At 33.3% G+C, this 57,671-nt stretch carries 55 protein-coding genes, 1 tRNA gene, 1 other RNA gene and 1 pseudogene (2 of these 58 only partly in view); 25 read left to right on the forward strand and 33 right to left on the reverse strand.

What is annotated here, in order from left to right:
- The 12 genes from BUC23_RS09305 to BUC23_RS09360 form a co-directional block, all read right to left on the reverse strand.
- Positions 1-997 carry the 5' portion of a beta-ketoacyl-[acyl-carrier-protein] synthase family protein gene (locus BUC23_RS09305; protein WP_073208780.1) on the reverse strand. 278 nt of this gene lie to the left of the window's left edge, so only the first 997 of its 1,275 coding nucleotides appear in the window; it begins with the start codon at positions 995-997; the stop codon falls past the left edge of the window.
- Positions 998-1,036: 39 nt separating this feature from the next.
- On the reverse strand, positions 1,037-1,483 hold the full coding sequence (locus tag BUC23_RS09310) for a 3-hydroxyacyl-ACP dehydratase FabZ family protein (protein ID WP_073208782.1): 447 nt from the start codon (positions 1,481-1,483) through the stop codon (positions 1,037-1,039).
- A gap of 8 nt (positions 1,484-1,491) precedes the next feature.
- Positions 1,492-2,544 (reverse strand): type III polyketide synthase, encoded by a 1,053-nt coding sequence (locus BUC23_RS09315; protein WP_073208905.1) that lies wholly within the window; start codon positions 2,542-2,544, stop codon positions 1,492-1,494.
- A complete protein-coding gene (locus BUC23_RS09320) occupies positions 2,541-3,254 on the reverse strand; it encodes a methyltransferase domain-containing protein (protein ID WP_073208784.1) in 714 nt (237 codons plus the stop codon). The genes BUC23_RS09315 and BUC23_RS09320 overlap by 4 nt, the downstream gene beginning before the upstream one ends.
- Positions 3,255-4,385 carry an NAD(P)/FAD-dependent oxidoreductase gene (locus tag BUC23_RS09325; protein WP_073208786.1) on the reverse strand — a complete coding sequence of 377 codons (1,131 nt, stop codon included), beginning with the start codon at positions 4,383-4,385 and terminating at the stop codon, positions 3,255-3,257.
- Positions 4,386-4,566: 181 nt separating this feature from the next.
- A complete protein-coding gene (acs, locus tag BUC23_RS09330) occupies positions 4,567-6,474 on the reverse strand; it encodes an acetate--CoA ligase (RefSeq protein ID WP_073208788.1) in 1,908 nt (635 codons plus the stop codon).
- A 530-nt stretch (positions 6,475-7,004) separates the two neighbouring features.
- Entirely contained in the window at positions 7,005-8,474 is a 1,470-nt protein-coding gene (gene ilvC, locus BUC23_RS09335) for a ketol-acid reductoisomerase (RefSeq protein WP_073208789.1), read from the reverse strand.
- A 114-nt stretch (positions 8,475-8,588) separates the two neighbouring features.
- On the reverse strand, positions 8,589-9,113 hold the full coding sequence (gene ilvN, locus BUC23_RS09340; protein ID WP_073208791.1) for an acetolactate synthase small subunit: 525 nt from the start codon (positions 9,111-9,113) through the stop codon (positions 8,589-8,591).
- 111 nt (positions 9,114-9,224) lie between these two features.
- Complete coding sequence (ilvB, locus tag BUC23_RS09345; protein ID WP_073208793.1) at positions 9,225-10,922, reverse strand: biosynthetic-type acetolactate synthase large subunit; 1,698 nt, start codon at positions 10,920-10,922, stop codon at positions 9,225-9,227.
- 133 nt (positions 10,923-11,055) lie between these two features.
- Entirely contained in the window at positions 11,056-12,729 is a 1,674-nt protein-coding gene (gene ilvD, locus BUC23_RS09350) for a dihydroxy-acid dehydratase (RefSeq protein ID WP_073208795.1), read from the reverse strand.
- Positions 12,730-12,782: 53 nt separating this feature from the next.
- Complete coding sequence (leuB, locus tag BUC23_RS09355) at positions 12,783-13,898, reverse strand: 3-isopropylmalate dehydrogenase (RefSeq protein WP_073208797.1); 1,116 nt, start codon at positions 13,896-13,898, stop codon at positions 12,783-12,785.
- 50 nt (positions 13,899-13,948) lie between these two features.
- On the reverse strand, positions 13,949-15,124 hold the full coding sequence (locus BUC23_RS09360) for a 2-isopropylmalate synthase (protein WP_073208907.1): 1,176 nt from the start codon (positions 15,122-15,124) through the stop codon (positions 13,949-13,951).
- Positions 15,125-15,278: 154 nt separating this feature from the next.
- On the opposite strand from BUC23_RS09360, the gene BUC23_RS09365 reads away from it, so the two are divergent.
- The gene (locus tag BUC23_RS09365; RefSeq protein WP_073208799.1) at positions 15,279-16,823 is read left to right on the forward strand and encodes a hypothetical protein; all 1,545 of its coding nucleotides are present in this window, start codon (positions 15,279-15,281) and stop codon (positions 16,821-16,823) included.
- Positions 16,824-16,978: 155 nt separating this feature from the next.
- Here the strand turns inward: BUC23_RS09365 and BUC23_RS09370 are convergent, their stop codons facing one another.
- Positions 16,979-17,269: a putative quinol monooxygenase gene (locus BUC23_RS09370; protein WP_073208801.1), complete on the reverse strand. Its 291-nt coding sequence runs from the start codon at positions 17,267-17,269 to the stop codon at positions 16,979-16,981.
- 2 nt (positions 17,270-17,271) lie between these two features.
- Entirely contained in the window at positions 17,272-17,865 is a 594-nt protein-coding gene (locus BUC23_RS09375) for an NAD(P)H-dependent oxidoreductase (RefSeq protein WP_073208803.1), read from the reverse strand.
- A 96-nt stretch (positions 17,866-17,961) separates the two neighbouring features.
- Between BUC23_RS09375 and BUC23_RS09380 the strand changes: the two genes are divergently transcribed.
- Positions 17,962-18,855, forward strand: coding sequence for a LysR family transcriptional regulator (locus tag BUC23_RS09380; RefSeq protein ID WP_073208805.1), 894 nt, complete (start codon positions 17,962-17,964; stop codon positions 18,853-18,855).
- A 208-nt stretch (positions 18,856-19,063) separates the two neighbouring features.
- On the opposite strand, the gene BUC23_RS09385 is transcribed toward BUC23_RS09380, so the two are convergent.
- Positions 19,064-21,040: an alpha-ketoacid dehydrogenase subunit alpha/beta gene (locus BUC23_RS09385; RefSeq protein ID WP_073208807.1), complete on the reverse strand. Its 1,977-nt coding sequence runs from the start codon at positions 21,038-21,040 to the stop codon at positions 19,064-19,066.
- A gap of 168 nt (positions 21,041-21,208) precedes the next feature.
- Between BUC23_RS09385 and BUC23_RS09390 the strand changes: the two genes are divergently transcribed.
- From BUC23_RS09390 to BUC23_RS09415, 6 genes are all read left to right on the forward strand, one after another.
- The gene (locus tag BUC23_RS09390) at positions 21,209-22,159 is read left to right on the forward strand and encodes an isopenicillin N synthase family dioxygenase (RefSeq protein ID WP_073208809.1); all 951 of its coding nucleotides are present in this window, start codon (positions 21,209-21,211) and stop codon (positions 22,157-22,159) included.
- A gap of 126 nt (positions 22,160-22,285) precedes the next feature.
- Complete coding sequence (locus BUC23_RS09395) at positions 22,286-22,615, forward strand: translation initiation factor (protein ID WP_073208811.1); 330 nt, start codon at positions 22,286-22,288, stop codon at positions 22,613-22,615.
- 125 nt (positions 22,616-22,740) lie between these two features.
- Positions 22,741-23,610 carry a nucleoside phosphorylase gene (locus BUC23_RS09400; RefSeq protein WP_073208813.1) on the forward strand — a complete coding sequence of 290 codons (870 nt, stop codon included), beginning with the start codon at positions 22,741-22,743 and terminating at the stop codon, positions 23,608-23,610.
- A 155-nt stretch (positions 23,611-23,765) separates the two neighbouring features.
- Positions 23,766-24,293 (forward strand): GNAT family N-acetyltransferase, encoded by a 528-nt coding sequence (locus BUC23_RS09405; protein WP_073208815.1) that lies wholly within the window; start codon positions 23,766-23,768, stop codon positions 24,291-24,293.
- Positions 24,293-25,144 (forward strand): substrate-binding domain-containing protein, encoded by an 852-nt coding sequence (locus tag BUC23_RS09410; protein ID WP_073208816.1) that lies wholly within the window; start codon positions 24,293-24,295, stop codon positions 25,142-25,144. Before BUC23_RS09405 ends, BUC23_RS09410 begins: the two co-directional genes overlap by 1 nt.
- A gap of 21 nt (positions 25,145-25,165) precedes the next feature.
- On the forward strand, positions 25,166-26,098 hold the full coding sequence (locus BUC23_RS09415) for a transglutaminase (RefSeq protein ID WP_073208818.1): 933 nt from the start codon (positions 25,166-25,168) through the stop codon (positions 26,096-26,098).
- On the opposite strand, the gene BUC23_RS09420 is transcribed toward BUC23_RS09415, so the two are convergent.
- Positions 26,095-27,099: an LLM class flavin-dependent oxidoreductase gene (locus BUC23_RS09420; protein ID WP_073208820.1), complete on the reverse strand. Its 1,005-nt coding sequence runs from the start codon at positions 27,097-27,099 to the stop codon at positions 26,095-26,097. The genes BUC23_RS09415 and BUC23_RS09420 overlap by 4 nt on opposite strands.
- A 204-nt stretch (positions 27,100-27,303) precedes the next feature.
- A tRNA-Val gene (locus BUC23_RS09425) sits at positions 27,304-27,378 on the reverse strand.
- A 217-nt stretch (positions 27,379-27,595) separates the two neighbouring features.
- On the opposite strand from BUC23_RS09425, the gene BUC23_RS09430 reads away from it, so the two are divergent.
- Positions 27,596-29,383: an ABC transporter ATP-binding protein gene (locus BUC23_RS09430; RefSeq protein ID WP_073208822.1), complete on the forward strand. Its 1,788-nt coding sequence runs from the start codon at positions 27,596-27,598 to the stop codon at positions 29,381-29,383.
- A gap of 79 nt (positions 29,384-29,462) precedes the next feature.
- Here the strand turns inward: BUC23_RS09430 and BUC23_RS09435 are convergent, their stop codons facing one another.
- Complete coding sequence (locus BUC23_RS09435; protein WP_073208823.1) at positions 29,463-30,632, reverse strand: proline dehydrogenase family protein; 1,170 nt, start codon at positions 30,630-30,632, stop codon at positions 29,463-29,465.
- A 352-nt stretch (positions 30,633-30,984) separates the two neighbouring features.
- Between BUC23_RS09435 and aroB the strand changes: the two genes are divergently transcribed.
- The 7 genes from aroB (at position 30,985) to BUC23_RS09470 (ending at position 37,914) form a co-directional block, all read left to right on the forward strand.
- Positions 30,985-32,052: a 3-dehydroquinate synthase gene (aroB, locus tag BUC23_RS09440; RefSeq protein ID WP_073208910.1), complete on the forward strand. Its 1,068-nt coding sequence runs from the start codon at positions 30,985-30,987 to the stop codon at positions 32,050-32,052.
- 57 nt (positions 32,053-32,109) lie between these two features.
- Positions 32,110-32,289, forward strand: a complete 180-nt coding sequence (locus BUC23_RS09445; protein WP_073208825.1) for a hypothetical protein — start codon at positions 32,110-32,112, stop codon at positions 32,287-32,289.
- Positions 32,290-32,343: 54 nt separating this feature from the next.
- The gene (locus BUC23_RS09450; RefSeq protein WP_073208827.1) at positions 32,344-33,744 is read left to right on the forward strand and encodes a type III PLP-dependent enzyme domain-containing protein; all 1,401 of its coding nucleotides are present in this window, start codon (positions 32,344-32,346) and stop codon (positions 33,742-33,744) included.
- A 99-nt stretch (positions 33,745-33,843) separates the two neighbouring features.
- A complete protein-coding gene (locus BUC23_RS09455) occupies positions 33,844-34,815 on the forward strand; it encodes a deoxyhypusine synthase family protein (RefSeq protein ID WP_073208830.1) in 972 nt (323 codons plus the stop codon).
- A gap of 9 nt (positions 34,816-34,824) precedes the next feature.
- Positions 34,825-35,235 (forward strand): DNA primase, encoded by a 411-nt coding sequence (locus BUC23_RS17495; RefSeq protein ID WP_073208832.1) that lies wholly within the window; start codon positions 34,825-34,827, stop codon positions 35,233-35,235.
- Positions 35,236-35,320: 85 nt separating this feature from the next.
- On the forward strand, positions 35,321-37,441 hold the full coding sequence (gene recQ / locus BUC23_RS09465) for a DNA helicase RecQ (protein WP_073208834.1): 2,121 nt from the start codon (positions 35,321-35,323) through the stop codon (positions 37,439-37,441).
- Positions 37,438-37,914 (forward strand): DNA-deoxyinosine glycosylase, encoded by a 477-nt coding sequence (locus BUC23_RS09470; RefSeq protein ID WP_073208836.1) that lies wholly within the window; start codon positions 37,438-37,440, stop codon positions 37,912-37,914. Before recQ ends, BUC23_RS09470 begins: the two co-directional genes overlap by 4 nt.
- Before the next feature lies 1 nt (position 37,915).
- Here BUC23_RS09470 and BUC23_RS09475 read toward each other — a convergent pair whose 3' ends face one another.
- The 4 genes from BUC23_RS09475 to BUC23_RS09490 form a co-directional block, all read right to left on the reverse strand.
- On the reverse strand, positions 37,916-38,431 hold the full coding sequence (locus BUC23_RS09475) for a DinB family protein (RefSeq protein WP_073208838.1): 516 nt from the start codon (positions 38,429-38,431) through the stop codon (positions 37,916-37,918).
- A gap of 9 nt (positions 38,432-38,440) precedes the next feature.
- Positions 38,441-41,026 carry a phosphoenolpyruvate carboxylase gene (locus BUC23_RS09480; protein WP_073208839.1) on the reverse strand — a complete coding sequence of 862 codons (2,586 nt, stop codon included), beginning with the start codon at positions 41,024-41,026 and terminating at the stop codon, positions 38,441-38,443.
- A gap of 97 nt (positions 41,027-41,123) precedes the next feature.
- Positions 41,124-41,603, reverse strand: coding sequence for an Lrp/AsnC family transcriptional regulator (locus BUC23_RS09485; protein WP_066082003.1), 480 nt, complete (start codon positions 41,601-41,603; stop codon positions 41,124-41,126).
- A 77-nt stretch (positions 41,604-41,680) separates the two neighbouring features.
- On the reverse strand, positions 41,681-42,835 hold the full coding sequence (locus BUC23_RS09490) for a M14 family metallopeptidase (protein WP_073208841.1): 1,155 nt from the start codon (positions 42,833-42,835) through the stop codon (positions 41,681-41,683).
- 311 nt (positions 42,836-43,146) lie between these two features.
- Between BUC23_RS09490 and BUC23_RS09495 the strand changes: the two genes are divergently transcribed.
- Positions 43,147-43,623 carry a helix-turn-helix domain-containing protein gene (locus BUC23_RS09495; protein WP_073208843.1) on the forward strand — a complete coding sequence of 159 codons (477 nt, stop codon included), beginning with the start codon at positions 43,147-43,149 and terminating at the stop codon, positions 43,621-43,623.
- Between the two features lie 24 nt (positions 43,624-43,647).
- Here BUC23_RS09495 and BUC23_RS09500 read toward each other — a convergent pair whose 3' ends face one another.
- A complete protein-coding gene (locus BUC23_RS09500; RefSeq protein ID WP_073208845.1) occupies positions 43,648-44,199 on the reverse strand; it encodes a 1-acyl-sn-glycerol-3-phosphate acyltransferase in 552 nt (183 codons plus the stop codon).
- 62 nt (positions 44,200-44,261) lie between these two features.
- On the opposite strand from BUC23_RS09500, the gene BUC23_RS09505 reads away from it, so the two are divergent.
- Positions 44,262-44,927: a spermidine synthase gene (locus BUC23_RS09505; protein WP_073208847.1), complete on the forward strand. Its 666-nt coding sequence runs from the start codon at positions 44,262-44,264 to the stop codon at positions 44,925-44,927.
- Between the two features lie 77 nt (positions 44,928-45,004).
- On the forward strand, positions 45,005-45,715 hold the full coding sequence (locus BUC23_RS09510; protein WP_073208849.1) for a potassium channel family protein: 711 nt from the start codon (positions 45,005-45,007) through the stop codon (positions 45,713-45,715).
- 1 nt (position 45,716) lies between these two features.
- On the opposite strand, the gene kdsB is transcribed toward BUC23_RS09510, so the two are convergent.
- The 5 genes and pseudogenes from kdsB to BUC23_RS09535 all read right to left on the reverse strand — a co-directional run bounded on the left by kdsB (position 45,717) and on the right by BUC23_RS09535 (position 49,783).
- The gene (gene kdsB / locus BUC23_RS09515; protein WP_073208851.1) at positions 45,717-46,442 is read right to left on the reverse strand and encodes a 3-deoxy-manno-octulosonate cytidylyltransferase; all 726 of its coding nucleotides are present in this window, start codon (positions 46,440-46,442) and stop codon (positions 45,717-45,719) included.
- A gap of 52 nt (positions 46,443-46,494) precedes the next feature.
- Positions 46,495-46,995: a hypothetical protein gene (locus BUC23_RS09520; protein WP_073208853.1), complete on the reverse strand. Its 501-nt coding sequence runs from the start codon at positions 46,993-46,995 to the stop codon at positions 46,495-46,497.
- Between the two features lie 105 nt (positions 46,996-47,100).
- A pseudogene (gene ygiD / locus BUC23_RS09525) lies at positions 47,101-47,932 on the reverse strand (4,5-DOPA-extradiol-dioxygenase).
- A 15-nt stretch (positions 47,933-47,947) separates the two neighbouring features.
- Complete coding sequence (locus tag BUC23_RS09530; RefSeq protein ID WP_073208855.1) at positions 47,948-48,349, reverse strand: VOC family protein; 402 nt, start codon at positions 48,347-48,349, stop codon at positions 47,948-47,950.
- A gap of 12 nt (positions 48,350-48,361) precedes the next feature.
- Positions 48,362-49,783, reverse strand: coding sequence for an ATP-dependent DNA helicase (locus tag BUC23_RS09535; RefSeq protein ID WP_073208857.1), 1,422 nt, complete (start codon positions 49,781-49,783; stop codon positions 48,362-48,364).
- Between the two features lie 151 nt (positions 49,784-49,934).
- Here BUC23_RS09535 and BUC23_RS09540 point away from each other — a divergent pair, with 151 nt between their 5' ends.
- Together BUC23_RS09540 and BUC23_RS09545 are read left to right on the forward strand one after the other, a co-directional pair.
- A complete protein-coding gene (locus tag BUC23_RS09540; protein ID WP_073208913.1) occupies positions 49,935-50,756 on the forward strand; it encodes a DUF3822 family protein in 822 nt (273 codons plus the stop codon).
- Positions 50,753-51,349, forward strand: a complete 597-nt coding sequence (locus tag BUC23_RS09545) for an RsmD family RNA methyltransferase (protein WP_073208859.1) — start codon at positions 50,753-50,755, stop codon at positions 51,347-51,349. Before BUC23_RS09540 ends, BUC23_RS09545 begins: the two co-directional genes overlap by 4 nt.
- A gap of 11 nt (positions 51,350-51,360) precedes the next feature.
- Here BUC23_RS09545 and BUC23_RS09550 read toward each other — a convergent pair whose 3' ends face one another.
- Positions 51,361-52,296, reverse strand: coding sequence for a ketopantoate reductase family protein (locus tag BUC23_RS09550; RefSeq protein WP_073208861.1), 936 nt, complete (start codon positions 52,294-52,296; stop codon positions 51,361-51,363).
- Between the two features lie 130 nt (positions 52,297-52,426).
- Positions 52,427-52,750: RNase P RNA component class A (rnpB, locus tag BUC23_RS09555), an RNA gene on the reverse strand.
- A 119-nt stretch (positions 52,751-52,869) separates the two neighbouring features.
- On the opposite strand from rnpB, the gene BUC23_RS09560 reads away from it, so the two are divergent.
- From BUC23_RS09560 to dnaX, 3 genes are all read left to right on the forward strand, one after another.
- Positions 52,870-53,169 (forward strand): hypothetical protein, encoded by a 300-nt coding sequence (locus BUC23_RS09560; RefSeq protein WP_073208863.1) that lies wholly within the window; start codon positions 52,870-52,872, stop codon positions 53,167-53,169.
- Between the two features lie 88 nt (positions 53,170-53,257).
- Positions 53,258-54,370, forward strand: a complete 1,113-nt coding sequence (locus BUC23_RS09565) for a class I SAM-dependent methyltransferase (RefSeq protein ID WP_073208865.1) — start codon at positions 53,258-53,260, stop codon at positions 54,368-54,370.
- A 201-nt stretch (positions 54,371-54,571) separates the two neighbouring features.
- Positions 54,572-55,657, forward strand: a complete 1,086-nt coding sequence (gene dnaX, locus BUC23_RS09570) for a DNA polymerase III subunit gamma/tau (protein ID WP_073208867.1) — start codon at positions 54,572-54,574, stop codon at positions 55,655-55,657.
- A 28-nt stretch (positions 55,658-55,685) separates the two neighbouring features.
- On the opposite strand, the gene BUC23_RS17500 is transcribed toward dnaX, so the two are convergent.
- Positions 55,686-55,829 (reverse strand): hypothetical protein, encoded by a 144-nt coding sequence (locus BUC23_RS17500; protein WP_167365570.1) that lies wholly within the window; start codon positions 55,827-55,829, stop codon positions 55,686-55,688.
- A gap of 58 nt (positions 55,830-55,887) precedes the next feature.
- Between BUC23_RS17500 and BUC23_RS09575 the strand changes: the two genes are divergently transcribed.
- Positions 55,888-56,304 carry a hypothetical protein gene (locus BUC23_RS09575; protein ID WP_073208869.1) on the forward strand — a complete coding sequence of 139 codons (417 nt, stop codon included), beginning with the start codon at positions 55,888-55,890 and terminating at the stop codon, positions 56,302-56,304.
- A gap of 39 nt (positions 56,305-56,343) precedes the next feature.
- Here BUC23_RS09575 and BUC23_RS09580 read toward each other — a convergent pair whose 3' ends face one another.
- The gene (locus tag BUC23_RS09580; protein ID WP_073208871.1) at positions 56,344-56,985 is read right to left on the reverse strand and encodes a TMEM175 family protein; all 642 of its coding nucleotides are present in this window, start codon (positions 56,983-56,985) and stop codon (positions 56,344-56,346) included.
- 66 nt (positions 56,986-57,051) lie between these two features.
- Positions 57,052-57,671, reverse strand: the 3' portion of a protein-coding gene (locus BUC23_RS09585; RefSeq protein WP_073208873.1) for a Ppx/GppA phosphatase family protein. 271 nt of this gene lie beyond the right edge of the window; only the last 620 of its 891 coding nucleotides appear in the window; the start codon falls outside the window, past its right edge; it ends in the stop codon at positions 57,052-57,054.

The following is a 57,671-nucleotide window of genomic DNA, read 5'->3' on the forward strand; positions in this document are numbered from 1 at the left end:
TTCCCTTTCTTCCTAAAGCTTCACTCCAATTCTGGATTTCTAAACTATCTTTTGATGTTGCTGTCAAGTGTCCATTAATAGCATCGATCTCATTTGCATGAATTCCTGCATTTTCAATAGCATTTTTTATACATTTCTGAACGGCGACAGGATTTGGCGCAGTCATAGTTCCTAATCCACGTTGGCCGCCAGAATTTACATTTCCGCCTAAAACTTCGGCGTAAATTTTTGCCCCGCGAGCTAACGCAGTTTCTAAATCTTCCAAAACCACCGCTCCTGCTCCGCTTCCAGGGACAAACCCCGAAGCACTAACACTCATTGGCCTTGAACCTTGAGCTGGCGAATCATTATGTTTAAAAGTACAAACGCGCATAGCATCGAATCCACCCCAAATATAAGGGCCAGAATCACTAGTGCTTCCTGCCAAAATACGTTTTGCCTGACCTGATTGTATACGTTCGTAAGCCATGAGAATACTTTCGGTTCCAGTAGTACAAGCTGAGGAATTCGTGGTTACCTGATTTCCTAAACCTAATTTCCCTCCTAAATAAGCGCTCACACCACTATTCATTGTTTGTGCCACGGCAGTACTTCCTAGCCTTCTAGTTTGAAAATCATCAATTTTATAAATACTTTCTCTAAATTTATCAATTCCAGAAGTTCCAGTGCCAAAAATGGTCCCACTATCCCAATCAGGATCCTCATTGATTTCCATTGCTAATCCCGCGTCTTTCCAAGCATCTATTCCTGCAATCACGCCATATAAAATACCCGTTGAATTGAAATTTCGAAGTTCTAATTCAGTGAAATATTGCAATGCTAATTCTGTAGAAACTTCAGGCTTTCCGGAAATCTGACAGGAAAATTGTAATCTTTCTAATTCAGGATCCTTTTTAATGCCTGAAATACCATTTTTTATTGCATGAGTAAACGCATTAAGCCCTACTCCATTTGGAGCAACAACACCAAGTCCCGTAATAACTACTCTTTTTTGCATACAAAAAATAATTTATAAACCATTAAGGCATTAAGAATATTAAGTTATTTCACTCTTTGAAACTATCATTCCAGCTACTGTTCCTGTGCAAACAACATCTTCTTTTTCGTTTTTCATAATGACTTTACATTTTAGTTTTCCAAATCTAAAATATATTTTTTCCGAAATCACAATCACTTTTTCATTTGGGAAAACAGGTTTTAAAAAATCTATTTCTGTTGATGTTAAGGCAATTGAAGTACTCTTACTAAATGTATTATTTAACAAAAATATACCTAGACAAACCAACCCAATTTGAGCCATAACTTCGGTTAAAATAACACCTGGAGTAACTGGAAAATCTTTAAAATGTCCTTTATAAAAATCGAGATTTTCATCAAAAGTGTAACTGCCCTCTACTCCATTTTCATCAATATGGGATATTTCGTCCACAAATAGAAAAGGCTTTGAATATGGCAATTGTGCTATGATATCTTGGCTATTCATTTTCGTGTTTAAAACTGGAGTAATACTCGTTGTGCTGAAAATCCTGGCCCAAAACTCAGCATCAATCCTTTTGACCCTTTTTCCGGATTTCCATCTATAATTCTTTCAAGAACATATAAAACAGTAGCGCTCGACATATTCCCATACAAGCGTAATACTTCTTTGGTATCGTTTATATTTTTTCCTAAATCAGAAAATAAAGCTTCAACCGTTTGTACAATTTTCTTTCCTCCTGGATGAAAAATTAAATGGTCAATCTCTTTCATTTGTAGAGTATTTCTTTCTAAGAAAGGATGAATGATATCCGGAAAATGCGAAGCTATCGTTTCCGGAACTTCAATATCTAAAACCATCTGCAAGCCTGAATTGGTGAGCTTAAAACCCATCATATGAATGTTATCATAAAAATGATACATTTCCTCCGCCAGAATTTCGGGTCCTTCATCATCTTCATGGGAAGAAAGCAAAACACAAGCGGCTCCATCACCAAAAATTGCCGCACTTACAATGTTTGCCATCGAAAAATCATCTAATTGAAACGTTGCAGTCGGACTTTCGACAGCAATTACTGCAGCTCGTTTTCCAGGATTAGCCTGCAAGAAATTTTTAGCATAGATAATTCCAGAAATTCCTGCCGCACAGCCCATTTCAGTGACTGGAAGCCGTACAATATCCTGACGCAATTTCAATTTATTAATTAAATAGGCATCTAATGAAGGAATCATTATACCAGTGCAACTTACGGTGATGATGTAATCTAAATCCTCTGGATTCCAATTCGCTTTTTTCAACGCTTTTTCTAGCACTTTTTCACCTAATTCAATCACTTCACGTACATATATATCGTTGCGTTCTTCAAAAGATGTTTTAGTAAAAACCTCTATTGGATCCATAATGGAATATCGCTTATCGACTGCAGCACCTTCAAAAATTTTCTTTACTTTTCTAATGAAACGTTCGTCTTGTCCGACCAACCAAGCATCCAAAAAAGGAATAATTTCGTCCGTATTTCTCGAATATTTTGGTAATTGTTTGCTTACCGTTTTTATTTTTACACTCATATTTTTGAAATTATCCATTGGTATCGGAAAGCCCATTCCCATTGGATTTTATAGTTGCTGAACTTTAATTTTTCTGAAAAATTTATCAATTCTACTTTTTTAAACCCTCTTAAAATTGAAATTAATCCGTCTTCTCGTGACATATCATTCAATCTAAAGACAAAACACAGTGCTTGAAATAGACGATAGGATATTGCACTCCTCTGCAGGTCATTAATAACAATTCCAATATTCGAATTGGCATTAAACACATTTAATAAATGAATTATTTCATTGTCTTTAAAATGATGCAATGTCAAAGTACACAAAACAATATCGTATTTTAATTCGTTAAAAGATTTATCAAATATGTCCTCACATTGGTACCTTATATTAGGATAATTTTGAGATAATTGTTGCGCGTGATTAACCGTGAAGTTATTTGCATCAATTCCTATCAGTTGAAGGTTTAAATTATTTTTTAACCCATAGTCTGACAAGGTTCGCAACATATCACCATTACCACAGCCTACATCCACTATTGTAATTGCTGTTGTTTTGGAAATGTTTCCTATCAGTTGCTGAACACCTCGTAAAGTTAGCTGGTTTCCTCCTAAGAGCTGGTTAATTTTGGCAATTTTGTCTAAGGCATCACGTAAGATTTCTCCTTCCATGGCAAAATCGTCCATAGTTTCAGGTTCGTTCGTTCTATATTTAGTATTTAGAAGCATTTATAAGTTTAAAATTATAGGTTTCCCGTGCGTCTTTTTAATAATTTTTGGCAATAAAAACGGAAATATAATTAATATACGCATCAATACAGCAGATATTTTTTGCTTCTGTAAAAGATTCGATAAAAATCTTCCCATTTTAAGTCTTTTCTTGAAATTAAAATTCCATTCCTGAATGTATTTTTCTTCTAATTCATTTCTAGAGCTGATTTCTTTATTGAAATATTTATCAATTAATTCTGAAACAATTTTAGCACTATGAACAGCCATTGCCATTCCGTTTCCGCATAAAGGATGAATTAATCCAGCCGTGTCACCAATCATTAAAATATGATTTTCAACAGTTTGTTTTTCCTCAAAACAAATTTGGCTAATCGTTAAAGGCTTTTCAAAAAGCAAGTTACTTTTTTCAAAAATTACTTTTAAATATGGATTCTGGTAAACTACTTTTTCTTGATAGTCGTCAATGTTTTTATATTTTTTAAAAGTTTTATAATCAGCTAAATAACAAATATTAATGATATTGTTTTCTACTTTTGAAACCCCGCAATACCCACCTTTAAAATTATGTAAACCAACCAGATGATCCGCAAAATCTCCTGAATAATGTGCTTTTACTGCCAACCAAGGAGACTTTTTCTGAATAAAATTACGATTTAATTTCTGATCAATATTGGACCGTTTTCCAAAAGCACCAATTACAATCTCCGATTTTAAAATGGTTTTATCAGAAGTGGTTATTGTGAATTCATCGTTATTAAAAACAATCGATTCTACCGTGTCTTTGATTATTTCGCAGCCATTTGAAATTGCTTTCTTATATAGATATGCGTCCAGAGTAAAGCGGCTAATTCCGAATCCTCCAAGAGGCAAACTGTTCTTAATTATTTTTCCAGAAACCGTTGAAAATTCAAGATGAGTAATATTTGTAGGATACAAATCTGCAATATCTAAATTAAGCCAATTGAAATATGGCAAAACTTCATTCGATATGTATTCTCCGCAAACTTTGTGTTTTGGAAATTCATTTTTTTCAACAACGGTAACTTGGAATCCAATTTTGGATAAATGAATTGCAGCAGTCAAACCTGCTAAACCGCCACCAATAATTAAGACTTCTTTATTTTTCATACAGAAGTAAATTTATGGATTTGTTTGAGAATGTAGCTATACAATTTAATATAAAACTTACATAATTAATTTGATTAATTCCTTGTATGATAAGAGTGGACACATTTCATTATTTTTAGAAGCCAAACAATTAATCCAGTCCAAAAAAAAGCTGTTTGATTACAAACAGCTTCTAATTCATTTACAATTTTCCTTCTTTTATTTCATCAATAACTTCAGGATTCAATAAGGTCGATGTATCACCAAAGTTTGAATAATCACCCTCGGCAATTTTACGCAGAATCCTACGCATGATTTTTCCGGATCTTGTTTTTGGCAAACCAGAAACAAATTGAATTTTATCCAACTTGGCGATGGGACCAATGTGATCGGCTATGTGTTGATTAATTTCTTTGATCAGATTTTCTCTATTTCGATATTCTCCAGTTTCTTTTAGAGTTACAAAACCATACAATGCATTTCCTTTGATATCATGGGGGAAACCTACAATCGCCGATTCAGCAACTGCAGGATGCTCGTTAATGGCATCCTCAATTGGAGCTGTTCCCAGATTGTGTCCTGAAACAATAACTACGTCATCTACTCTACCTGTAATTCTATAATAGCCAACTTCATCACGCAAAGCGCCGTCTCCTGTGAAATATTTTCCCGGAAAAGTAGAGAAATAAGTGTCTTTATACCGTTGATGATCACCCCAAATGGTACGGGCGATTCCAGGCCAAGGAAATTTAATGCATAAACTACCAACCACTTGATTCCCTTCGATTTCATTTCGTTTTTCGTCCATCAAAACAGGTTGAATTCCAGGTAATGGCAAAGTAGCATATGTTGGCTTGGTTGGAGTCACAAATGCAATTGGCGAAATCATAATTCCACCGGTTTCAGTTTGCCACCAAGTGTCTACAACTGGGCATCTTTTATCTCCTACATGGTCATTGTACCAGTGCCATGCTTCTTCATTTATGGGTTCTCCTACCGATCCAATAACCTTTAAAGATTTCAAAGGATATTTTTGCACATATTCTAAGCTTTCTTTTGCCAAAGCACGGATAGCTGTTGGAGCAGTATAAAATTGAGTGACTTTGTGTTTTTCGATAATTTCCCAAAAACGGCTAAAATCAGGATAAGAAGGAACTCCTTCAAAAATAACAGTTGTACCGCCATTCAGTAACGGACCATATAAAGTATAAGAATGCCCAGTAATCCAACCTATATCAGCGGTGCACCAAAATATGTCATTTTCTTCATGATTAAAAACATTTTTAAAGGTATAGGCTGTATAGACCATGTATCCCGCAGTTGTATGCACCATTCCTTTTGGTTTTCCAGTAGAGCCAGAAGTGTAAAGAATAAATAATGGATCTTCGGCATCCATTATTTCGGCTACATTGTTGTCAGATGCTTCATCTAAAAGAGGTTGCAGCCATTGGTCTCGTTGCGCTTTCATATTGACTTCTGTATTTGTTCTCTTAACAACAAGTACTTTTTCTACGCCAGGACAGTTTGTCAATGCCTCGTCAATTATTCCCTTTAAATCAATAGTTTTATTTCCTCTAAATCCACCATCAGCAGTGATGACCATCTTGCAATCGCTATCATTTATTCTTGTCGCTACTGCGGAGGATGAGAATCCTGCAAAAACTACCGAATGGATCGCACCAATTCTGGCACAAGCCAAAGTTGTAATGGCTAATTCAGGAATCATTGGTAAATAGATACAAACGCGATCTCCTTTTTTTATTCCTTGTTCCCGCAATACATTTGCCATTTTACAAACGCGTTGGTGCAATTCATTATAAGTAATATGTAATGCTTTGTCAGTAGGATCATTAGGCTCAAAAATTATCGCCGTTTTATCTCCTCTTTTATTTAAATGTCTGTCAATACAATTTTTTGTAATATTTACTTTAGCCTCCGTAAACCATTTTACTTCTGCTTCAGCCATATTAAAGTCAACCACTTTATCCCATTGTTGGTACCAGGTAAAGTTTTCTTCTGCTATTTTTCCCCAAAATTTTCTTGGTTCACGAACTGATTTGTTATAATGTTTAAAATATTGTTCTAAATTTTCAATTTTATAATAGCTCATGTTTTAATTTTTGATAAAAGTATCAAATCTCTCGCTATTCCTAAAATTATTTAAAATATTAATTTCTATAAAAAAATCATTATCACGTAAAAAAAATAGCTATTTACTGAAGATTTGTTGGTTTTTTATTGTTTTAGATAAAAATGTTTAACACAAAAAAAAGCGAGATAGATTTTCTCTACCCCGCCCTTAGTCTCAACAAAATATAACAACAAATAATTTAGTAATAATTAACCCTAATTTCTAAATATACTAACCAAAATAATTTAGATTTTATAACAATATAGGTATTACCAAAACCTTCAATAATAAAACCATTACTTTTTTTAAAATGAAAATAGTTTTTACAACTCTATTTAAAATAAAGGAATTACTTCACTTAACTCTCAGCTCGTTTGGAGTTAAGTGAATGTAATGTGCATCGATATCCTTTTTCTCTTAATAAGTGCTACTAATTCAAAATACTATGGATTCAAATGATATAATGCAGATCCCAACACACCCTCATGCGTGGTAATTCCTAATTTTTATTATCCTATTTTTTTCATCGCAGTCATAGATTCTCTCAACCACTCTCCTACTTCTTCAATAGGATGTTGACGAATACTTTTATTTACTGCAATAAGTACCGCATTATCTACTCCGTTTGAAGTTGAGAATGGTTTTCCTATAACGTTTGTGTCTACCGTTTTCATAAAATCAACCAATAAAGGCTTGCAAGCATGGTCAAAAAGATAACAACCGTATTCAGCTGTGTCAGAAATGATTCTGTTCATTTCATATAATTTTTTTCTTGCCACAGTATTAGCAATCAAAGGCAGCTCATGCAAAGATTCATAGTAAGCAGATTCTTCAATGATACCTGATTGTGTCATGGTTTCAAAAGCTAATTCTACACCGGCTTTAACCATGGCAATCATCAGAACTCCATTATCAAAATATTCTTGTTCTGAAATATGTGATGCTGTTGGTGCCGTTTTTTCAAAATTTGTTTCTGCAGTAGCAGCTCTCCAAGTCAACAAATTGATATCATCATTAGCCCAGTCAATCATCATGTTTTTTGAAAACTCACCGGAGATAATATCATCCATATGTTTTTGAAATAAAGGACGCATGATATCCTTTAATTCGTCCGCTAATTCGTATGCTTCAATTTTTGCTGGATTAGAAAGGCGATCCATCATATTAGTAATTCCACCATGTTTCAATGCTTCAGTTACCGTTTCCCAACCGTACTGAATTAATTTTGAAGCATAAGCAGGCTCAATTCCTTTTTCAACCATTTTATCGAAACATAAAATAGAACCTGTTTGTAACATTCCACAAAGAATGGTCTGCTCTCCCATTAAATCCGATTTTACTTCCGCTACAAATGAAGAGTTCAATACTCCTGCTTTGTGACCTCCGGTAGCAACTGCATACGCTTTTGCTTGCTCAAAACCTTCACCGTTTGGATCATTTTCAGGGTGAACCGCTATTAGTGTTGGTACACCAAAACCTCTTTTATATTCTTCACGAACCTCAGATCCAGGACATTTTGGAGCACACATAATAACGGTGATGTCTTTACGAATCTGCATTCCCTCTTCAACTATATTAAATCCATGCGAATACGCTAATGTTGAACCCTTTTTCATCAAAGGCATGATTGCTGTAACTACAGCTGTATGTTGCTTATCCGGCGTTAGATTGCAAACCAAATCAGCAGTTGGAATTAATTCTTCATAAGTTCCCACTTTGAAACCATTATCAGCAGCATTCATAAAAGAAGCTCTTTTTTTAGCAATTGCTTCAGCGCGCAATGCATAAGAAATATCTAAACCTGAATCTCTCATATTTAATCCTTGATTTAGACCTTGAGCTCCACAACCTACAATAACTACTTTTTTTCCTGCTAATGCTTTTATACCATTTGCAAATTCTGACTGATCCATGAATTCGCAAACTCCTAATTGTTCTAATTGTAATCTAAGTGGTAATGAATTGAAATAATTTGCCATTTTTTTTTAATATTTAATGAATGTAAAATTTAATAATTGATAAGGTTTATTTACTGAAGAATTAAACAGATTAGCACTTTGCAATTGCGAATAGCGATTGCAATGAAACACTGATTACAGTTTAAGATCTTCTAATAAAGTTGATATTTCCATTTTTTCTTTGGAAACAGATATTCTTCCGGAACGCACAAACTGCATGATTCCGAAAGGTTTTAATTTTTCATATAATTCTTCAATTTCAGAACGTTTTCCTGACTTTGAAATCACAAAATAGTCTCTTGAAACTGTAACTATTTCAGAATGACTTTCTTTTATGATGTTTTGAATTTGTCTTTCGTCAAAAAGTAAGCTGGAATGTATTTTGAAAAGTGCATTTTCTAAAAAAATGGTTTCTTCATCAACATGATAAAAAGCTTTAATAACTTCAATTTGTTTTTCTATTTGTCCTACAATATTTTGCACCCATTTTTCCGTTGTATCCACAACTATAATGAATCTTGAGACATTTTCAATCTCTGATTCGGATACATTTAGACTTAATATATTGATGTGACGTTTCAAGAATATTCCAGATATTCTGTTTAATAAGCCAACGTTGTTTTCTGAATAGACAGAAATGGTGAATGTTTTATTTTCCATTTTTTTTTGTTTAAAGTTTTTTTGTTTAACGTTTAAAGTTGAGTACGATTCTTATTTGTACTATTAGTGTTTTCATTCCAACAACTTTTAAACCTTAAACTTTAAACTATTTTAAGACAAACGAATGTCTGAAACTGATGCTCCTGTTGGAATCATCGGGAATACGTTATTTTCTTTCTCTACCATAACTTCAAGAAAATAAGATTCTTTTGAAGCCATCATTTCAGCAACTGCTGCGTCTAAATCTTCTCTTTTAGTTACTTTTTTAGCTTTGATATAATATCCTTCAGCGATGGCAGTAAAGTTTGGATTAATCATTTCCGTTGAAGCATATCTTTTGTCAAAAAACAATTGCTGCCATTGACGAACCATTCCTAAAAATTCATTATTCAATACCACAATTTTCACTGGAACTTTCGTTTGAAAAATAGTTCCCAACTCCTGAATGGTCATTTGAAAACCTCCATCGCCAATAATTGCTACCACTTCGCGATCTGGCATTCCCATTTTGGCACCGATAGCAGCCGGTAAAGCGAATCCCATGGTACCTAAACCACCTGAAGTCACATTACTTTTAGTCGAATTAAATTTGGCATAACGACAAGCAAACATTTGATGTTGCCCTACATCCGAAACCATAATCGCATCTCCTTTTGAGTGTTTATTGATCATTTCGATTGTTTCACCCATCGAAATTCCCTTGTCATTTGTAGGGTTTAATTCCTCATTTATAACAGATTCTAGTTCGATTTTATATAATTCTTTGAACTCGTTGTGCCAAGATTCATGCGTTTTACTTTCAATAAAAGGAAGTAAAGCAGCTAGCGATTCTTTTACATCAGCCAAAACAGCAACAGTAGTTTTTACGTTTTTATCTATTTCTGCCGGATCAATTTCAAAGTGAATTACTTTGGCTTGCTTCGCATAAGTAGCTAAATTTCCTGTCACACGATCGTCAAAACGCATTCCAAGTGCTATTAAAACATCACATTCGTTGGTCAAAACATTTGGACCGTAATTACCGTGCATTCCTAACATCCCTACGTTTAATGGATGATCTGTCGGCATTGCAGAAAGTCCCAAAATAGTCCACGCAGCAGGAATTCCTGATTTCTCCACTAATGCTTTTAACTGTTCTTCGGCTTCGCCAAGAATAATTCCTTGTCCAAAAACGATATATGGTTTTTTTGCATTATTGATTAGTTCCGCAGCCTCTTTAATTTTTTCTAGGTTTAAAGTCGGTTTTGGATTGTAACTTCTAATACTAGTACATTTTTTATAACTGAATTCGATTTCGTCAAACTGAGCATTTTTTGTAATATCAATTAATACGGGACCTGGACGACCTGATTTTGCAATAAAAAAAGCTTTAGCCATAATCTCCGGAATTTCAGAAGCTTCTGTAATCTGATAATTCCATTTGGTTACCGGAGTTGAAATTCCAATAATATCTGTTTCCTGAAAAGCATCAGAACCCAATAAATGTTTTCCAACTTGGCCTGTAATACAAACCATTGGCGTAGAATCAATTTGAGCATCGGCAATTCCCGTAACTAAATTTGTTGCTCCAGGGCCAGAAGTAGCAATTGCGACACCCACTTTTCCCGTTGCTCTTGCAAATCCTTGGGCAGCATGCGTTGCCCCTTGCTCGTGACGTACTAAAACATGATGCAATTGATCTTTAAATTTATATAATTCGTCATAGACTGGCATGATGGCTCCACCTGGATAACCATAAACTAAGTCTACTCCTTCTTCTAATAAGCATCGAATAACGGCTTCTGCGCCAGATATTTTATTTGTTCCCATGGGTACGTTTATTATTTTTCCTAACTCAGCACTCTTCGAAGAGAATGATCCAAGATTGATATAGTATTCCTATTTTTTTATTTTAAATAAAAGTCCAAACCCTATTATTATCTCCCTTTGGGAAATTTGAATATTATTTATCGGTTACACATCCTTCAGAGGCACTTGAGACCGAACGCATATATTTAAGTAAGACTCCTTGCTTTATAGGTGATTCTGGTTTCTTCCAATTGGCTTTACGTTTTGCAAATTCTTCGTCTGATATTTTCATATTGATAGTATTTTTTACAGCATCAATTGAAATCACATCACCGTTTTCTATTAAAGCAATTCCTCCACCATCATATGCTTCTGGTGTAACGTGTCCTACTACGAAACCGTGAGAACCTCCAGAGAAACGTCCGTCAGTAATTAAAGCAACAGTACTTCCTAAACCAGCTCCCATAATTGCAGATGTTGGTTTAAGCATTTCAGGCATACCTGGTCCTCCTTTTGGTCCGCAGTACCGAATAATAACCACGTTACCTGGCTTGACTTCGCCTCCTCTAATTCCTTTAATTACATCATGCTCGTTTTCAAAAACTACTGCTGTACCTTCGAAAAACTCACCTTCTTTACCACTAATTTTAGCGACACACCCTTCTGAAGCAATGTTTCCGTATAAAATCTGAATATTTCCAGTAGCTTTTAAAGCTTTTTGAATTTCGTGAATCACTTCTTGTCCATCATTCAAATCAGGAACTACAGCTAAGTTTTCAGCAATTGTTTTTCCTGTAACGGTTAAACAATCTCCATGTAAAAAACCTTCTTTCAATAAATATTTCATTACAGCAGGAACACCTCCTACATTATGTAAATCTTCCATTAAGTATTTTCCGCTTGGTTTTAAGTCAGCAAGTAGTGGAGTTTTATCACTAACATCTTGAAAATCCTTTAAGGTAAGATCAACGCCCACTGAATGCGCCATAGCGATTAAGTGCATAACCGCATTAGTAGAACCTCCTAAGACAGCTACAATCGTAATTGCATTTTCGAATGCTTTACGAGTCATGATGTCTCTAGGTTTTATATCTTTTTCCAGTAATATTCTTATTGCTTTACCAGCATCAGCACATTCTTGTTTCTTTTCCGGACTCAAAGCTGGATTCGAAGAACTGTATGGTAAACTCATCCCTAAAGCTTCAATTGCTGACGACATAGTATTAGCAGTATACATACCACCGCACGCACCCGCTCCTGGACAAGCATTTTGTATAACTCCTTTAAAATCTTCAGGTGTAATAGTGTTATTAAATTTTTTTCCTAATGCTTCAAAAGCAGAAACGATATTCAAATCCTCACCTTTCCATTTTCCCGGATGAATTGAACCTCCATAAACCATAATCGAAGGACGATTTACTCTACCCATAGCCATTAGGGCTCCCGGCATATTTTTATCACAACCAGGAACAGCGATCATACCATCATACCATTGTGCTCCCATAACAGTTTCTATAGAATCTGCAATTACATCTCGTGAAACTAAAGAAAAACGCATTCCATCATTACCATTAGAAATACCGTCACTTACACCAATAGTATTAAAAATCAAACCAACTAAATCTGCTGCCCAGACCCCAGTCTTAATATCCTTAGCTAAATCATTTAAGTGCATATTACAAGGGTTTCCATCATAGCCCATACTCACAATTCCTACCTGCGCTTTTTTAAGATCTTCTTCAGTTAATCCAATTCCGTACAACATGGCTTGTGAAGCTGGTTGTGTTTCATCTTGTGTGATTATTTTGCTGTATTTATTTAATTCCATTATTTGTTAATTTGTATCTATTATAGTTTTGGGACTAAGAAATTACGTTACTATTAAACGATTGTAGATTGTCCTATTTTGATATTATCAATTTTAAAATATAAGTCATCTTTGCTCAAAATGACGTTTGAAATAAAATCACCCACTTCATTGGTTCCAAATTTTGAATCTGCATTTAAGTCTACTGTAACTACATTATACTCGATGGCTTTTTCTACTGCCTCATACACTTTTTTAGCTTCTTTGTGCAGTCCAAAATGTTCTAACAACATTGCTGCAGATAAAATCGAGGCAATTGGATTCGCTATGTTTTTTCCGGTAGCCTGGGGGTAAGAGCCATGAATAGGTTCAAAAAGAGCATTTGTTTTCCCTAATGATGCCGATGCTAATAATCCAATGGAACCTGTAATTACACTAGCTTCATCAGATAATATATCCCCAAATAAATTTTCAGTCAATATCACATCAAATTGTCTTGGATTAAGAATAATTTGCATCGCTGCATTATCGACAAAAAGGAAATCCAACGCTACATCAGGGTAATCTTCACTCACTTTTTTCACCACTCTTCTCCATAATCTGGATGTTTCAAGGACATTGGCTTTGTCAACCATAGTCACTTTTTTTCGTCTATTTTGCGCACTTTTAAACGCTAAATGGGAAATTCTGATAATTTCTTCTTCCGAGTATTCACACAAATCAGAAGCTATTGTCCCAGTCTCATTTAATTTCTTTTCACCAAAATAAACTCCACCAGTCAGCTCTCTGAAAATGATGAAATCAGCATCTTGTATTATTTCTTTTTTTAACGGAGAGGAATTTAAAAGCGAAGCATATGGTTTTATAGGTCTGATATTAGCAAATAAACCCAATGATTTTCGCAATTTTAATAAACCTTGTTCTGGACGCACTTTGGCATCCGGGTTATTATCGTATTTTGGATCACCGATAGCTCCAAATAAAACGGCATCGGTATTAAGACAAAGATTCAATGTTTGTTCCGGAAGAGGATTACCTGTTTTATCAATGGCAATAGCTCCAACAAAGGCATCTTCAAAAACAAATTCATGGTCAAAAACCAATCCAATAGCATATAACGCTTTCTTCGCTTGTAAGATTACCTCTGGTCCTATTCCGTCTCCTGCTAGTGCTGCTATTTTTAAGTTCATGGGATTTTTTTTTAAAATTGTGTGCTAAAACTTTTATCTAACTATTTGTATTAACTTCTAATTAATTCACTTTGTATTTTGCAGACTTCAATAATTTGATGAATATCCGCATCTAAGACTTCTTTTTTGATATCTGCAAATCTCAAAAACTCAATATAGACAATATCAAGTTGAACTTTAGTAAGTTCGTAACCTACTTTTTTGGCTCTGTAAGCTAATGCTGCTCTACCGCTTCTGGCTGTAAGAACTATTGAAGATTCATTTACACCAACATCCAATGGGTCCATGATTTCGTAAGTTGATCTATTTTTAATAACTCCATCCTGATGAATTCCGGAACTGTGTGCAAAGGCATTAGCGCCCACAATAGCTTTGTTAGGTTGCACAATCATTCCCATGCTTTCTGAAACCAATCGACTCATTTCATTCAATTTTTTTGAGTCGATATCAGTATATAAGTTCAAATAAGGATGTTGTTTGAAAATCATAACTACTTCTTCAAGTGCCGTATTTCCTGCTCTCTCCCCTATTCCATTGATAGTACATTCTATTTGTCGAGCTCCATTTACTGCACCCGCAATAGAATTGGCAGTAGCCATCCCTAAATCATTATGACAATGACAAGAAAGAATCACATTTTCAATCCCTTTTACGTTTTCTCTAAGATATTTTATTTTTGCTCCATATTCCTCCGGCAAACAATACCCTGTGGTATCAGGTATGTTAAGTACTGTAGCACCTGATTTTATTGCTTCTTCACATACTTTTGCCAAAAAATCATTATCTGTTCTACCGGCGTCTTCAGCATAAAACTCTACATCTTCTACATACGATTTAGCATGCGAAACAGCAAATTTTGCTCTTGCTATAACATCTTCTCTTGTAGTATTAAGTTTGTGTATGATATGAGAATTTGAAGTTCCAATACCTGTGTGAATACGAGGTTTTTTTGCATATTTTAAAGCGGCTGCTGCAACATCGATATCATTTTTTACTGCTCTGGTTAAACCGCAAACGGTAGCATTTTTTACAATCTTGCTTATTTCTGTAACAGATAAAAAATCACCTGGACTAGAAACAGGAAAACCAGCTTCAATAATGTCAACTCCCATCTCATCTAAGCGATTTGCTATAACAAGTTTTTGTTTGGTATCTAGTTTACATCCTGGGACCTGTTCTCCATCTCTTAAAGTGGTATCAAAAATTTGAACTTTCTCTCTATTCATTTTCATTTATTTAATGTAATTTCACATCTTCATAACAAAAATAGATTTCAATACTTAAATATAAAATTCATTTTAACCAAATATACTGCTTATAAAGCAACTAATAAAGACTTAATGTCTTTATTTACAGTGTATTACACTTCTTTATTTTACAATGGCTAACCATCAAAAAGATTTTTTATTTGTTTTAATAAAATCCCTTTCAAAGTCTGAAAAGAGACAATTTAAGATTTTTGCAAGTCGACTGGAAACAAGTTCAAATACAAAATTCATCGAATTATTCAACATTCTGGACAAGTCCGAAGTGTATGATGAGAAACTTATTTTGAAAAGTGGTATTATAAAAAAAGTGCAATTATCAAACTTAAAATCGTACTTATATAAACAAATATTAGTCAGTATCCGGTTGAATATTCCTAGCCAAAACATTCGCTACCAATTGCGGGAACAAATTGATTTTGCAGCTATTTTATACAACAAAGGTTTATATAAGCAAAGTTTGAAAATCTTGGATAAAACAAAAATTGCAGCTTTAGAAAATGACGAAAAACTCATGGCCTATGAAATTGTCGAATTTGAAAAACTTATTGAATCCCAATACATAACTCGAAGTATTCAAGGTCGAGCCGATGAACTAGTTATACAAGCAAAAGAATTAAATTACAGGAACACCATTTCCAGTAAATTATCCAATTTATCACTGCAGTTGTACGGAATAATGCTTAAAACAGGATATGTAAAAAGTGATGAAGAATATAAATACATTGATAATTATTTCAACAAACATATTGCCAAATTAGATGAGAAAAAATTTGGATTTCGGGAAAAATATTGGTTTTACAATGCTAATCTTTGGCGTAGTTTTTTAGTACAGGACTTTTTAGCCAGTTATAAATATGCTTATAAATGGGTAACTCTTTTTTATGATAATCCCAATATGATTTATCTGAATCCAGTCTTTTTCTTAAAAGGGAATCATTATTTACTGGAGTCTTTATTCATGTTAAAATATAAATCCAAATTTAAAAAATATTTGTTTCTACTGGAAGAAACTATCAATGATCCTCGTTTCCCTGTAAATGATAATATTGCATCGTTATCTTTCTTGTATTTGTACAACAACAAATTAAACTATCATATTCTGGAAGGCACCTTTGCTGAAAGCGAATATCTAATTCCTGAAATTTTAAGTAAATTAAAGTTGCATAGCGAGCATCTTGATGAACATCACGAAATGTTGTTTTACTATAAAATTGCCAGCATCTATTTTGGAAATGAAAAATATGTTGAATCGATATTCTATCTGGAGAAAATTATAAACAACAAAAATCTTTCCATGAGAGAAGATTTGATGTGTTTTGCCCGATTATTGAGTTTAATTGCTCATTATGAATTGGGTAATGATTACTATTTAGAAAATCAGTTGAAAAACACCTATAAATTTTTATTAAAAATGAATGATTTGCATGAAGTGCAAAAGGAAATCATTAAGTTTTTGAAAAACTTAAACTCCATATATCCTGGCGATATTAAGAAGGAGTTTATTAAAATGAGAGAGCGATTCATCGAATTAGAAAAGAACACTTATGAAAAAAGAGCGTTTCTTTATCTCGATATTATTTCCTGGTTAGAAAGCAAAATCGAAAACCGAAAAATCAGTGATATTATCAAAGAAAAGGCAAAATTGAGCAATCGATAGTATCGTTGCATTTAATTAGTCATTTCGACGAAGGAGAAATTTCAAGAATTACTATCTTTATGTGATTTCTCCTTCGTCGAAATGACAAAATAGTTGTATTTTAGTCTTCAAATTAGCTTCTTAAAAGTAAATATCGAAGAATAATGCCTTAATTATTAAGCTAATTTCTCCGTTCTAAAAACAATCGGAGTTTCTTGCAACAGTGTTTTAGCTTTTTCAAAAAAAGATTGAATGTAAGATTGCTCATTGTGATTATCCAAACCTTTCTGATTTTCCCAAATCTCATGAAAAATAAAAGTATTGAAATCATCACAATTTTGATGCAAATCGTATTGTTTGCAAGCCGCTTCTTGAGTGGATTTTTCAACTAATTCTAGTAATAGCGATTTTACTAATGCTGAGTTTTCCGGTTTACTTTTAAGAATAACTGTTAGATTGATTGCCATAATTAATTTAAAAATAGTTGTGTTAAATGGTTTTGATACACTTTAAGATCATTTTCAACATCTGGATTTTTTTCAATATCATGAAAGTGAATACTTTGCAACGGTTGCATTCCTGTAAAAGCGTTCATTCGGTGAAAACCAAATAACGGTCCTTCATCAACACTATGTTGGTCAAAAAATTCTCCCGGTAAAGTAAAAGCTTCTTTTGGAGCATTCCAAGAGGTAGTCAGCATATAATTTTTGCCATGAAGCATTCCCCCTGTTCCGTAATTCACGGTTGGATTTTCTGCGGTACGTCCATCACTTTTGTAGATTCCTTTGGCATGGCCTTCCGTAAATACTACATCAATGTATTTCTTGAAACCATGTGGCAGCTGAAACCACCAGATTGGTGTGTGATAAATGATTACATCTGCCCAAGCAAATTTCTCCACTTCTGTAGCAGGAATATAATCATCATTAATGTTCGTTGTTTTTACTTCAAAATCACTATTGCTTTTGAAAAAATTAAAGGTTTCATTCGAAATGGTTTCATTAAATCGTCCTCCTGAATGGCCAAATTTTTGTCCGCCATTAATTATAAATATTTTTGTCATGATTTATTTTTTTAATTTGATGGTACAAAGTTAGAACGAGAAAGTCTATTATTAAAATAACATAATTCATACCTTTGTATCATAATTATAATAGTTATGGTAAATTTAGAATGGTATCGAACTTTTAAAGCGGTTTACAAAACAGGAACTTTGACAAGTGCTGCAGAAGTATTATTTATATCTCAACCTGGGGTCAGCCTGCATTTGAGTTCTTTAGAAAATTATGTAGGTTATAAATTATTTGATCGCACGGGCAGAAAAATGGTTCCCACCGAAAAAGGTAAAGTACTGTACAATTTCATCATTGAAGCATTAACAAAACTGGAGGAAGCCGAAAAAAATTTCCAAAGAAGTACCGAAAAACATACACCAACCATTAGCGTGGGAATGTGTTTTGAAACTTTTCAAATTACTCTGGAACAGTATATTTCGACTTTTCCATTTAATGTTATTATTCAATTTGGGGAATATCCTGAAATGGTAGAGAATCTGGAGAAAGGAATTTTAGACCTAATCATCACACCACAAATGGTGGTTAAAAACGCAATTGAATATCAAGCATTTTCCTCGGAAACTATTGTACTTGTTGGCGGAAGCGAAATTGATAATTTGGAATTCAACTTAATAGAAAAAAATGAAAATATAGAAGAAACCGAACTTTGGCTAAAGCAACAAAAATGGTATGGAACAACGGGAGACATGGAGCATTTGCGCCGTTTTTGGCAGCTAAACTTTAATAAATACCCTGATTTTCGTCCTAATTATATTGTTCCCAATCTAAACTCTATCATACGTTGTTTGAGCAGTGGAAAAGGATTAGCAGTGATGCCGGATTTCTTATGTCGCAAAGAAATTGATAATGGTTCAATAAAACTGATTTGGGAAGGAAAAAATCCACTTAAAAATATTCTTTATTTCGCAACTAGAAAAAAAACGATATATCTGGAAGAAATAGCACTAATTAAGAAAATTTTCATCGAATTGAACTAACTTTGTTAATCAAGATTTTTTTGCTTTTATAAATACTAAAATTTTAAAAATATGAATGGGTTCTTCAAAACAATACTAGCTGGTTACGGCGCCAAAAAATTAGGTGGCGGCTGTTTCGGAACAATTATTATTTTTATAATTATCTATTGGATATTAGGTTATTTTTAGAATTAAAACTCTAAAAACAACCTAATTATATGTTCAATTATCAATACGCCAAGAGTTCTTTCAGGTCATCTTCAAATCTTCCTTTCGGTAAGTATTGATCTTCCAACGCTTTTGTAAATGGAATTGGGCTATCTAAACTTGCCACACGTTTAACCGGTGCATCAAGATATTTAAAGCAATTTTCCATAATCATCGCCGAAATATCGCTGGCAACACCACCAAACATGCTGTCTTCCTGATAAATAAGCACCCTTCCTGTTTTCTTTACCGATGCAAAAATAGCTTCAGTATCCAAAGGCTGTAACGTTCTCAAATCTAATAAATCAGCCGAAATTGTAGGGTTTTTATCCAAAGTACCTATAGCCCAATGCACTGCTGCGCCAAACGAAATAATAGTGACATCATTTCCTTCTTTCAATAAAGCGGCTTTTCCTAATGGAATCGTGTAATAGTCTTTAGGTACATCTTGATATACACTTCGATACAATTGTTTGTGTTCAAAGAACATCACAGGATTCGGATCGTTTATGGAAGCATTTAATAAACCTTTGGCATCATATGGAAATGCAGGATATACTACTTTTAACCCTGGTGTTTTAGTAAACCAAGCTTCATTAGTTTGAGAATGAAAAGGGCCTGCTTGAGTCCCACCACCGCAAGGCATACGAACCACAACATCAGCGTTTTCAAGCCAACGATAATGTGACTTTGCTAATAAATTCACAATTGGATTAAATCCTGTGGAAACGAAATCAGCAAACTGCATTTCCACAATCGCTTTGTATCCATTAATCGACAATCCCATTCCTGCCGAAACGACTGCACTCTCGCAAATAGGCGTATTGATAACGCGTTCTTTACCAAATTGGGCTACAAAACCATCCGTAATTTTGAAAGCACCGCCATATTCCGCGATATCCTGGCCCATTATAACAGAGTTTGGATGGCGTTCCATTGATTCACGCAAACTGTTTGAAATAGCGTCTATAAAACGAATATTTTCCTTTTCTTCAGATGGACTAACTAACTCAAATTGATAGGATTTATAAACATCATCTAATTCTTCACTGTAAGAAGCTTCAATTTCAGGTTCTGCATTGGCAATAGCCAAATTATCATCAATTTCTTTCTTGATTTCACTTCTTAAAACCGAATCAAATTCATCTGAAAGTATTCCGTTTTCGGACAAAAATCTTCTGTAGTTATCAACTGGATCTTTAATCGCCCACATATCCATCAAGTCTTGAGGAACATATTTAGTGCCACTCGCCTCTTCATGTCCACGCATTCTAAACGTTTTAAATTCCAATAAAATAGGGCGTGGCTTTTCTATCATGGACGCTTTCAATTCTGATAATAAATTAAAAACTTCAAGAATATTATTGCCGTCAATAATATGACTTTCTATTCCGTAACCAATTCCTTTATCAGCCAAGTTTTCGCAGCGGTATTGCTCATTTGTAGGAGTTGACAATCCATAACCGTTATTTTCTATCACAAACATAACTGGTAATTCCCAAACCGATGCAATATTCAACGCTTCATGAAAATCACCTTCACTTGTTGCGCCTTCACCCGTAAAAACAGCCGTTATTTTACCGTTTTTCTTGAGCTTATTGGCTAATGCAATTCCATCAGCAACCCCTAATTGCGGACCCAGATGAGAAATCATTCCAATAATCTTGTATTGTTGGGTTCCAAAGTGAAAACTTCGATCGCGACCCTTTGTAAAACCATTAGCCTTACCTTGCCATTGAGAAAAAAGGCGGTATAAAGGAATATCTCTTCCAGTGAAAACACCAAGGTTTCTGTGCATGGGCAGTATGTACTCGTCATTATCTAAAACTGCGGTAACTCCAACAGAAATAGCCTCTTGACCAATACCTGAAAACCATTTTGAAACCTTACCTTGCCGAATAAGAATTAACATTTTTTCTTCTATTAATCGTGGCTTCAGTATTCGTTTATATAAATCTAATAATTGATCGTTGGTAAGGTTTTTTCTGTCAAAGGTCATTTTCTTATTTTTTTTTGTGTTTCAAAGATAAAAAAATATAACAGTTTTGATTTAATTTGTTATATATTTTTATTTTAATACTAACTTTTAAAATTTTCAATTAAAATTATTCTTTATCTTTGTCTCTGCAAGATTTATACCTTCTAATTTATAAAAAATATTTAAAGTATGCAAAACATTCCTAGTGTTGACTTGCGTGATTTCCTTTCGGACGACCCGAAACGTAAACAAAAATTTGTAAATGAAATCGGAAGTGCATTTGAAGATATTGGCTTCGTAGCACTCAAAGGGCATTTTTTAGACGACCAATTGGTTGATGAATTGTATGGCGAAATTAGAAATTTATTTGCTTTACCTCTAGAAACAAAACGCAGTTATGAGATTCCTGGAATTGGTGGCCAAAGAGGTTATATTTCTTTTGGAACGGAACATGCTAAAGGCAGAAAAGAAGGGGATTTAAAAGAATTTTGGCATTTTGGTCAGTATGTATCTGAAGGTTCAAAATACGCTGCTGAATATCCTGAAAATGTTGAAGTAAAAGAATTACCTCGTTTTAATGTTGCCGGTAAAGAGGCCTACCAAATGCTGGAAAAAACTGGCGTTTACGTTCTGAGAGCTCTAGCAATTCACCTTGGTTTAGATGAATTTTATTTTGACAAGTATGCCAAAGACGGAAATTCAATCTTAAGACCTATTCATTATCCACCGATCACATCTGAACCTGCAAACGCTATTCGCGCTGCTGCTCATGGTGACATCAATTTGATCACTTTGTTAATGGGTGCTCAAGGAAAAGGTTTACAAGTGCAGAACCACGATGGAGAATGGATTGATGCAATTGCAGAACCAGATGAATTAGTTATTAACGTAGGTGATATGTTATCTCGCCATACAAATAACAAACTAAAATCTACCATTCATCAAGTGGTAAATCCTCCTAGAGAATTATGGGGAACTTCACGTTATTCTATTCCGTTTTTTATGCATCCTGTAAGTGACATGAAATTGGATTGTTTGGAAAATTGCATTGATGCAGAAAATCCAAAAAAATTCGAAGACATTAGAGCAGGAGACTATTTATACGAACGTTTAGTAGATTTAGGTCTTATTAAAAAATAAAACTTAAATTTACGTCAATTACTAAAAAGACATTAAGTTTATTCTTAATGTCTTTTGTTTTTTTAGAATTAAAATCGGCGATAATCCGTAAAAACCGTGTTATCTTCATTCAAAAACATTTGCAGTATGGATTTACAAGACCAATTAAAAAACCTTTTTCCAGATCACGAACCATCACCTGAGGAGGCAATTGAAGAAGTTGCACACGAATTATACGTTCAAAAAGAACCTATGATCTGCAAATTCGAAAAACGAAAAGGAAAAGCCACCACTATAATTGAAGGTTACGAAGGTACTGACGAGGATTTTAAAATTTTGGCCAAAGAAATAAAAACAAAATTGAGTGTTGGCGGAACTTTTAAAGACGACGCCATCATTATTCAAGGCGATTACCGTGACAAAATTATGACTATTTTAAAAGCTAAAGGTTTTAAAGTAAAGCGCGTTGGAGGCTAGTGGTCATTGCGAGGAACGAAGCAATCACACTAGCTTGAGTAGGCAATCTAGATTACAGTTGTGGCTTAACCTAATGCGATTGCTTCGTTCCTCGCAATGACTTTTAAACATTAAACAAAAAAACAATGATACAATCATCAGAATTAATATTAAATCCAGACGGAAGCGTCTATCATTTAAATTTAAAACCACAACATATTGCTCACGATATCATCTTTGTTGGGGATCAAAATCGGGTAGAAAAAATAACTCAGTTTTTTGACAGTATTGAATTTTCGACGCAAAAGAGAGAATTCAAAACCCAAACCGGAATCTTCAAAGGCAAGCGAATAACGGTAATGTCCACAGGAATTGGCCCTGATAATATTGATATTGTTATCAATGAACTAGATGCTTTGGTGAATATTGATTTAGAAACCCGTCAACCAAAAGAAAAGCTGACTTCTTTAAACATCATCCGTATTGGAACTTCAGGTTCTTTGCAAGCGGATATTCCGGTTGATAGTTTTGTGATGTCAAAATTTGGTTTGGGATTAGACAACATGCTTCGCTCCTATTTGATTGATGAAGTTTCGAATATCAAAATGGAAGATGCTTTTGTAAAACATACCAATTGGGATTTGCGAAAAGGAAAACCATACGTGATTGCTTGTTCCGAAAAATTGGAAAAAATGATAGAAAGCGATAAAATGCACAAAGGAATTACGGCAACCGCCGGAGGTTTTTATGGCCCACAAGGGCGTGTTTTGCGTTTGAATATTCAAGATGAAGATTTAAATGCTAAAATGGATAATTTCAAATTTGAAGACAACCGAATCACCAATCTCGAAATGGAAACAGCTGCTATTTACGGGCTTTCAGCACTTTTAGGACACAATGCTTTGTCATTAAATGCTATAATTGCTAATCGTGCTTCGGGAACTTTTAGCGAAGATCCGTACAAAGCGGTTGATGAATTGATTACTTATACATTGAAGAGATTAGCTAATAATTAATTGAAAATTCATTTTAATTTGGAGCTAATTCCTGCTCTACACTGTATCTTTTGTGCTGTCTAAAAGATTGCTTCGTTCCTTGCAATGACAGCACAAAAGGATGCCGTTTCGATCAGGGCTATACCATTAACAATCCACTTACTTTTGCAAAAACAATGAATCTTATTCTAGAAACCAAACGACTTATTCTACGAGAAATGCAACTTTCAGATGCCGAAGCTTTATTTGAAATGGAAAGCAACCCTAATGTGCATCAATATCTTTGGAACAAACCATTGACTTCAATCAATGAAGTACACCAATATATAGAAAAGGTCAGAAATCAATATTTGGAAAATAACATTGGAAGATTTGTTGTTGTTTTAAAAGAAAGCAAAGAATTAATTGGTTGGGCAGGATTGAAATACAACACCGAAATGGTGAATAATAAAATTCATTTTTATGATATTGGTTATCGGTTAAACGAAAATTTCTGGGGAAAAGGATATGCCAGTGAAGCCAGTTTTGCTTGGTTGGATTATGGCTTCAATGTAATGAATATTAAAATTATGGAAGCAGCAGCGCATACAGAAAACATTGCTTCAAATAGAATATTACAAAAAATTGGACTAAAAATGACCGGGTCCTACATGGAAGACGGTATTTCCTGGAACTGGTACGAATTAAAAAATCCTAAATTATAATGAAAACAATAAAAATAGCGGGCGTTCCAGAACATTTCAATTTGCCTTGGCATTTGACGATAGAAAATGGAGATTTCGAAAAGGAAAAGATCGATTTACAGTGGACCGAAGTTCCCGAAGGAACAGGAAAAATGTGCCAAATGCTCCGTGACGGGGAAACTGATATTGCCGTGATCCTAACTGAAGGAATCGTGAAAGATATAATTGCTGGTAATCCGAGTAAAATTGTTCAAATTTATGTCGAAAGTCCATTGATTTGGGGAATTCATGTCGCAGCAAATTCTAGTTACGAAACAATAGCGGATTTAGAAAACAAGAAAGTCGCTATTTCCAGATTGGGTTCCGGTTCACAATTAATGGCGTATGTCAATGCCGGCAATCAAGGATGGAAAACCGATGATTTAAAATTTGAAATCGTAAATACCATCGATGGTGCTGTAGAAGCTTTGACAAATGGAACTGCCGATTACTTTATGTGGGAACGGTTTATGACCAAGCCATTAGTCGACAAAAGAATCTTTAGACGAGTTGCTAATTGTCCTACACCTTGGCCTTGTTTTGTAATTGCAGTACGTGATGAAATTCTGGAAAATGATCCGGAAATAATTGCAAAAATCCTCAAAATAATCAATATAAAAACATCCGAATTTAAAATAATTCCAAACATTGATAAAATTCTAGCTTCAAAATACAATCAAAAAGTGGAAGATATTCAAGAATGGCTATCTTTAACTGAATGGTCTAAAAAACCACTAACTGAAAAAATGTTAAACAATGTTCAAAATCAACTATTTCAGTTAAAAATTATAGATAAAAAAGTTACTTTTGATGAAATTGTAAAAGCAGACTAGATTCCTGTTTTTATTGTTACTATGATAAAAATAAAAAATATTACTTTTCAAGGTATTAAACAAAAATTTCAGGTCAAAAAACCCTGGGACGACGTTATTATTTTTGTTTTAAACATATTAATCGCTATTCCGGTATTTATTATTGTGCATCAAAATTTAATGAACCCTAATTGGTTTTTTAATCTTGACAGAGTCATTTTATTTATACTAATCGTGGTAATTATACAATTAATTCTGCGCTACTTAAGAACCATCATACTAATTTGTATTGCATTATATTTATTGGTTTTGTTCTATGGGTCAGTAATAGGCAATTACGGTTTCAACAGTGTATATGAAGACTACAATTCGATGATGTACACAATGTCAGACAATCCGTTTCCTCAGGATATAATCATCGCGAAATTACTTCCTTTTCCCAATAAATCAAAAATCATAAATGCGATTGAATATCAGAATCCCAAAATTAGAAATTTTGCGATTATGGCTACTTCAAAATATTTTAAAGACGTACGGGGCTATTCTGATTACAGAACTATTATTCAATGTTTCGCTGTATTTAAAGAAATAAACCGTCGATGGAACTACGTTAGTGACCCAAAGGAAGGGGATTATATTGCCACAGCAACGGAGTCGTTGCTTTATTTTTCGGGTGATTGTGATGATCATTCAATATTAATGGCTGCAAGTGTAAAAGCTATAGGCGGGACTCCCCGATTGATTCATACAAAAGGGCATATCTACCCCGAAATATTAATTGGTTCCAATATTGATTTAGAAAAAGTGAATTTTCTAATTAAAAATATTCTTTTTGTAAATGAAAGCAATGAAAAACAACTGCATTATCACATAGATGAGCGAGGCCAGGTTTGGTTAAACCTGGATTATACAGCTACCTATCCTGGAGGTCCTTTTTTATCAGAAGAAATTTTAGGAGCTTTGACCTTAGATTAATTATTCTTTAAATTCCTTACAATTTCATAAGAGCGAAGTCTCGCTGTATGTTCAAAAACAGCAGTTGCGATCATCAGTTCATCTGCTTGTGTTTTATCAAGAAATTGTTGCAACTCATTTTTTACTTTATCTGGTCCGCCAATAAAGGTATAAGCAATCATTTGTTGCAAAGCAGCTTCTTCCATTGGATCCATAAAATCTTCATCAGGAGTAACTGGCGCTTTTAATTGTTGTCTATTTCCAGTTATGATTCCAAGAAATAATTTTTTGAAAGAAGTTGCTAATCGTAAAGCTTCTTCATCAGAATCAGCTGCAATCACGTTAACGCAAGCGATTACATAAGGTTCGTTAAGGTATTCCGAAGCTTGAAAATTATTACGATAAATAGCAATTGCTGTGTTCAGTTGCGCAGGTGCAAAATGACTAGCAAAAGCATAAGGCAATCCTAAAGCAGCAGCTAAATAAGCGCTATCAGTACTGCTACCCAAAATCCATATCGGAATATCTAATCCTTCACCGGGAATAGAGCGAACCCGACCTTTTTTATTGGATTCAGACAAATACATTTGCAGTTCCTGGACATTTTTAGGAAATTCCATCGCTGCATGTTCATCTCGGCGTAAGGCCGCAGCAGTAAATTGATCCGTTCCGGGAGCGCGACCCAAACCTAAATCAATTCGGTTAGGAAAAAGCGTGGCTAACGTACCAAATTGTTCAGCAATTATTAATGGTGCATGATTGGGAAGCATAATCCCACCCGATCCGACTCTTAACGTATTTGTTCCTGCGGCGATATGCCCAATCAGAATAGAAGTTGCGCTGCTGGCTATTCCTTCCATATTATGATGTTCAGCCAACCAAAATCGATTATAACCCCATTTTTCAACATTTTGAGCGAGATCTAAACTGTTTTTAAACGTATCCGATGCTGTACCTCCTTCTCTAACTATTGCAAGATCAAGAACCGATATTTTTGTTTGTGAAAGACTATTTTTATTCATTGGGAATCCTTTTTCGATTTACTGGCAAAAATAAGGATTGTTAATTTGGTAAGACCATAACCAATTAATAATACGAAGTTAAAATATATTTGAGACTAGTTAATCAACTAATCAAATGCGAAGCTGCAATTTTCGAAAAAATTGGGTGCTTATTTTAAAAACAAGGCAAAAAAAACTCCATTATTTCTAATGGAGTTTGTTTTGTGGGCGATGAGGGGTTCGAACCCCCGACCCCCTCGGTGTAAACGAGGTGCTCTGAACCAGCTGAGCTAATCGCCCTATTTTTGCAGTTTAACAACTTTCGTTGCCGCTATTGCGTGTGCAAATATACATCTACAAATCGTATTTACAAGTAAATTCTAAAAATAAATTAATAAAATTTTTATTAAATCTTCTTTCCTACTCTTTAACAGCATTTTAAATAAAAAATGAAACTGAATGATTCTTTTGTATTGACTTCTTATAGTCTTACATTTGTGATATAAATGACATTAGGATGGCAAGATTCAAAGAAAACGATTTACCAAAATCAAAAATTACAGCAAGTTCACTCAATAAAGCAACAATTATTTTTAAATATGCAGGAAATCATCGTTGGAAATTTTACGTTGGTTTAGTTTTCCTATTATTTACCGGGGCAACTGCCCTAGCCTTCCCTAAATTAATGGGGATGCTTATTGATTGCGTAAAAAACAAAGACAATTCTCAGGCTAATACTATCGCTTTGGGTTTACTTGTTATTTTGTTTTTTCAATCTATTTTCTCCTTTTTCAGACTGTCGTTATTTGTCAATTTCACGGAACATACTTTAGCAAATCTAAGATTAGCACTCTATAGTAATCTGGTAAAGTTGCCAATGTCTTTCTTTTCGCAAAAGCGTGTTGGTGAATTAAACAGTAGAATCAGTTCCGATATCACCCAAATACAAGATACTTTAACGTCTACAATAGCCGAATTCCTTAGACAATTCATTTTAATTATTGGAGGTGTTCTTCTATTGGCAAACGAAAGTATTAAATTAACATTGCTAATGTTAGCAGTGGTGCCGCTTGTGGCTGTTGCAGCTGTTATTTTTGGACGATTTATTAGAAAATATTCCAAAAACGTTCAAGATAAAGTTGCCGAAAGTCAGGTTATCGTTGAAGAAACGATGCAGGGAATTACTATTGTTAAGGCTTTCGCCAATGAATGGTACGAAATTGCCCGTTATAACGGAAAAATAAAAGAAGTTGTAAAAATTGCTATTAAAGGAGGAAAATATAGAGGTTATTTTGCTTCATTCATCATTTTTTGTCTTTTTGGAGCTATTGTAGCTGTAGTTTGGTACGGGGTTCGATTGAGCATCAGCGGGGAAATGAGTGTGGGCCAATTAATTTCGTTTGTATTGTATTCCACTTTTGTGGGGGCTTCCTTTGGTGGAATCGCGGAACTTTATGCCCAAATCCAAAAAGCAATTGGTGCAACCGAACGTGTTTTTGAATTATTGGATGAAACTCCCGAAAAAATTAATTCAACACAAAATGCATCTACTGAACAAAAGATAAAAGGAAATGTCACTTTCAAAAATGTTGCTTTCAGTTATCATTCGAGAAAAGAAATAAAAGTATTGAAAGATGTTAGTTTCACCGCTAATTTTGGTCAAAAAATAGCAATTGTAGGACCAAGTGGAACTGGAAAATCGACTATCGCTTCCCTATTATTGCGTTTTTACAATATTGATGAAGGAGAAATATTGATCGATGGGAAAAATATTTACGATTATGATTTAGAAAATCTTCGAGGAAATATGAGTATTGTTCCGCAAGATGTCATTTTATTTGGTGGAACCATTAGAGAAAATATTGCTTACGGAAAACCAAATGCAACCGAAGAGGAAATTCTTATAGCCGCAAAACAAGCTAATGCTTATAATTTTATCGAAAGTTTTCCAGAAAAATTTGAAACAATTGTAGGTGAACGAGGAATTAAACTTTCGGGCGGACAAAGACAACGTATTGCCATTGCGAGAGCATTACTAAAAAACCCAAGTATTTTGATTCTGGATGAAGCAACATCTTCATTAGACAGTGAAAGTGAAAAACTAGTTCAGGAAGCACTTGAAATTCTGATGCAAGGAAGAACAAGCATTATTATTGCACACCGTCTTTCAACAATTCGTAGTGCTGATCAAATTTTAGTTCTTGACAATGGAAAAATAGCTGAAAAGGGAACACATCAGGAATTAATTACTTTAGAGAATGGAATGTATAAAAATTTAAGTAATCTTCAGTTTAGCAGTTCTTAGTATTCGTTACTAATTTGACATAAAAAAAACTCCATTCTGTAAGCTGAATGGAGTTTTTTTTATGATTGAAAACTTACTGTTATTTCCCTTTTCTCCTATTGCGTTCCGTTTTAATCATTGACAATTCGCGACTAGTTTGTCCCGCTACTGAAGTATTCTCTTCTGCACGACGAATCAAGTATGGCATAACATCTTTTACAGGGCCAAAGGGTAAATACTTAGCCACATTATAACCGTGAGCGGCTAAATTATAACTGATATTGTCACTCATGCCATATAATTGACCAAACCAAATTCTGTCATCGTTGGTTTTTATGCCTTTTTCTTGCATCAATTCCATCAGTTTGTAAGTGCTTAATTCATTATGAGTTCCTGCAAAAATAGCCATAGTATCTAAATGTTCAATCATATAACTAACTGCTGCATCATAATTTTCATCAGTATCTTCTTTCGACGGACAAATTGGAGATGTATATCCTTTCTCATTAGCTCTTACAATTTCTTTTTCCATGTAAGCGCCACGAACCAATTTCATTCCTATGAAGAATCCTTCTTTTTTAGCAACTTCATGTAATTTTTTCAAATAATCTAAACGATCCCAACGGTACATTTGCAAGGTGTTAAAAACAATAGCTTTTTCTTTATTGTATTTGCGCATCATATCAGTAACTAAATCATCGGCTGCATCTTGCATCCAACTTTCTTCGCCATCAATAAGAAGTGCTACATTTTTTGAATGGGCGTCTTTACAAACCATATCGAAACGCTCCACCACTCTATTCCACTCGGCTTGTTCTTCAATCGTTAAGGTTTGCTTTTCTCCTAATTTCTCGTACAACTCAAAACGTCCAAAACCAGTTGGTTTAAAAACTGCAAAAGGAATTGCTTGACGTTCTTTGGCAAATTCAATCGTTTTCAAAGTCATTTCAAGGGCAGCGTCAAACTGTTCCTCTTCTTCTTTTCCTTCTACGGAGTAGTCTAGTACCGAAGAAACACCTTTGGTATACATTTTATCAACTACAGAAAGACAGTCCACTTCGTTTACTCCTCCGCAAAAATGATCAAAAACAGTAGCGCGAATCAAACCTTCAACCGGGAGATTCGCTTTTAAAGCAAAATTAGTGACAGCAGTTCCTATTCGAACTAGAGGTTGATTATCAATCATTTTAAAAAGAAAATAAGCTCTATCGAGTTCAGTATCGCTTTTTAAAGCAAAGGCAACTTGTGTGTTATCAAATATTTTTTCCATTCCTATGGTTTTTTGCACAAATATAGCCAGACTTTGAAAAATATTTTAGAAAATCATAGTTAAATTATGAAAAATGCATTTTAAATTATTTTTCAGAACCTCGTATATTTAAAGTTGAAATAATTAATAGATTTGAGTTAATAATTTTACTTTTTGCAATTAGTTTTTTGAGTGTTGATTTTCATTATAGAATTAGTGAAAACCTATAAAAGCTTATTTATAATTAGGCAGTTTCACGATTTATAAAATATTTTTATCTCCATTTGTGATATTTTTATCTAATTATTGAGTTTTTTTTCAATAGTATTCAGCAAAAATTCCCTTATTTTGCGCTTTCAATTAATCAACAATGATGCAAACAATCCAAGCCAATAATTACCCAATCTATTTCAACGAAAAAGGATATGAAGCACTTAACCTTTATCTAAAAGAAAATAAGTATTCGAATCTATTTATTATTGTAGATAGTAATACCAATGAGTTTTGTTTGCCAAAGTTTTTACCTTTTTTAGAAACGAAACTTACCATTGAAATCATCGAATTTGAAGCAGGAGAACAAAATAAAAATATTGAAACTTGTGTTCAAATATGGAATGTACTGACTGAGCTTGGTGCTGACCGAAAAAGTCTTGTGATTAATTTAGGTGGTGGAGTTGTTACTGATTTAGGCGGTTTTGTCGCTTCAACATTCAAGAGAGGTATTGATTTTATTCATATTCCTACTACTCTACTATCTATGGTTGATGCTTCTGTGGGAGGAAAAAACGGGGTAGATTTAGGAAATTTAAAAAACCAAATTGGAGTTATCAATGTTCCAAAAATGGTTCTTATTGACACGCAATATTTAGACACTTTACCGCAAAATGAAATGCGCTCCGGACTTGCCGAAATGCTAAAACACGGATTGATATATGACAAAGTGTACTGGGAGAAATTCTTGGACTTAAAAGCTATCGATTTTGCTGATTTTGATGAATTGATATATCGTTCAGTCGAAATAAAAAATGAAATTGTTTCTCAAGATCCAACTGAAAAAAATATTCGTAAATCATTGAATTTTGGTCATACACTTGGTCATGCTATTGAAAGCTATTTTTTGGAGAATGAAAACAAGACGACCTTATTACATGGCGAAGCAATAGCTGTTGGAATGATTTTGGAAAGTTACATCTCTCTGCATAAAAAACTAATCAATCCAGAGGAATATATTGAAATAAAATCAGCCATTAAAAGCATTTATGACGACATTCTATTTGATAAAAATGACATCGAACCTATTCTGGAATTACTGATTCATGACAAAAAAAACGAGTATGGCAACATACAGTTCGCGTTAATAGAAGGGATAGGAAAAATCAAAATTAATCAATCTGTTGAAAATGAATTAATTCTTGAAGCCTTTCAGGATTATAAATCATAATTATATTTTTAATAAAAGGATTGCATTGCGTATATAATATTTTTTACATTTGCCACGATGAAAAAAAGTCAAAACAAAATAAATTATAGCTCCAATAAAAGCAGAAACAACATGTCTTTTCTAAGAATGTTGAAACGTTTTTATTCTATCAAAGGAAACTTTAGTTTTGATATTTTTCAATATTTGAAAGCAGATCATGAAAAGCTTCAAATTATTTATGCAAATATTCGGGTTTGAATTTTAGATTAGTTTATTTTTACATTACTTTCAATCTATTATATTAAATATCAAATGAATACAAAATATTCTGATTTAATAAATCAAACCTATTACTTCCCTCAAGAAGAGTTTACACTAAACAAAGATAATCTTCAGTTTCACAATATTGATTTGATGAAACTTGTTGAGAAATACGGTACGCCATTAAAGTTTACCTACCTGCCTCAAATTTCCAATAACATTAACAAAGCCAAAAGCTGGTTTCGTAAGTCAATGGAGAAAAATAAGTATGAGGCAAAATATTATTATTGTTATTGTACAAAAAGCTCGCATTTTGAATTCGTAATGAATGAAGCTTTCAAAAATAACATTCACATCGAAACTTCCTCCGCTTTTGATATCAATATTGTCGAAAATTTATTGGCAAACGGTAAAATCAACAAAAGCACTTATATAATCTGTAATGGTTTCAAAAGAGACCAGTACATTGAAAATATAGCCCGAATAATCAATAATGGTCACAAAAATGCGATTCCAATTATTGATAATTATGAAGAGTTAGATCTCTTACAAGAACAAATTAAAGGAAAATTCAAAATAGGAATTCGTATTGCTGCCGAGGAAGAACCTAAATTTGAGTTCTACACGTCAAGGTTAGGAATTGGATACAAAAACATTGTAAATTTTTACAAAAAGCAGATTCAGGAAAATAAAAAATTGGAGCTTAAAATGTTGCACTTTTTTATTAATACGGGAATAAATGACAATGCTTACTATTGGAATGAATTAGTAAAATGTATCAAAGTTTATATTGCATTAAAAAAAGAATGTCCTAGTCTTGACGGACTGAATATCGGTGGTGGTTTTCCTATCAAAAATTCATTGGCATTTGAGTATGATTATCAATATATGATTGACGAAATCATCAATCAGATAAAAATTGCCTGTGATGAAGCCGAAGTCGATGTTCCAAATATTTTTACGGAATTTGGATCTTTTACAGTAGGAGAAAGCGGCGGTGCTATTTATCAGATATTGTATCAAAAACAACAAAATGACAGGGAGAAATGGAACATGATTGATTCCTCTTTTATCACAACTTTACCTGATACTTGGGCAATTAACAAGCGTTTCATTATGCTGGCTGTAAACCGCTGGAATGAAACATACGAAAGAGTATTATTGGGAGGAATGACCTGTGATAGCGATGATTATTACAATTCTGAGCAAAATATGAATGCGATATATTTACCAAAATACAATAAGGAAAAACCACTATATATAGGTTTTTTCAACACTGGAGCTTATCAGGAAACTATAGGTGGATATGGAGGTCTACACCACTGCCTTATTCCTCAGCCCAAACATATTTTAATTGATCGAGATGAAAATGGGATTTTGGCAACTGAAGTATTTTCAGAACAACAAACATCTGAAGATGTGCTAAAAATTTTAGGTTACGATAAAAAATAAATTATTAAATACACAATTAGTCAATTTAAAAATTCATTATATTTGAATATACACATAGATTCAAATAGATAGAACTTTTAAATATTTAAATCCAATAAAATGAGTAAAGGACCTATCAGTCAGTTTATTGAAAAGCATTATTTGCATTTCAATTCTGCATCTTTAGTTGATGCTGCAAAAGCATACGAACAACAATTAGCAAATGGTGCCAAAATGATGGTGAGCATGGCTGGTGCAATGAGTACAGCCGAAATTGGAAAAATATTTTCTGAAATAATTCGTCAGGATAAGGTTCATATTATTTCTTGTACAGGTGCAAATCTTGAGGAAGACATCATGAATTTAGTAGCTCATTCACATTACGAAAGAGTGCCGAATTATAGAGATTTGACTCCACAAGATGAGTGGGATTTATTAGAAAGAGGGTTAAATCGAGTAACTGATACTTGTATTCCAGAGCATGAAGCATTTCGTCGTTTGCAAAAACATATTTACAAAATATGGAAAGATGCAGATGATAAGGGAGAAAGATATTTTCCGCATGAATTTATGTACAAAATGTTACTTTCTGGTGTTCTTGAAGAATATTACGAAATCGACTTAAAAGACAGTTGGATGTACGCTGCAGCTGAGAAAAACTTACCTATTATAGTACCAGGATGGGAAGATAGTACAATGGGAAATATTTTTGCATCTTATGTAATCAAAGGCGATTTGAAAGCATCTACAATGAAATCCGGTATTGAATATATGGTTTTCTTATCAGATTGGTACCCTAAAAACAGTACTAATGGTGTTGGTTTCTTTCAAATTGGTGGAGGAATTGCGGGTGATTTTCCTATATGTGTTGTTCCAATGTTATACCAAGATATGGAAATGCACGACATTCCGTTTTGGAGTTATTTTTGTCAGATTTCAGATTCAACCACCAGTTATGGTTCGTATTCTGGAGCGGTACCGAATGAAAAAATTACTTGGGGTAAATTAGATATAAAAACTCCAAAGTTTATTATTGAGTCCGATGCTACAATTGTAGCACCTTTAATTTTCGCTTATTTATTAGATTTATAGAATAACTTTATGAAAAGAGTAATTGTAGATTACGCAAAACTTACCAATGAAATTTTAAACCTTTTAGTTGAAAAATTTCCTGATGGTTATGATGATTCGAACATTGTACGTTTTAGAAATGCTAAAAACGAATTAATTGAAGCAGTAGAAGTAAGAACTGAAGATACTATTTATTTAGTAAAAGTTAGTACAAAACTCGCTGACAGAATTGAAAATTATGATGAAGATGATGAAATTGATAGCGTTGTAGAGCCAATTAGCGGAATTGAACTTGATGACGATGATGCGATTGAAGATGATGACGATGACGATGATAATCTAGACAAACCAGATACTGATTCAGAAGATGGGGATGACGATGATGATGATGATAAAAAAGTATTATCAGATGAATTCGACGAAGACGAAGACGAGGATTAACAATCCCCTGTTGCAATAAACATAAAAGGAACTCTCAATGAGTTCCTTTTTTTTTAAAATTTAGAATTCAAAATACAAAGCCAAAATGACAACCTCTATTTTACACGCCACGCTTAAAGAAAACTTTGGTTTTGAAAAATTCAGACCCAATCAGGAAGACATTATTAATTGTATTCTCACTGGTTATGATACGTTAGCAATTATGCCAACTGGAGGAGGAAAATCAATTTGTTTTCAACTGCCTGCGTTGATATTGTCTGGAATTACTATCGTAATTTCTCCCTTAATTGCCTTAATGAAAGACCAGGTCGATAGCTTAAAAGCAAATGGTATTCCCGCCTGTTTTATCAATAGCAGTCAAACGGAAGACGAACGCCAATTTTATATTGAAAACTTAAAATCGAACCTAATAAAATTAGTTTACATTGCTCCTGAAAGTTTATCGTATCTGGATAATGTTTTTAATAGTTTAACCATAAGCCTCATTGCAATTGACGAAGCGCATTGCATCTCGGCTTGGGGACATGATTTTAGGCCTGCTTATACTAATTTGGGTTATCTAAAAAAACGCTTCCCTTCTACTCCAATCTTAGCTTTAACTGCTACGGCGGATAAAGCTACACGTAAGGATATTAGCGATCAATTAAATTTATCAAATCCTAAAACTTTCGTCGCTTCTTTTGATAGAAAAAATTTAAGTTTAGAAGTCCGTCCCGCTTTAGACAGAGTCAAACAAATTATAGATTTTATAAAAGAAAAACCAAATGAGTCAGGTATTGTTTATTGCTTAAGCCGAAAAACAACAGAAGAACTCGCTGAAAAATTACAGAAAATTGGCATCAATGCAAAAGCATATCACGCTGGTTTAGACAATAAAATCCGCTCTAAAACCCAAGACGAATTTATCAACGATGATTGCCAAGTGGTTTGTGCCACGATTGCTTTTGGAATGGGAATCGATAAATCAAATGTGCGCTGGGTTATTCATTATAATTTGCCCAAAAACATAGAAGGATATTACCAGGAAATTGGTCGGGCCGGTCGGGATGGATTACCTTCAGAAACAGTTTTATTCGAAAGTTATGGAGATGTAATTCAACTTCAAAAATTTGCCTCACAAGGCTTAAATGCTGAAGTCCAACTGGCAAAATTGGAAAGAATGAAGCAATATGCCGATGCTTTGAGTTGTCGAAGAAAAATATTGCTTTCCTATTTTGGGGAATTGGTTACTGAAAATTGTGGTAATTGTGACATTTGCAAAAATCCGCCTGCCTTTTTTGACGGAACCATTATTGCCCAAAAGGCATTATCAGCAATTATTCGTTTACAGGAAAATGAATCTTTGCCAGTAATTGTCGATTCTCTGAGAGGCTCCAAAAACGCTTATATTTTCGAAAAAGAATATCAAAATCTGAAAACTTATGCTGTAGGTAGCGATATCTCATGGCACGACTGGAATCAATACATCATTCAGTTAATAAATCAAGGGATTTGCGAAATCGCTTTCCACCAACAAAATAAAATCCGACTAACCTCCTTAGCCGCTGAAGTCCTATTTGAAGGTGAAAAAGTGCAACTGACAACTGTTCAGAAAATCAATATTGATAAATCCGAAATCCAGGAAGTTAAAAGCAAAGCTGTTGCCAATTCTCTTTTTGAAACTCTAAGAAAATTACGCTACGACATTTCTAAAGAAGAAAATGTTCCTGCTTATGTGATTTTTAGCGATGCGGCTTTGCGCCAAATGGAAACCGAAAGACCAATGAGCGACCAAGAGTTACTATCAATTGATGGCGTTGGTAAAGCAAAACTAGAAAAATATGGCGATGCATTTATAAAAGCTATTATTGATTTTCAGAAATCTAAAAATATCAAGAAAAAGAAAGAAGCAACAACCAATAAAGAAACGTTACTTTTATTCCACGATGGTTTTTCTGCGGCGGAGATTGCGGTCAAAAGAAAATTAGGAATAACTACAATCATTTCTCATTTAGCCAAATTATATGTGGATGGATATGAAATCGATTTAAGTGGGTTTGTGTCATTGGACGAAGTTTCGAAAATTATAGAAGCGCAAATCAAATTAGAATTCCCTACTACTTTAAAACCTTATTTTGATTTTTTTGAAGAACAGATAACCTATGATAAAATCCGAATAGGTTTGGCGATAATTGAAAAAGAAAAAAGCAATTTGAAATTATCATGATAAATTCATTCCCTCCTTTTGTGAATTCTTCCACTGAAATTTTGATTTTGGGAACTATGCCTGGCGTAGCTTCTCTGGAAAAGCAGGAATATTATGCACACAAAAGAAATCATTTTTGGAAAATAATTTACACTTTATTGGATGGATTACCAATTTCAGAAATTTTTGAAGAAAAAATACAATTGCTCCAAACCAATAAAATCGGATTATGGGATGTGTTAGAAAATTGTGAAAGAAAAGGAAGTCTGGATATTCACATTAAAAATCACAAAGAAAATGATTTTAAAACGTTGTTGAAGGAATTTCCTGCGATTATTAAAATCGTTTTCAACGGAAAAGAAAGCCACAAATTCTTTTTGAAAAAATTTGGACAAATAGAAGGCATTACTTACTATGTAATGCCTTCTACAAGTCCTGCCAATACTATGTCTTTTGAAAATAAATTGACAATTTGGTCCACATTTTTAGACTAAACTACAAATACCTTTCTTGAAAAACTTTTTGATGGTGTTTTTGATGTCCAATAATTATAAAACCAATAGCTCGGACAGAAACAGCTGCATTAGAAGCGATTCCCATTATTATTAACTGCTCTTCTGAAAAACTTTTAAAAAGCAACATAGTAGATTGCCTAACAGCAGAAAACTCTGTTAACAAATCCTGAATACTCCTCACGTTTGCATTTGTATTATCTACATAATCGTTTTCATTAAAACCCGGTAAAGGTGTTTTATCATTTCTTGAGATTCGAAGGGCGCGATAACTAAAAACATGTTCGGCATCAATAAGATGCTGAATAATATCCTTGATCGTCCATTTTCCTTCGGCATAACGAAAATCAAATTTATCCATTGGAATATTCTGCACAAATTTGATAAAATCATACAGACAAATTTCCAATTCTTCAATTAATACTACGTTACCTAAAGCATTAATATAGGGAGAATAAAATTTGGCATATTCGTTTACGGGCAATTGATTTGATTCCATATTTTTATATTAAGCTGAATTTCTACTTGCGTTGGTATTTCCAAAAAGAGAACGTGTTACAATTTTCTCATATACTTTAATTAAATCCTCATCAGGATTTTCCTCCTTATTAATCTCATTAATTCTTAATAAAGCATATTGTTGTATTGTCAACAATGGCAATACAATATGCTCTCTAATATCAATTGAAGCTTTACCATCAGGATAATTTTCCATAAGTGTTTTGTGACCGGCAATTTTCAACAATAATCTTTTTGTTTCTAAAAATTCATCATAAATAATTTGCCAAAACTCTCCAAATTCAGGATCTTTTTTCATGTAAGCCGTCAATGGGAAAAATGATTTAGCCAAAGACATCATACTGTTTTCGAGAAGCGTTTTAAAGAACAGGGAATTGTCATAAACACTTTGTACTTTATCCCACTGATTTGTATCTTCAAAATGTTTCAACGCCGTACCCACTCCAAAAAAACCAGGCACATTCTGTTTTAATTGACTCCAAGACCCCACAAAAGGAATCGCTCGTAAATCAGCAAAATCTAACTGCTCTGATTTACTTCTTTTTGAAGGTCGGCTACCAATATTTGTTTTAGCATAATATTTCAAAGTACTCATTTGTTCCAAATAAGGAATAAATTTAGGATGGTTCTTGAAACTTAAATATTTCTCATAACCCAATTCTGCCAATTGATCTAAAATATCTTTCTCATCCGCAGTCAACTCATTTTGACCTTTACTAAAAACCTGATTAGTAACACCTGCACTTAATAAATTTTCAAGATTATAACGACAAGAATCTAAAGTTCCAAAATTCGAACTTATCGTCTGTCCTTGCACCGTAACCTGAATTTCATTATTTTCAATGTTTGGACCTAATGAAGCATAAAATTTATGTGTTTTCCCTCCACCACGAGCTGGCGGGCCACCACGACCATCAAAGAAAATGGCTTTTACACCATATTTTCTGGAGATTTCAGTAAGCTCTTCTTTAGCTTTGTAAATACTCCAGTTTGCCATTAAATAACCTCCGTCTTTCGTACCATCAGAAAAACCAAGCATTATCGTTTGCTTGTTGTTTCTATTTTTAAGATGTTCAGCGTAAGCAGTATTGGTATATAATTTTTCCATTATTGCATGTGCATTTTGTAAATCATCAACTGATTCAAACAGAGGAATAATATCAACCGATGGGTTTTCCCAATTGCTTAATTTAAAAAGAGCAAAAGTTTCCATTACATTAAGCGCACTTTCATTATTGCTGATAATATAGCGGTTTGCACCAAATTCCCCGTTTTTTTCCTGTATCATTTTTATGGCCTGAATAGACTCAATAGTAGAACGTGTCATCTCGTTTTCGAATACGTTCGAATCGAGATCGCCACTGATAGTAGAAACCACTGCAAACTTTTCTTCTTCTGTTAATTCAAAATAATTTTTAGGGAAAACTGAAGGATCCGAATTCAAATAATATTTTACTACATCATTAAAAACCGCATCGTGTATTTTACTGTTTTGACGAATGTCTAAAGAAGCAAAATGAAAACCAAATAAATTTACTTTAATAAGAAGCGCATCAACTTCATCTAAATATAAAGATTGATGTTGATCTATAATAATTTGCTTTATTTTATTTAATTGAGATTTAAATTCACTTAAAGTGATGAAAATTTCACCTTTAAAATAGAAAACTGATCTATAAAGTTTATATTCAAGTTCGGACACCAAAACATCAACACCTGAAAAGGTTAACTTTCTTTTTAAATTTCTAATTTCAATGTAATAACATTTTAATATTGACGTTCTCAAACGTTCTGCAACTTTCAAAGTAATTTCTGTAGTAACAAATGGATTACCATCTCGATCTCCACCTGGCCAAAAACCCAGTTTAATTAATGGGTTATTAATTGACTTTCCATGAAAAATATTCTTCTGAAGGTATTGCACCATTTCTCCGGAAGTTTCATAAAACACATTTTCAAGATACCAAATCAAGCTTACTGCTTCATCAAAAGGATTAGGTTTTTCATTTTGAATAAAAGGAGTTTTTCCTAACTGAGCCAGCAATTGCTTGATATCTAGTAAGTTATTTTTTCGAATTGCATCAGTCAAATCATTGATAATTCCTAGAACGGCTCCAGGATAAAACTGTGTGGGATGAGCGGTCAAAACTGTTCTTACATTAAAGTTTTCTAAAAAATCAATCAACTCCTCTTCCTTATCTTTTGCCTCTGATTTCTCTTTAATATCCCTCAGAGAACCTCTTCCTTCCATATTATTAACTACTGGAAAAGCAGCATCTTCAATAGCATCAAATAAAACAATTTGGCGTTCAATGTATTGAATAAAACGAAACATCAAATCAATTTTGTCCGTTTCTGAAGCGTTATGCAAATATCTTTTAGCAAAAAAATCTACAATTTCTTTCGGAGTCTCTTGTTTTTTAAAACCAGTATCGCAAACATCTGTAAATAAAGGAAGTAAAACACCTGTATTATCAATGGAATCAAAAGGCAATGTTATAAAAACACTATTGTAAATGTGGTATTTCGAAAGAACGTCTTGATTGAAACGTTCGATTTTTGGTAGTGTGTACATAATTTAGTTGTGGTTGGTTTAATAGGAAAATTTGTTATAAAAAAAACCTCAAGAATTAACTTGAGGTTATATTTTAAAATATAGCATTCAAGATTAATTACATATTTTTAAAAATAGTATGCATTAACCGCTTCTTATCATTTATACTCTCTTCTAGAGAAATCATAGTTTCAGTTCTGTAAACACCATCAATATCATCAATCATAAAGATTACATCTTTAGCATGTTTTGTATCTTTAGCTCTAATTTTACAGAAAATATTAAATTTACCTGTTGTTACAGAAGCAACAGTCACATAAGGAATCTCATTAATTCTTTCTAAAACGAACTTCGTTTGAGATGTATTATTAAGAAAAACACCAACGTAAGCAATAAAAGAATACCCTAACTTATCATAATCAAGAACTAAAGAAGATCCCATTATAATTCCTGCATCTTCCATTTTTTTAACTCTGACATGCACAGTTCCAGCTGAAATAAGCAATTTTTTTGCTATATCCGTGAATGGAACTCTTGTGTTGTCTATTAACATATCTAATATCTGGTGATCTACTTCATCTAAACGAAACTTACTCATAATTCTTTAATTTTTATTACTAATAACTCTTACAAAGTATAAAAATATACATAAAAAACAACAAAATGACATTAAAATTATATTTTTATCATTCCATTAACAAATTTTATATCATTATCTAAATAAAAATCAGCTTTTTGATTTATTTTCGGAAATCCACTATAGTCATCTTTATATAATGCATCTTTAGCATCAAATTCACAATGACCAAAATAATTTTCTAATTCACCTACTTGTATTATATAGGCATTAAAACAAATCTGATTTTCAATTAATTCTTCTTTGTATTGTGATGCAAAATTGGTGATTATTTCGATACCATCATAATTTATCTTGATATTTTTATACATAAAATCATAAAAAACGACTTTATTTTGAGGAATATTCAAATATTTGTCAATTCCATTGCTAACTATATCGTTTTCGCTAAGTATCGTAAAACTAGAAACTAACGCCATAAAAACATATTTTCGTGTTTCTTCCCTTTGATAGTCACCTTGAAAATGCCCCGCTTCAAACAATAAAGTGGGGACGCCTAAAAATTGAAAAGTATCTCCAATACAATTAATATTAAAAGAATCATCAAAACGCCCTATCTGACCCGGTAAATATTGTTGCAAAACATCATTTATTCCTGCAATCAAGTTAATTGCTTTCAATCTGGAATCATTAATCTCGCGTTCTTCATTGTAAGAAGGCGCTAAAAAAGATAAGGTCGCCGGTTTACCCGTATCACTAACACCGAAGATAGTGCGCTGATCATGAAGGTTAAAACAATAATGAGGAGCGAAATCTTCGAAAACACCTCTTAAAACCTTGCTTTCGGGCTGAGATAGATTTTGAGAATCTCTATTTAAATCAACTTTATTCGCATTTTCTCTAGTATACAACTTGGCGCCATCTGGATTCAACATTGTAATACAGCAAAAAGTGAATGCTTCCAGTAATTTTTTTGCTAATTCAGAATCGCTGTTTAGTACGTTTAAAAAATCAAAAAGTGCTTTAGTTGTTGTGCCTTCGTTTCCATGCATTTGTGACCAAAGAAAAATTTTGATTTCTCCAACCCCAATTTGATAAGTATAAATTGGTTTTTCAAGCACTGATTCACCAACAATTTTAAGCTGATTATTAGTGTTTAATTTCTGCAATAAAGGTTCAATTGAATCTAAAGTAATGTAACGACCTTGTATAGATTCTTCTTTAAATTCTGTAAATAATTCTTCTAAATTCATACCGTATTATTTGATTTACAAAAGTAAACATCTTTATATTTACATTTGTAAACAATGATTTTTTGTTATATTTTAAATATGTAAACACTTTTGATGGCTTGCGCAGCTTAGTCAAGCCCATTACAAATGACAATTGTTATCTTTTTAATTTTTATGTTATCAATTATTAATTATCAGTAGTTTAAATGGCTCTATATGTATTATAACTTTATGCTTATCGCACTAAAAAAATTACTTTACACTTGTAATTTTGGGGGTTTGGTTTATTTTGATTACATTTGTAAATAGCTTATTTTTAAAAATAATTTACAATGGTAAACATAGAGGATTTTATAAAAAGATTAGAAATAATACTGGATTATTATAGCTTAAACGCTTCTTCATTTGCGGATAAAATTGGGGTACAACGCTCTAGTTTGTCTCACCTTCTTTCAGGCAGAAACAAACCAAGCTTAGACTTTATTCTTAAAATTTTGGAGGTATTTCCTGATGTAGATTTGTATTGGATTTTGAATGGCAAGGGAACATTTCCAAAAAATGCCATTGCTATTGAAAAGAGAGAAAATCAAGCGGAGGAAGTTTTTAAACAAAATATCCCTACTCCTTTGAAAGAAGAAAAAATTTCAGAAAACTTATTTTCTGAAATACAAAATCCAATACATCAAAATGCATTGAAAACAGAAAAAATGGAAAATAAAAATATACCTACAGAGGCATTTTCAGGCGAAGTGGAAAAAATTGTATTCTTTTACAAAAATGGAACCTTTAAAGTATTTAACCCCAATTAAAGGATTTGTCTTTTTATTTTAAACTTATACTTTAAATCCCTTTTCAGGAACTTTGCCAAGTACACCAATAAAATGTTTATTTAAAATAAGTAGGTCTTCCTCTAGATTACCAGTCGGCATTAACGGCTTTCCCAAATTAACTACTTTTTTTCCAAAATCAAAAGCAACTGGAATTATGGGAACATTTGCTTTCAATGCAATATAATAGAAACCTGTTTTTAATGCATCTGTTTTTTTTCGGGTTCCTTCAGGAAGGACTGCAAGTCTGAACGTTTCTTTTCTTTGAAAAATAGCGGCAATAGAATCTACTTTATTCAATCCTCCTGTTCGATCCAAAGGCTCTCCTCCCATGTAGCGAAAATAAAACCCTAATGGAAACCGAAATAATTCTTTTTTACCCACCCAATTCATCTCTAATCCTGTAATTCCTCTGGTGAAAATTCCCAAATAAAAATCATGGGCACTGGTATGCGGCATCACCATCATCACACATTTCTGCATAGCAGGATCTATTGAACCTTCAATTTTCCAACCCATAAGCCTGAAAAATATCCATTTATATAATTGTTTCTTCATTCTTTCATTCTTTCGTACAAAATAAATAATTTAAATCTTATTTTTGAGTAAAACCGTCACTTATGATTAAAAAACTTTTCAGTTATATTATTCCCTTAAAAATTTATGAGGCAAAATCAGCTCTTAGTAAATCTATAGAAGTTACTTGGGCAAACGGTGAGCTGGTTTTAGATTCAGAAAATACTAATTATTCGTACGGCAGTTTGCAACGCATTTTAAAAGTTGGGTTGAAAAACATTGGCTATAAAAAAATAATCGCCATGGATTCCATTTTAGTTTTGGGTGTTGCAGGTGGTAGCGTTATAAAAACCTTAGTGGATGAAATTAAATTTGAAGGAAAAATAACGGGTGTTGAACTTGATTCTGAGATAATAAAAGTAGCTAATAAATACTTTAAACTTGATGAAATTAAAAATCTGGAAATTGTTATTGGAGATGCATTTGAATTTGTTTTAAAAACCAAAGATAAATACGATCTTATAATTATTGATATTTTTCAGGATACTACTATGCCTAACTTTTTATTTGAAACCTTTTTTGTCAATCGAATATGTTACCACTTAAAAAATAAAGGCTTCGTACTTTTTAATACAATGATTTTGAATGAAACACAAAATATGAGAAATAAAAAATATGTGGCTGATTTTTATGAACATCAATTTAAAATCAGAACTATTCCAAGAATTGAACTTCACAATGAATTAATCGTAATTGAAAAGCTCGTGTAGCAAAAGTTCGACTTGCGCTTTAAAAGTTGCGGGAATTATTTTGTACATTTAGATAGTATTCCCTAAACGATGATTAAATGAAACAAATTATAAAAAAATTGCTGTTAGGAAATATTTCGATGGTTGCGCAACCTGAATTTAATCCTGTCGAGAAACGCATACAAAATATAAAAGCGATTTGGAACAACGACCATCAGGATGATAATGGTATAGAAAAAATGGTTCGTTTATTTCTTTCCTCTTCCCAATTACTGTTTCCTGGAATCTACATCAAATATTTTGCTTTCAAAAAAGGAGCTGAATATGAGGATTTGGCTGTAGATTTTTATGTTTTGCTTAAAGTTGCCTCTCCATTAATACTATTAGTAAATGGTTTACAAAATAACCCATTTCTTATTGGCCTGTTAGTTTATGTACTATTGGAAACAATCTTGTATATACCAACATTGATTTTTGCTTCTGATCTGTTTTCAAAACCGCGCTCTTATAAAAGATCCATGTTATTGCTGTTCTTTAACTATCTTGAAATTGTTTTTGCCTACGCCGTTTTGTATTCTTGTGACCGTTATTTGAATAAACCTTTTAGCAACTGGTTTGATGCGGTTTATTTCAGTATCATAACTTCATCATCAATCGGGTATGGAGATTTCTATCCGGTGACAACTCAAGGTAAATTTTTAGTAAGTACACAAGCCTTGCTTTTTTTATTTTTTGTAGTGCTGTTTTTAAATTTTTTCTCCACCAAAATAAAATCAAAAGGGTATTTTGAGCAAGAAAATGAAAATTAATTTACAGCATCTTTCTGGCTTTTTCTAAATCTTCCGGAGTATCGATTCCAATTCCAATATGAGTGGTTTCGACCATTTTGATGCGTTTTCCAAATTCTAAATAACGTAATTGCTCCAGTTTTTCGGATGCTTCCAAAGATTTCATTGGTAAATGGTAAAAATCTAACAATGCCTGTTTTCTAAATGCATAAATCCCGATATGTTGAAAATAACGGACACCCGCATTCTTTTCTCTTGCATATGGAATTACGGAACGCGAAAAGTACAACGCAAATTCATTTTGATCCACGACCACTTTTACATTATTGGGATTATGGATTTCGTCATCATTTTTTATTTCGCGCATCAAAGAAGCCAAATCAACTTGCTGAGTCGCATCATGTCTGAAAATTTCAATCAATTTTGCTAAGGGTTCCGCATCTATAAAAGGTTCGTCTCCCTGAACATTCACCACAACAGACACATCCAGATGTTCAATCGCTTCTGCAATTCGATCACTTCCTGATTCATGTTCTTTGATGCTCTTTATGGCTATTCCGCCATTAGAAATGATTTCATCATAAATCATATCCGAATCCGTTACCACAAAAACATCATCAAACAATTGTGTGTTTATGGCGGCTTCATAGGTTCTTAAAATCACGGTTTTGCCTCCCAAATCCTGCATCAGTTTAGCAGGAAATCGTGTCGAAGCGTAACGGGCGGGAATGACGGCTATTATTTTCATTTTTTATCTATTTATATTTACAAACAAAAGCATAAAATTACTAAACTAAATATTAGTTTGTGGCCTTTCTTTCATTTAGTAATTCAATCATATTTTTTCCACAACTAATTATTTGGTCATCTGAATAAGTAATTATTTTTTCCTTCTTAAAATTCTTTTTAATAACTATTTTTGGAGTAAAGTAAAATTCTTTTTTCTCTGTAATATTTTTTTTATTAGGTATGTGAATTTTTGAATTATCATTTATGAATTTATAATTCTCCAAATTCTCTATTTTTATTATTTTGTTGTTCTCAACATAATATTTATTTATTATTGTCTTTGTTTCTCCACCATTTTGCGAAATTAAAAGAACTAATTTATTATTATAATAATATCCAATTAAACTTCCGCCACAAGTTTTCATATCATCAATACCTAAAATTTCTAATTTGTTTTGTTGTTTTAATTGATCGATTTTCAAAATGTTAATTTCTATATCATTCGGTCTAACATTTTGACTGTAAGATATTTTCAAAGAAATTAGAAACAATAAACAAATTATTTTCTTCATTTTTATTTTTTTAAAGTAAACTGACTTATTATTATTATATCCAACAATGCAAATATTTAATTTACTTCAATCCTCCAAATATAAGATTTATTTCACAAAATAATCCTACACAATCCTAACCGAAGTCATACTCAATGAACCTCCCAACAACTTATCATTAAACAAACTGAGTTCCTCGGTTTTTCCTTTTAAACCCAATGTATAAATCAAAGGCAAATAATGTTCTGGCGTAGGAATCGCTAATTGTAATGCTCTACTTTGCGTTTCAAAATCAATCAGCGGTTGGAAATTCCCGTCCAGTAAATAATTATTGACTGTTTCCCTTGCCTCAATTGCCCAATCGTAACCGTAATTGTCTTTTTCGAAATTTTCAAAATCTACTAATCTCAGATTATGAACGATGTTCCCACTGCCTAAAATAAGGATTCCTTTGGTACGCAAAGCACTTAATTTTTGAGCCAAATCAAAATGGTATTGCCCAGATTTTGTGTAATCAATACTCAACTGAATCACAGGAACATTGGCTTCGGGATATAAATGCTTGATTACACTCCAAGCGCCGTGATCCAATCCCCAATGTTCGTCCAGTTCGGCTTCTGTTGGTAGCAATAATTCTTTGGTTTCTAATGCTAATTCCGGACTTCCTTTCGCGGGATATTGAACATCAAATAAAGCTTGCGGAAAACCTCCAAAATCATGAATTGTTCTGGGCAATTCCATTGCGGTAACTTTGGTTCCTTTGGTAAACCAATGCGCAGAAATACATAAAATAGCATTTGGTTGCGGTAACGTTTTGGCCAAGTTCCTAAAACCAATCACAAACTGATTTTCCTCAATGGCATTCATCGGGCTGCCGTGTCCCAAAAAACAGTACCGGCATTTTTTCGGTATTCGAAAAAGAGCTAGATACTTTATGTAAGTCGTTTAGTGTGTTCATGTGAATAGAATTTATTTACTCTTGCTTATCCGTTCGTTCTATCAAATCCCAAAGATTGCCATAAATATCAGCAAAAACCGCTACTTTGCCATACGCTTCCAAGATTGGTTCTCTAATAATTGTAACTTGATTATCCAATAAATTTTGATAATCTCTTTCAAAATTATCAGTATTTAAAAATAGAAAAACGCGTCCACCAGTTTGATTTCCCACTTTTTCTGACTGTTCTTTATTTGCGGCTTTTGCCAAAAGCAAACTGAACCCAATTGCACCTTTTGGAGCAACCAAAACCCATCGCTTTGTATCATTTAAAACGGTATCTTCAATTAAATCAAAATGCAGTTTTTGGGTATAAAAGGCAATCGCATCATCATAATCAGCAACAACCAAAGAAATATGTGCGATACTCTGTTTCATTATTTATCAAATTTACTCTTCAAAACTTTCATCCTTAAACCCTATCAAATATAATTTATTTTTTGCTCTGGTCATAGCGGTGTACAACCAGCGGATGTAATCCCGATTGATTCCATCAGGCAAATACGGCTGTTCTATAAAAACGGTATTCCATTGACCACCTTGGGACTTATGACAGGTTATTGCATACGAGAATTTAACCTGCAAGCCATTAAAATATTCATTGGCTTTCACTTTTTGGAATTGATTGAATTTGGTTTCGCCTTCATAATCTTTCAATACTTCCTGATACAATCTATTCGACTCTTCATAGGTTAAAGAAGGGGATTCACTTTTTATGGTATCCAATAATAAAACGGTTTCAAACGGAATCTGACTTGGATAATCGACCATCCGTATTTTTACTTTGGCAAACTTAAAACTATACAATTCTTTGATATTGAAAATTTCCAGCACTTCAATAATATCACCATTGGCAATGAATCCTGCTTCATCAGAATCTTTCAACCAAAAATAATTGTTCTTCACCACCATCAAGAAATCTCCGGTAGACAATTCACTTTCTTTATCGAGGATTTTGGTTCGGATTTGCTCATTGTATTGATTCGCTCTTTTATTCGAACGAACAATAAAAGCGGTATCTTCTATACTGTAATTGCTGTACGCCGAATTAATCGCATCCTGAATATCGTAACCATCAGTCAACCGAACGATATCTTTGAATTTTCGAACATTAAATTTGAATTCCGTGATAAACGAATCCTTCAATAGTTCGCGAAGCTCCGTGGCATTGTGCAAGATTCCGGAATTTTCTTCCTGACGCATTACTTCGTCAAGCTCTATATGTTCTACTTCCTTATCGTAATTCATACCCAAAGTTTGAATATCTAAAGCAGGACTGATATCTAAATTCACCGGAGGCAACTGGGCGGTATCTCCCAGCAAAATCATCTTACAATTGGTTCCTGAATACACATACGAAATCAAATCATCTAATAAAGAACCGTTTTCGTATAATTTAGAATCCGAATTGGTATCTGAAATCATCGAAGCTTCATCGACGATAAAAATCGTGTTCTTGTGCTTGTTTTGTTGCAATGTAAACGAAACGCCACCACCCGAAGATTTCTTAGGAAAATATATTTTTTTATGAATCGTAAAAGCGGGTTTATTCGAATAATTGGCAATTACTTTGGCTGCGCGTCCTGTTGGGGCAAGCAAAACATATTTCTTATTAATGTCTGCAAGATTATTTACAATCGTAGAAATCACAGTCGTTTTTCCCGTTCCTGCATAGCCTTTCAGAACAAAAATGGTTCTATTATCGTTCTCCGTTAAAAAAATAGCAATTTTTTGAAAAAAAATATCCTGTTTATAGGTGGGTTGAAAAGGGAATTTTTTCTGTAAAAGACTGTAAAACAAGGAGGAATTCATGTGAAGTGGATTGCTATAAATGAACATCAAATATAAGTATGAAAATCGAGGGAATCGCATAAATTGACATTAGAATAAAAAAAAATTGTAAGTTTGTCAACGCTTTACTCCTTTCTAGTTTCTAATGAAGAAATGGAATATAAATCCAGATATGTCAACACAAAATACAAACATAACCGAGAAGGTATATAAAAAACTGTCCATTCAGGTTTCCCTGACTGGGCTTTCGTTTTGCTGCTTTGATACGCTGAATGATACGGTTACTTCCTTTAATGAAGTGCATTTTGACACCTTTCATAAAGCGACAAAAATTGAGGATTTATTTGCCGATGCTTTTCGCGATTATCCGGAGTTAAACGATGCTTATGACGAGATTTTGGTTATTCATAATAACAATCTTTCCACGTTTGTTCCTGCACCGCTTTTTGACGAGAACTTTCTAGGCAGTTATTTGCAATACAACACAAAGGTTTTTAAAACTGATTTTTTTGCATTTGATGAAATAGCAAATTACGAAATGAATGCTGTTTATATTCCGTACGTGAATATCAACAACTTTTTTATCGATCAGTTTGGCGCTTTTGATTACAAACATGCCAACAGTATTTTGGTTTCCAAATTATTGGTTGCTTCCAAAAATAAAGATGACAAAAAAATGTTCGTTCATATTAATTCAGAACATTTTGAAATCATCGTGATTCAAAACCAAAAATTACTACTTTTTAATTCTTTCGATTATAACACACCGGAAGATTTCTTGTATTATATATTATTCACTGCAGAGCAATTGAACCTAAATCCTGAGAATTTCCCATTGGAACTAATCGGAAATATTGATACCGAAAGTGATTATTTCAAAATAGCTTACAAATACATTCGCAACGTTTCACTTATTGACGTAAACGATTTGCGATGGAACAATTATTTTTCTGAGGCCGAAAACAGAAATCATTTTATACTTTTCAACTCATGAGAATCATTTCAGGAAAATACAAAGGAAGACGCATTTCTCCTCCAAAAGGCCTGCCCGTTCGTCCAACCACCGATATGTCTAAAGAAGCATTATTCAATGTTTTGAACAACCATTTCAGTTTTGAAGGACTTAAAATATTAGATTTATTTGCCGGAACAGGAAATATCAGTTATGAATTTGCCTCCAGAGGAAGTACGCCTATCACATCCGTTGATGGTGATTTTGGTTGTGTAAAATTCATCAAGCAAGTGGCAACAGAATTCGATTTTAATATTGCTGCCACAAAAAGTGATGTTTTCACTTATTTAGAAAGATGTAAAACTTCGTATGATATTATATTTGCCGACCCGCCTTACGCATTAGATCAAGCCACATTTGAGAAAATTGTATCCTTAATTTTCGAAAAAGAATTGCTTAATCAAGACGGAATGATGGTAATTGAACATTCTAAATATACCAAACTGGATCACATGATTAATTTCTCTTTCAAGAAAAGTTATGGTGGCTCTATTTTTAGTTTTTTCGAAATTGAATCAGATTCTGATGATGAAAATGACGACGAATCTTCTGAAAATGAAGGAGAAGAAGAATAATCCTTATTAAATTAATTTGAAATGGAAACACTTGACAATTTATCCAAAACCATTTGGTAAGTAGGTGTTTCAATTTCATATTTAATACCTTCATTAACCACAAACTCAGTCAAAGAAAACAGTTCTATTTTTCGTCCCGCCATCAAATCCCGGTGCATTGATGAAGTAGCATCACGTGGAGTTTTCTCTAATTTTAGAATTGTTTGCAGGATAATGTCTGCAGGTAAATTCAATCCTTTTACGGCCGCAATCATGGTAATTTCGTTTAATAAGGAAACATAAACTCCTCTACTGGATTGACTGTTTAAAATCTCACCGATATTCTCATTCAAAAAAGATGTTGCAGATGCCAACGCGGAAATAAATATGAATTTTTCCCAAACAGTTTCTTCAATATTATCAACGAGATAGCTTTCGATCGAAGCCTTCTCAAAAATAGATTGCAATTTATTTAATGTAGCAATTGGGGATGTTCCTGATCCAAAAAAGAGTTTTTCATAAGTTCCAATCTTTTTTATAACACCGGAAGATACGATCATCGAAACAATATAAACACAACCTTGTAAAACTTCGTTGTCGGGAAATAAATCACTGATTCGTGCTGGTGCATCGACACCATTATACAAAGGAAGAATAACTGTATTCTTGGTTATATTTTTTTTAATGGAGAGAAGACTCTCTTCAATGTCATATGTTTTTGTAGCACAAATTAGGTAATCCAGTTTTTCGATTACAGCAGAATCATCGCTTACGATACTAGGAAAAACAGTCATTTCACTATCATCTTGAATGATTTTCAGACCGTTTTGAGCAATTGTCTTTTGAGTTTCACCTCTGGCAATAAAAATTATTTCAACAGAATCTGATTCGAAATATGCTTTGGCCAATAACCCACCAAAATAGCCTCCTACTCCACCCATTCCTAAAATTCCAATTCTTGTTTTCATAAATACTTAATTAAAAATAAAATTAAACCATTAAGAAATATAGAAAATTAAGCCTTGAAACTTAATGAAACTAATTCCTTAATGGTTCGTTTTTAGATTTCACAATCCTAATTTTATTAATCTTTTAATAAAAAAATGCAGACCTATAAGCCGGATTCTGTCCCCGATAAATCGGAGCCTTATCATTTATCTAGATCCCGCATTACTGCGGGACTCAAACTATCTACCCTTCAACAACGGACGAGAAGCCCTTAAATGCTGATATACTTGATATTTCACCGCATAGAGTTTACCTGGTTTCACTACAGCATTACCTGTACATACTTTCTGTTGCACTTGTCCTAATCTCGTCCGTAAAGACGAGACCGACGGGTGTTACCCGCTATGCTTCCCTTTGGTGTCCGGACTTTCCTCCCTCTTGATTGCTCAAAACGACGATAAGGCGGTCTGCGGTGCAAATTTACACTATTTTATTCCTGTTTTCAGATTTTAGATTACTTACTTTAACAAGTCTTTGACAACAAATTCACAATAAAATAGTTACCTTTAATAATTAACCAATAATATTCTATTATGTCACATATGTATCATTACGCCACAGTTTCTAAAGCCTTAGATGATTTAAATGAAAACGGATATACCTATGATTTCAACCTTCACACAGATGATATTATAAAGAATCCGCATCACTACGAAATCGAGCACATTTATCGATACGAAGGAGATAGTAATCCTGATGACGAGGCTACCGTGTACGGTATAAAATCCAGTTCAGGTAAAAAAGGCGTTTTTGTAGCTGGATTTTCTGCAAATTCCGAAAATGACGCTGCAAGAATCTTGAATGAAATTACTATCAAAGGAAGAAACAAATAATGTTTGCTTAAGTTATTCTTTTTTATGTTCTGTACTATGTTGTATTCTATTTTTTGAGAAAAATATTAAGATTTAATTCCAAAATCCGATGTTACTTTCCGAAATTATAATCGAACGAATCAAAAAAGAGGGTCCAGTATCTTTTAGGGATTTCATGGAAATGGCATTGTATTACCCTGAATTAGGATACTATAATTCTCAAAAAGATAAAATTGGAGCAGATGGTGATTTTTACACCAGCGCTAATCTTACTGCAGCTTTTGGAGCTATGATAGGCCGCCAGATCGAGGAAATGTGGCAAAACCTAGAAAAAAATCCCTTTAAAATTGTTGAATATGGAGCCGGAACTGGTTTATTATGCCATGATATTTTAGATTATCTCAAGAATAACAACACTTTATATAACAGCTTAACCTATTGTATTATAGAAAAAAGCTCCAGCATGCGAGAAATTCAAAAGAAACATTTACATAAAAAAGTAAGATGGTACGATTCCATACAAGAAATCCCTGAAATTAACGGCTGCATTTTATCGAACGAATTAATTGATAATTTCTCCGTCCATCAGGTAATTATGAAAGACCGGCTGCAAGAAATATTCGTAGATTATAAGGAATATTTTATTGAAATTTTGAAACCTGCAAAAAAAGAACTCACCGATTATTTTTCGGAATTAAAGGTACAATTGCCAGAAGGATTTCTCACGGAAGTAAATTTGGAAGCTAAATCTTGGATAAAAGACGTTTCCCAATCCTTGCAGAAAGGATACGTGATAACTATCGATTATGGTTCATTATCGGCTGAATTATACAACAAGCGCAGGAGTTGTGGAACGCTCTTGTGTTATTACAAACATCAAAAAAACGATAACCCCTATCAATTTATCGGTCAACAGGACATAACAACGCACATCAACTTTTCTGCGCTTTCGCATTATGGTTCTCAATCTGGATTAACCTGTTGCGGAATCGTGGATCAAGCGCAATTTTTATTAGCGTTAGGGATCAAAGAATATCAAGATTCAGCTTTGAATAATAACCCCCATAATTTGGCAATGGCCATGCAGGAATCAATCATTAACTATAGATTACTAGTTGATATGGGACCAAAATTCAAAGTATTAATACAACAAAAAGGAGTTCCAGAATATCCGCTATCAGGTTTGAAATTTTTAAATTCTACAAAAGCTTTATATTCTTAAATTTTTATTTCAATTTGAAGCTAGTTCCAGCTATTCGTTACAATCTTATTTGCCGAAACCCGGCGCATAAGGATTTCCGCTGCTATCTGGGCTATGGAATTTGAGATATAAAAGACCGTCTGAAAAATTATAAAATCTTTCAATACTTAAATTTTTCCATCTTTAAATTAAAACCTATATTTGCTTTCGAATAAAAATTCTATGGAACAATTTGTTGTATCGGCACGTAAATATCGTCCTCAAACATTTAAAGATGTTGTAGGGCAAAAAGCCATTACCAATACTTTGTTGAATGCCATTGAAAGCAATCACCTTGCTTCTGCCCTATTATTCACGGGACCTCGTGGAGTTGGTAAAACAACTTGCGCTCGTATTCTAGCTCGAAAAATCAATCAGCCGGGTTATGATGATCCAAATGAAGATTTTGCTTTTAATGTTTTCGAATTAGATGCTGCATCAAACAACTCTGTTGATGATATCCGTAATTTGATTGACCAAGTCCGTATCCCGCCACAAACGGGACAATACAAAGTGTATATTATTGATGAGGTTCACATGTTGTCTTCGGCAGCTTTCAATGCTTTCTTGAAAACACTGGAAGAACCGCCAAAGCACGCCATTTTTATATTGGCTACGACCGAAAAACATAAAATTATTCCAACGATACTTTCTCGTTGTCAAATATTTGATTTCAAAAGAATTACCGTAAAAGATGCAAAAGAACATCTTGCCGAAGTTGCGACCAGTCAAGGCGTAAATTTTGAAGATGATGCTTTGCATATTATTGCTCAAAAAGCAGATGGTGCCATGCGTGATGCTTTATCCATTTTTGATCGCGTAGTTTCTTTTTGTGGAAAAGATTTAACACGTCAGGCAGTTACCGAAAACCTGAATGTTTTAGATTATGAAACTTATATAACTATTACCGATCTTATTCTAGAAAATAAAATTCCTGAATTACTGTTGGCTTTTAATGAAATTCTTGCCAAAGGATTTGATGCACATCATTTTGTATCCGGATTAGCTTCCCATTTTAGAGATTTATTGGTTTCTAAAACACCTTCTACTTTATCTTTATTAGAAGTCGGGGAACAAGCGCAACAAATGTATGGAGTACAAGCACAAAAATGCAGTCAAGATTTTTTACTCAAAGGAATTGAAATTGCAAATGACTGTGATTTAAAATACAAATTAAGTCAAAACCAGCGGTTACTCGTTGAACTTTGTTTGATGCAACTTGCCTCTATCACTTATGATGGAGAAAAAAAAAAGTTGACAAATTTATAATTCCGCCCACTTATTTTAGAAAGAACGATTATTCAATTGTAGAGAGTTCAAAAGCTAAAGTAGAAAGTACCGCAAAAACCCCAGTTGTAGAATCAGTCCAAGAAAAACAACCAGAAGCTATAGTTATTGCTCCAACAATTCCTACACCTGCAGTAAAAATTGGTATTCCCAATACAAGTCAAACAAAAGTTTCTTCTTTTTCATTATCAAGTATTCGTGCTAAAAAAGCATTGGAAGAAAGCAATAAAGGAATTGTAAAAGAAGTGCTTCATTTGCCTACAGAAGCTTTCACGGAAACAGAAATGTTATTGTTTTGGAATAAATATGCACAACGTTTAGGAGACAAAGGCTATAAAATCATGGAGTCTTTATTATTAATAAATGATCCAAAACTAAATGGAACTGCCATTACACTGGAATTGCCAAATGAAGGTTCTAAATTAGATTTTGAAAAAGAAGTCAATGGACTTTTAGGACATTTGAAAGGCCATTTACACAATCACGACATCACAATAGAAGTAATTGTTAATGAAAGTGTTGAAAGTAAGAGAAATTTTAATGACCAAGACCGATACAACAGGCTTCTTGAAATAAATCCAAATATTGATTTGTTGCGAACTACTTTTGGGCTTGACCTAAATGTTTAAACTCAGGTGATTAATTTAAACTGAAGAAATATAAAACATCTATTCTTCATGTGGGCCTATTCTTTTTTGAACAGATTTTATTTCTTTTTCAGCGGGATCTATTTCATGTGAATTTATTTTCCTCTCAATCTTTTTGTCTCGCTTGAGCCATATCAAAGCAACCATCACATAAATTGACCCAGCAATCCATTCATTCAAAAAAGAAAAAAGTATTGCTATAAAATATAAAAGAAGAGTGACTTTTCCCTTCCTATCTTTCCCTACCGCTTTAGCTAGCAAGGAATTTGCCCCTTCGTTTGTTATAATTACACATTGCAGAATCCAAAAATGAAGGGAGCATAAAAAGAGAATGATACCGTACAAAGTCATTGTCGCTTTGGCAAAAAGATGTACGCCCATCCATTTAGTTGAAATGGGAATCAATGATAACCAGAATAAAAAATGCAGATTAGCCCATAATATAGTACCATTTATTTTAGAAATACTCTGCATTAAGTGATAATGATTTTTCCAATAAATCCCTACAAAAATAAAGCTTAGCGCATAGCTAATAAAGGAAGGAAAAAGTGCTGTCAAATCACTAAAATTCTTCCCCGTCGGAACTTTAATTTCCAATATCATGATGGTTATTATTATTGCCAAAACACCATCACTGAACATCTCTAATCTATGCTTGTCCATCTGGAATTTTTATCATAAAGATAATTCCAATTTTCGAATTAAGTAATTAAAAATCAAATAATTAACTTATATTTTTCCGTAATACATTGCTTTGACAATACCATCAGAAAGTCCAATTTTAGGTACGTAAATATTTCTGGCACCACTCCATTTCATAGCATTTAGATAAATTCTTGTAGCAGGGATAATTACATCGGCACGATCCGGATTCAATCCCAATTCTGCTACACGTTGATCATAAGTTAGAGAATTCAAGAAAGCATATTGAGAGTTCATATAGATATATGACAAAGGTTTTTCCTGCACTTTTCCTGACATCTTAAAAAGTTTATTAATATTCCCGCCAGAACCTATTAAAGTTACTTCGTCGTAGTCTTGCGTATTTATTTTTATCCATTTTTCAATTTCATCCCAAACAACATCGCAAACCATATCATTCAGCAATCTTACTGTTCCAGCTTTGAAAGATCTGGAATTTATCATTTTACCGTTCGAAAATAAGGTAAATTCAGTACTTCCACCACCTACATCAACAAAGAGATAGGTTTGATCTGATTTTAATAAATGATGCAAATCAGTTGAAGCTATTATAGCCGCTTCTTTTTTTCCGTCGATTATTTCTATTTTGATATCCGCTTTTTTCTTGATAAGTGCAACAACCTCTTTACCATTATAAGCTTCTCGCA

Source organism: Flavobacterium xinjiangense, assembly GCF_900142885.1.
In the GTDB taxonomy this organism is placed as follows: Bacteria; Bacteroidota; Bacteroidia; order Flavobacteriales; family Flavobacteriaceae; genus Flavobacterium; species Flavobacterium xinjiangense.

Excerpts from the sequence above, each read along its gene's own strand:
- BUC23_RS09320 (WP_073208784.1), bottom strand. The coding sequence starts at position 3,254 with ATGCTTCTAAATACTAAATATAGAACGAACGAACCTGAAACTATGGAC.
- BUC23_RS09455 (WP_073208830.1), top strand. The coding sequence starts at position 33,844 with ATGAGTAAAGGACCTATCAGTCAGTTTATTGAAAAGCATTATTTGCAT.
- BUC23_RS09405 (WP_073208815.1), top strand. The coding sequence starts at position 23,766 with ATGAATCTTATTCTAGAAACCAAACGACTTATTCTACGAGAAATGCAA.
- BUC23_RS09520 (WP_073208853.1), bottom strand. The coding sequence starts at position 46,995 with ATGAAGAAAATAATTTGTTTATTGTTTCTAATTTCTTTGAAAATATCT.
- BUC23_RS09400 (WP_073208813.1), top strand. The coding sequence starts at position 22,741 with ATGATACAATCATCAGAATTAATATTAAATCCAGACGGAAGCGTCTAT.
- BUC23_RS09445 (WP_073208825.1), top strand. The coding sequence starts at position 32,110 with ATGAAAAAAAGTCAAAACAAAATAAATTATAGCTCCAATAAAAGCAGA.
- BUC23_RS09500 (WP_073208845.1), bottom strand. The coding sequence starts at position 44,199 with ATGAAGAAACAATTATATAAATGGATATTTTTCAGGCTTATGGGTTGG.
- BUC23_RS09395 (WP_073208811.1), top strand. The coding sequence starts at position 22,286 with ATGGATTTACAAGACCAATTAAAAAACCTTTTTCCAGATCACGAACCA.
- BUC23_RS09415 (WP_073208818.1), top strand. The coding sequence starts at position 25,166 with ATGATAAAAATAAAAAATATTACTTTTCAAGGTATTAAACAAAAATTT.
- BUC23_RS09485 (WP_066082003.1), bottom strand. The coding sequence starts at position 41,603 with ATGAGTAAGTTTCGTTTAGATGAAGTAGATCACCAGATATTAGATATG.
- BUC23_RS09430 (WP_073208822.1), top strand. The coding sequence starts at position 27,596 with ATGGCAAGATTCAAAGAAAACGATTTACCAAAATCAAAAATTACAGCA.
- acs (WP_073208788.1), bottom strand. The coding sequence starts at position 6,474 with ATGAGCTATTATAAAATTGAAAATTTAGAACAATATTTTAAACATTAT.
- BUC23_RS09420 (WP_073208820.1), bottom strand. The coding sequence starts at position 27,099 with ATGAATAAAAATAGTCTTTCACAAACAAAAATATCGGTTCTTGATCTT.
- BUC23_RS09560 (WP_073208863.1), top strand. The coding sequence starts at position 52,870 with ATGTCACATATGTATCATTACGCCACAGTTTCTAAAGCCTTAGATGAT.
- BUC23_RS09450 (WP_073208827.1), top strand. The coding sequence starts at position 32,344 with ATGAATACAAAATATTCTGATTTAATAAATCAAACCTATTACTTCCCT.
- BUC23_RS09410 (WP_073208816.1), top strand. The coding sequence starts at position 24,293 with ATGAAAACAATAAAAATAGCGGGCGTTCCAGAACATTTCAATTTGCCT.
- BUC23_RS09360 (WP_073208907.1), bottom strand. The coding sequence starts at position 15,124 with ATGAATAGAGAGAAAGTTCAAATTTTTGATACCACTTTAAGAGATGGA.
- BUC23_RS09545 (WP_073208859.1), top strand. The coding sequence starts at position 50,753 with ATGAGAATCATTTCAGGAAAATACAAAGGAAGACGCATTTCTCCTCCA.
- aroB (WP_073208910.1), top strand. The coding sequence starts at position 30,985 with ATGCAAACAATCCAAGCCAATAATTACCCAATCTATTTCAACGAAAAA.
- BUC23_RS09375 (WP_073208803.1), bottom strand. The coding sequence starts at position 17,865 with ATGACAAAAATATTTATAATTAATGGCGGACAAAAATTTGGCCATTCA.
- BUC23_RS09315 (WP_073208905.1), bottom strand. The coding sequence starts at position 2,544 with ATGAGTGTAAAAATAAAAACGGTAAGCAAACAATTACCAAAATATTCG.
- BUC23_RS09365 (WP_073208799.1), top strand. The coding sequence starts at position 15,279 with ATGGCTAACCATCAAAAAGATTTTTTATTTGTTTTAATAAAATCCCTT.
- BUC23_RS09495 (WP_073208843.1), top strand. The coding sequence starts at position 43,147 with ATGGTAAACATAGAGGATTTTATAAAAAGATTAGAAATAATACTGGAT.
- BUC23_RS17495 (WP_073208832.1), top strand. The coding sequence starts at position 34,825 with ATGAAAAGAGTAATTGTAGATTACGCAAAACTTACCAATGAAATTTTA.
- BUC23_RS09370 (WP_073208801.1), bottom strand. The coding sequence starts at position 17,269 with ATGGCAATCAATCTAACAGTTATTCTTAAAAGTAAACCGGAAAACTCA.
- BUC23_RS09540 (WP_073208913.1), top strand. The coding sequence starts at position 49,935 with ATGTCAACACAAAATACAAACATAACCGAGAAGGTATATAAAAAACTG.
- BUC23_RS09470 (WP_073208836.1), top strand. The coding sequence starts at position 37,438 with ATGATAAATTCATTCCCTCCTTTTGTGAATTCTTCCACTGAAATTTTG.
- BUC23_RS09505 (WP_073208847.1), top strand. The coding sequence starts at position 44,262 with ATGATTAAAAAACTTTTCAGTTATATTATTCCCTTAAAAATTTATGAG.
- BUC23_RS09475 (WP_073208838.1), bottom strand. The coding sequence starts at position 38,431 with ATGGAATCAAATCAATTGCCCGTAAACGAATATGCCAAATTTTATTCT.
- BUC23_RS09435 (WP_073208823.1), bottom strand. The coding sequence starts at position 30,632 with ATGGAAAAAATATTTGATAACACACAAGTTGCCTTTGCTTTAAAAAGC.
- BUC23_RS09380 (WP_073208805.1), top strand. The coding sequence starts at position 17,962 with ATGGTAAATTTAGAATGGTATCGAACTTTTAAAGCGGTTTACAAAACA.
- BUC23_RS09310 (WP_073208782.1), bottom strand. The coding sequence starts at position 1,483 with ATGAATAGCCAAGATATCATAGCACAATTGCCATATTCAAAGCCTTTT.
- BUC23_RS09480 (WP_073208839.1), bottom strand. The coding sequence starts at position 41,026 with ATGTACACACTACCAAAAATCGAACGTTTCAATCAAGACGTTCTTTCG.
- BUC23_RS09535 (WP_073208857.1), bottom strand. The coding sequence starts at position 49,783 with ATGAATTCCTCCTTGTTTTACAGTCTTTTACAGAAAAAATTCCCTTTT.
- ilvB (WP_073208793.1), bottom strand. The coding sequence starts at position 10,922 with ATGGGAACAAATAAAATATCTGGCGCAGAAGCCGTTATTCGATGCTTA.
- BUC23_RS09565 (WP_073208865.1), top strand. The coding sequence starts at position 53,258 with ATGTTACTTTCCGAAATTATAATCGAACGAATCAAAAAAGAGGGTCCA.
- dnaX (WP_073208867.1), top strand. The coding sequence starts at position 54,572 with ATGGAACAATTTGTTGTATCGGCACGTAAATATCGTCCTCAAACATTT.
- BUC23_RS09530 (WP_073208855.1), bottom strand. The coding sequence starts at position 48,349 with ATGAAACAGAGTATCGCACATATTTCTTTGGTTGTTGCTGATTATGAT.
- kdsB (WP_073208851.1), bottom strand. The coding sequence starts at position 46,442 with ATGAAAATAATAGCCGTCATTCCCGCCCGTTACGCTTCGACACGATTT.
- BUC23_RS09550 (WP_073208861.1), bottom strand. The coding sequence starts at position 52,296 with ATGAAAACAAGAATTGGAATTTTAGGAATGGGTGGAGTAGGAGGCTAT.
- BUC23_RS09580 (WP_073208871.1), bottom strand. The coding sequence starts at position 56,985 with ATGGACAAGCATAGATTAGAGATGTTCAGTGATGGTGTTTTGGCAATA.
- BUC23_RS09490 (WP_073208841.1), bottom strand. The coding sequence starts at position 42,835 with ATGAATTTAGAAGAATTATTTACAGAATTTAAAGAAGAATCTATACAA.
- ilvC (WP_073208789.1), bottom strand. The coding sequence starts at position 8,474 with ATGGCAAATTATTTCAATTCATTACCACTTAGATTACAATTAGAACAA.
- BUC23_RS09390 (WP_073208809.1), top strand. The coding sequence starts at position 21,209 with ATGCAAAACATTCCTAGTGTTGACTTGCGTGATTTCCTTTCGGACGAC.
- BUC23_RS09510 (WP_073208849.1), top strand. The coding sequence starts at position 45,005 with ATGAAACAAATTATAAAAAAATTGCTGTTAGGAAATATTTCGATGGTT.
- recQ (WP_073208834.1), top strand. The coding sequence starts at position 35,321 with ATGACAACCTCTATTTTACACGCCACGCTTAAAGAAAACTTTGGTTTT.
- BUC23_RS09325 (WP_073208786.1), bottom strand. The coding sequence starts at position 4,385 with ATGAAAAATAAAGAAGTCTTAATTATTGGTGGCGGTTTAGCAGGTTTG.
- ilvN (WP_073208791.1), bottom strand. The coding sequence starts at position 9,113 with ATGGAAAATAAAACATTCACCATTTCTGTCTATTCAGAAAACAACGTT.
- ilvD (WP_073208795.1), bottom strand. The coding sequence starts at position 12,729 with ATGGAATTAAATAAATACAGCAAAATAATCACACAAGATGAAACACAA.
- BUC23_RS09385 (WP_073208807.1), bottom strand. The coding sequence starts at position 21,040 with ATGACCTTTGACAGAAAAAACCTTACCAACGATCAATTATTAGATTTA.
- leuB (WP_073208797.1), bottom strand. The coding sequence starts at position 13,898 with ATGAACTTAAAAATAGCAGCACTAGCAGGAGACGGAATAGGACCAGAG.